Annotated in this window: 49 protein-coding genes (2 of these 49 running past the window's edge); 25 read left to right on the top strand and 24 right to left on the bottom strand. The window is 32.1% G+C overall.

The window, feature by feature from the left end; all coding sequences use genetic code 11:
* The 3 genes from DMZ43_RS06175 to DMZ43_RS15025 form a co-directional block, all read right to left on the bottom strand.
* Positions 1-580, bottom strand: partial view of a DUF6851 domain-containing protein gene (locus DMZ43_RS06175; protein WP_131506707.1) — the 5' portion only. It extends 1616 nt beyond the left edge of the window; only the first 580 of its 2196 coding nucleotides appear in the window; its start codon is at positions 578-580; its stop codon lies beyond the left edge, outside the window.
* 168 nt (positions 581-748) lie between these two features.
* Positions 749-1573: an OmpA family protein gene (locus tag DMZ43_RS06170; RefSeq protein WP_129760067.1), complete on the bottom strand. Its 825-nt coding sequence runs from the start codon at positions 1571-1573 to the stop codon at positions 749-751.
* A gap of 196 nt (positions 1574-1769) precedes the next feature.
* Complete coding sequence (locus DMZ43_RS15025; protein WP_131506706.1) at positions 1770-2504, bottom strand: hypothetical protein; 735 nt, start codon at positions 2502-2504, stop codon at positions 1770-1772.
* Positions 2505-2975: 471 nt separating this feature from the next.
* On the opposite strand from DMZ43_RS15025, the gene DMZ43_RS06160 reads away from it, so the two are divergent.
* From DMZ43_RS06160 to DMZ43_RS06150, 3 genes are all read left to right on the top strand, one after another.
* Positions 2976-4565, top strand: a complete 1590-nt coding sequence (locus tag DMZ43_RS06160) for a hypothetical protein (protein ID WP_131506705.1) — start codon at positions 2976-2978, stop codon at positions 4563-4565.
* 32 nt (positions 4566-4597) lie between these two features.
* A complete protein-coding gene (locus DMZ43_RS06155) occupies positions 4598-5569 on the top strand; it encodes an energy transducer TonB (protein WP_161566735.1) in 972 nt (323 codons plus the stop codon).
* Between the two features lie 206 nt (positions 5570-5775).
* Entirely contained in the window at positions 5776-6411 is a 636-nt protein-coding gene (locus tag DMZ43_RS06150) for a hypothetical protein (RefSeq protein ID WP_131506703.1), read from the top strand.
* Positions 6412-6556: 145 nt separating this feature from the next.
* Here the strand turns inward: DMZ43_RS06150 and DMZ43_RS06145 are convergent, their stop codons facing one another.
* A complete protein-coding gene (locus tag DMZ43_RS06145; protein ID WP_131506702.1) occupies positions 6557-6925 on the bottom strand; it encodes a helix-turn-helix domain-containing protein in 369 nt (122 codons plus the stop codon).
* Between the two features lie 235 nt (positions 6926-7160).
* On the opposite strand from DMZ43_RS06145, the gene nfsB reads away from it, so the two are divergent.
* From nfsB to DMZ43_RS06065, 17 genes are all read left to right on the top strand, one after another.
* Positions 7161-7820 (top strand): oxygen-insensitive NAD(P)H nitroreductase, encoded by a 660-nt coding sequence (gene nfsB, locus DMZ43_RS06140; protein WP_131506701.1) that lies wholly within the window; start codon positions 7161-7163, stop codon positions 7818-7820.
* A gap of 20 nt (positions 7821-7840) precedes the next feature.
* Positions 7841-8671 (top strand): DUF4437 domain-containing protein, encoded by an 831-nt coding sequence (locus tag DMZ43_RS06135; protein WP_131506700.1) that lies wholly within the window; start codon positions 7841-7843, stop codon positions 8669-8671.
* A 100-nt stretch (positions 8672-8771) separates the two neighbouring features.
* Positions 8772-8912 (top strand): hypothetical protein, encoded by a 141-nt coding sequence (locus DMZ43_RS14840; RefSeq protein WP_161566734.1) that lies wholly within the window; start codon positions 8772-8774, stop codon positions 8910-8912.
* A 26-nt stretch (positions 8913-8938) separates the two neighbouring features.
* Positions 8939-9532, top strand: a complete 594-nt coding sequence (locus tag DMZ43_RS06130; protein ID WP_131506699.1) for an NAD(P)H-dependent oxidoreductase — start codon at positions 8939-8941, stop codon at positions 9530-9532.
* Between the two features lie 3 nt (positions 9533-9535).
* Positions 9536-11425 carry a monovalent cation:proton antiporter-2 (CPA2) family protein gene (locus DMZ43_RS06125; RefSeq protein ID WP_131506698.1) on the top strand — a complete coding sequence of 630 codons (1890 nt, stop codon included), beginning with the start codon at positions 9536-9538 and terminating at the stop codon, positions 11423-11425.
* 19 nt (positions 11426-11444) lie between these two features.
* Positions 11445-12326 (top strand): AraC family transcriptional regulator, encoded by an 882-nt coding sequence (locus DMZ43_RS06120; protein WP_131506697.1) that lies wholly within the window; start codon positions 11445-11447, stop codon positions 12324-12326.
* A gap of 98 nt (positions 12327-12424) precedes the next feature.
* A complete protein-coding gene (locus tag DMZ43_RS06115) occupies positions 12425-13315 on the top strand; it encodes a nuclear transport factor 2 family protein (protein WP_131506696.1) in 891 nt (296 codons plus the stop codon).
* A 404-nt stretch (positions 13316-13719) separates the two neighbouring features.
* The gene (locus tag DMZ43_RS06110; RefSeq protein WP_131506695.1) at positions 13720-15912 is read left to right on the top strand and encodes a tetratricopeptide repeat protein; all 2193 of its coding nucleotides are present in this window, start codon (positions 13720-13722) and stop codon (positions 15910-15912) included.
* Positions 15909-16640 carry a LytTR family DNA-binding domain-containing protein gene (locus DMZ43_RS06105; RefSeq protein ID WP_131506694.1) on the top strand — a complete coding sequence of 244 codons (732 nt, stop codon included), beginning with the start codon at positions 15909-15911 and terminating at the stop codon, positions 16638-16640. Before DMZ43_RS06110 ends, DMZ43_RS06105 begins: the two co-directional genes overlap by 4 nt.
* A 135-nt stretch (positions 16641-16775) precedes the next feature.
* Positions 16776-17360, top strand: a complete 585-nt coding sequence (locus DMZ43_RS06100) for a hypothetical protein (protein WP_131506693.1) — start codon at positions 16776-16778, stop codon at positions 17358-17360.
* Positions 17361-17392: 32 nt separating this feature from the next.
* A complete protein-coding gene (locus tag DMZ43_RS06095) occupies positions 17393-19480 on the top strand; it encodes a leucine-rich repeat domain-containing protein (protein WP_131506692.1) in 2088 nt (695 codons plus the stop codon).
* A gap of 8 nt (positions 19481-19488) precedes the next feature.
* Positions 19489-20271, top strand: a complete 783-nt coding sequence (locus DMZ43_RS06090) for a T9SS type A sorting domain-containing protein (protein ID WP_131506691.1) — start codon at positions 19489-19491, stop codon at positions 20269-20271.
* A 39-nt stretch (positions 20272-20310) separates the two neighbouring features.
* Positions 20311-20952 carry a hypothetical protein gene (locus DMZ43_RS06085; protein ID WP_131506690.1) on the top strand — a complete coding sequence of 214 codons (642 nt, stop codon included), beginning with the start codon at positions 20311-20313 and terminating at the stop codon, positions 20950-20952.
* 253 nt (positions 20953-21205) lie between these two features.
* Positions 21206-22471: a hypothetical protein gene (locus DMZ43_RS06080; RefSeq protein WP_131506689.1), complete on the top strand. Its 1266-nt coding sequence runs from the start codon at positions 21206-21208 to the stop codon at positions 22469-22471.
* 69 nt (positions 22472-22540) lie between these two features.
* Positions 22541-23863 carry a hypothetical protein gene (locus tag DMZ43_RS06075; RefSeq protein ID WP_131506688.1) on the top strand — a complete coding sequence of 441 codons (1323 nt, stop codon included), beginning with the start codon at positions 22541-22543 and terminating at the stop codon, positions 23861-23863.
* A 3-nt stretch (positions 23864-23866) separates the two neighbouring features.
* Positions 23867-25117 (top strand): erythromycin esterase family protein, encoded by a 1251-nt coding sequence (locus tag DMZ43_RS06070; RefSeq protein ID WP_131506687.1) that lies wholly within the window; start codon positions 23867-23869, stop codon positions 25115-25117.
* Positions 25118-25140: 23 nt separating this feature from the next.
* On the top strand, positions 25141-25890 hold the full coding sequence (locus DMZ43_RS06065) for a hypothetical protein (protein ID WP_131506686.1): 750 nt from the start codon (positions 25141-25143) through the stop codon (positions 25888-25890).
* Between the two features lie 9 nt (positions 25891-25899).
* Here the strand turns inward: DMZ43_RS06065 and DMZ43_RS06060 are convergent, their stop codons facing one another.
* Genes DMZ43_RS06060 through DMZ43_RS06045 form a run of 4 tightly spaced genes read right to left on the bottom strand, consistent with a single transcriptional unit; the run spans position 25900 to position 30990 of the window.
* Entirely contained in the window at positions 25900-27291 is a 1392-nt protein-coding gene (locus DMZ43_RS06060; protein WP_131506685.1) for a TolC family protein, read from the bottom strand.
* Positions 27292-27308: 17 nt separating this feature from the next.
* Entirely contained in the window at positions 27309-28649 is a 1341-nt protein-coding gene (locus DMZ43_RS06055) for an HlyD family secretion protein (protein WP_131506684.1), read from the bottom strand.
* 3 nt (positions 28650-28652) lie between these two features.
* Positions 28653-30320, bottom strand: a complete 1668-nt coding sequence (locus DMZ43_RS06050; protein WP_131506683.1) for a peptidase domain-containing ABC transporter — start codon at positions 30318-30320, stop codon at positions 28653-28655.
* Positions 30310-30990 carry a TetR/AcrR family transcriptional regulator gene (locus DMZ43_RS06045; protein ID WP_131506682.1) on the bottom strand — a complete coding sequence of 227 codons (681 nt, stop codon included), beginning with the start codon at positions 30988-30990 and terminating at the stop codon, positions 30310-30312. Before DMZ43_RS06045 ends, DMZ43_RS06050 begins: the two co-directional genes overlap by 11 nt.
* A 289-nt stretch (positions 30991-31279) precedes the next feature.
* Between DMZ43_RS06045 and DMZ43_RS06040 the strand changes: the two genes are divergently transcribed.
* The 4 genes from DMZ43_RS06040 to DMZ43_RS06025 all read left to right on the top strand — a co-directional run bounded on the left by DMZ43_RS06040 (position 31280) and on the right by DMZ43_RS06025 (position 35634).
* Positions 31280-32365, top strand: coding sequence for a sensor histidine kinase (locus tag DMZ43_RS06040; protein ID WP_131506681.1), 1086 nt, complete (start codon positions 31280-31282; stop codon positions 32363-32365).
* The gene (locus DMZ43_RS06035) at positions 32352-33074 is read left to right on the top strand and encodes a LytTR family DNA-binding domain-containing protein (protein WP_131506680.1); all 723 of its coding nucleotides are present in this window, start codon (positions 32352-32354) and stop codon (positions 33072-33074) included. Before DMZ43_RS06040 ends, DMZ43_RS06035 begins: the two co-directional genes overlap by 14 nt.
* 118 nt (positions 33075-33192) lie before the next feature.
* Positions 33193-33804, top strand: a complete 612-nt coding sequence (locus DMZ43_RS06030) for a hypothetical protein (protein WP_131506679.1) — start codon at positions 33193-33195, stop codon at positions 33802-33804.
* A 15-nt stretch (positions 33805-33819) separates the two neighbouring features.
* Positions 33820-35634 carry a CocE/NonD family hydrolase gene (locus tag DMZ43_RS06025; RefSeq protein ID WP_131506678.1) on the top strand — a complete coding sequence of 605 codons (1815 nt, stop codon included), beginning with the start codon at positions 33820-33822 and terminating at the stop codon, positions 35632-35634.
* A gap of 181 nt (positions 35635-35815) precedes the next feature.
* On the opposite strand, the gene DMZ43_RS06020 is transcribed toward DMZ43_RS06025, so the two are convergent.
* From DMZ43_RS06020 to DMZ43_RS06000, 5 genes are all read right to left on the bottom strand, one after another.
* Positions 35816-36454 (bottom strand): DUF6266 family protein, encoded by a 639-nt coding sequence (locus DMZ43_RS06020; protein WP_131506677.1) that lies wholly within the window; start codon positions 36452-36454, stop codon positions 35816-35818.
* A 227-nt stretch (positions 36455-36681) separates the two neighbouring features.
* Positions 36682-37053 (bottom strand): hypothetical protein, encoded by a 372-nt coding sequence (locus tag DMZ43_RS06015; protein ID WP_131506676.1) that lies wholly within the window; start codon positions 37051-37053, stop codon positions 36682-36684.
* Positions 37054-37352: 299 nt separating this feature from the next.
* Positions 37353-40916 carry an NACHT domain-containing NTPase gene (locus DMZ43_RS06010; protein ID WP_131506675.1) on the bottom strand — a complete coding sequence of 1188 codons (3564 nt, stop codon included), beginning with the start codon at positions 40914-40916 and terminating at the stop codon, positions 37353-37355.
* Positions 40917-42029 carry a metallophosphoesterase gene (locus DMZ43_RS06005; protein WP_131506674.1) on the bottom strand — a complete coding sequence of 371 codons (1113 nt, stop codon included), beginning with the start codon at positions 42027-42029 and terminating at the stop codon, positions 40917-40919.
* A gap of 209 nt (positions 42030-42238) precedes the next feature.
* Complete coding sequence (locus DMZ43_RS06000) at positions 42239-42520, bottom strand: HNH endonuclease (protein WP_131506673.1); 282 nt, start codon at positions 42518-42520, stop codon at positions 42239-42241.
* A gap of 486 nt (positions 42521-43006) precedes the next feature.
* Here DMZ43_RS06000 and DMZ43_RS05995 point away from each other — a divergent pair, with 486 nt between their 5' ends.
* Complete coding sequence (locus tag DMZ43_RS05995; RefSeq protein WP_131506672.1) at positions 43007-46846, top strand: T9SS type A sorting domain-containing protein; 3840 nt, start codon at positions 43007-43009, stop codon at positions 46844-46846.
* Positions 46847-46939: 93 nt separating this feature from the next.
* On the opposite strand, the gene DMZ43_RS05990 is transcribed toward DMZ43_RS05995, so the two are convergent.
* From DMZ43_RS05990 to DMZ43_RS05940, 11 genes are all read right to left on the bottom strand, one after another.
* Positions 46940-47512, bottom strand: a complete 573-nt coding sequence (locus DMZ43_RS05990) for a DUF6515 family protein (protein ID WP_131506671.1) — start codon at positions 47510-47512, stop codon at positions 46940-46942.
* A 161-nt stretch (positions 47513-47673) separates the two neighbouring features.
* On the bottom strand, positions 47674-48414 hold the full coding sequence (locus DMZ43_RS05985) for a LytTR family DNA-binding domain-containing protein (RefSeq protein WP_131506670.1): 741 nt from the start codon (positions 48412-48414) through the stop codon (positions 47674-47676).
* 3 nt (positions 48415-48417) lie between these two features.
* On the bottom strand, positions 48418-49449 hold the full coding sequence (locus DMZ43_RS05980) for a sensor histidine kinase (protein WP_131506669.1): 1032 nt from the start codon (positions 49447-49449) through the stop codon (positions 48418-48420).
* Between the two features lie 15 nt (positions 49450-49464).
* On the bottom strand, positions 49465-49863 hold the full coding sequence (locus tag DMZ43_RS05975; protein WP_187347844.1) for a DoxX family protein: 399 nt from the start codon (positions 49861-49863) through the stop codon (positions 49465-49467).
* 145 nt (positions 49864-50008) lie between these two features.
* Positions 50009-51262: an arylsulfotransferase family protein gene (locus tag DMZ43_RS05970; RefSeq protein ID WP_131507211.1), complete on the bottom strand. Its 1254-nt coding sequence runs from the start codon at positions 51260-51262 to the stop codon at positions 50009-50011.
* 309 nt (positions 51263-51571) lie between these two features.
* A complete protein-coding gene (locus tag DMZ43_RS05965; protein ID WP_131506667.1) occupies positions 51572-52792 on the bottom strand; it encodes an ABC transporter permease in 1221 nt (406 codons plus the stop codon).
* Entirely contained in the window at positions 52789-53538 is a 750-nt protein-coding gene (locus DMZ43_RS05960) for an ABC transporter ATP-binding protein (protein WP_131506666.1), read from the bottom strand. The genes DMZ43_RS05965 and DMZ43_RS05960 overlap by 4 nt, the downstream gene beginning before the upstream one ends.
* A gap of 6 nt (positions 53539-53544) precedes the next feature.
* Complete coding sequence (locus tag DMZ43_RS05955; protein ID WP_131506665.1) at positions 53545-54780, bottom strand: efflux RND transporter periplasmic adaptor subunit; 1236 nt, start codon at positions 54778-54780, stop codon at positions 53545-53547.
* A gap of 11 nt (positions 54781-54791) precedes the next feature.
* Complete coding sequence (locus tag DMZ43_RS05950) at positions 54792-56120, bottom strand: TolC family protein (RefSeq protein ID WP_131506664.1); 1329 nt, start codon at positions 56118-56120, stop codon at positions 54792-54794.
* Between the two features lie 171 nt (positions 56121-56291).
* Positions 56292-57347: an NAD(P)-dependent alcohol dehydrogenase gene (locus DMZ43_RS05945; protein WP_131506663.1), complete on the bottom strand. Its 1056-nt coding sequence runs from the start codon at positions 57345-57347 to the stop codon at positions 56292-56294.
* A gap of 98 nt (positions 57348-57445) precedes the next feature.
* Positions 57446-57671 carry the end of a hypothetical protein gene (locus DMZ43_RS05940; protein WP_131506662.1) on the bottom strand. Its footprint extends 416 nt past the window's final position, so 226 of the gene's 642 nt are visible here — the last part of the coding sequence; its start codon lies beyond the right edge, outside the window; its stop codon occupies positions 57446-57448.

Genomic DNA, 57671 nt, shown 5'->3' with positions numbered 1-57671 from the left:
AATAACCAGACTGCATAATTAATGGTGTGTTGCTAGGTGTGTAATATACATTTGCATAGCCACCTTGCTCATTGGCACCATCTTGCAATCCAAAAGCTATAAGTTCTTGTGCTAAATAATTACCAAGTGCAGCATAAGAACCTGTTGAATAGTCAGTAGAAGTAAAGCTGCTATCGTATCCTAAACTAGAAAAATGATCATCAAACAATTGTTGTGTTGTTCCTGGGTTAGGCGAATTGGCAAATCTATGGGTTAACAATCGGTACATAGCATAACTCATCATTTCATGGCGTGCAGCAGCAACGTCTGTTGGTGTTGTTATACCATTAAAACCACAGTTATAACCACCAAAGACTTTTCCTAAAAATACTGTTTCAGCAGTAGTATCAAAAATAGCCCAAGAGTCATACATAGCTATTGAAGTATGAAATAAGTTACGAGCATGTACAGTAGGTCTTGCAAAATCTAGTCGTATAGCACTAAGTAAAGTCTCGTTCCATTCTCTAGCAACAGATTCTTGAGCACGAGTTGTGCTAAATGATAATACAAAAACTAATAAGAGTAAAGTAATGTTTTTCATAAGCAAATACGTTAGGGTTTGGTAATCAAAGTAAACCAAATGTAAAAAGTTTTTTTAACAAAACCCTAACATTTAAGAAGAACTAACAAAAAAGACCGTTAAACTAATAACGGTCCTTTTATTAAATGGAATAATTAACGTGGTTAAGTTTTAATATGGTTTGAGCTATTAGTTGCTAGCCATAAGTGCAAAAAACTTATCAAGATTAGGTAAAATCACAATACGTGTTCTACGGTTTTTAGCTCTATTTTCTTTGGTGTCGTTAGCAGCAATAGGCTGGTAAAAACTTCTACCTGCAGCAATAAGCTTCTCAGGTGCGATGTTAAAGTCGTTTTGTAATTTTTTTACTACCGATGTAGCACGCAATACACTTAAGTCCCAATTATCTTTTACCGATGCGTTTTGTACCATTGCTTTATCATCAGTATGTCCTTCAACCATAACGTCTAAGCTCTCTTCAGAGTTTATCACATCAGCAATCTGTTGTAAAATAGCATCAGCTTTATCGCTAACTTTATAACTTCCCGATTTAAATAACATCTTGTCCGAAATAGAAATCATCACTACAGTTTCTTCTATATTAATGGCAATGTCATCACTTTCATCAATAGTATCTACCGAGTTTTTAAGGTTGTAGGATATTGCAGCATTCATAGAGTCCTTTAAAGTTTTTGAGCCCATTAAATAAGCAGGAGGGACGCTCTTTAGGGTTTCGCGCATTTGCGCTTTAGTGTTTTCAGACATTACTACGCCATCTACATTCACTAGTTTAGAGTCGTTGTCTTTGGTAAGGGAGTTTATTTTTGAGTTATACTGGTCTACACGTGCTTGTATTGCTGCAAACTTTGCTTCCAGTTCTTCATTTTCTACTTTGGTTTTGGTCAGTTCGCTTTTTAGTTCGCCATTGTCTTGCTCTAGAGCTAAATATTTTTTCTTTGATACACAAGAAGCTAATACTAAAGCGCTAAAACAAATAATTGCTGTTTTTTTCATAATTGAATTGTTTATCGTTTTTGGTTTATATGTATATGTACGCACAAACTCAGTATATAGACTTTAGGCATCCCAATTTTATATTTTTATGAAGATAATTTGTGAGTCCTAGTGTACAAAAATTAGTTAACAAAAAAGCTGTTAACTGATTGATAAATATGAAGTTGATAAAAGGTGGGAAAATGAAAACCTGTTACTACAAATAGTTTTCGCGTAACGCTTCGTCTTTTAGCGCCTTAGTGTTTGTTAAAAACTTGGTAAGTAAGTATAATGACAATGAATGACAAATAATAATCAATACTGTAAAGGTGGAGTCGAAATAAAGAAATTCATTAATAATACTTAGTGCTACTTGAAATAAAGAGAAAATACCTGAAGCTAACAGTATTGTACCTGTGTCATAGTAATCACTCAAATAAATTTTTCCAATAGGAAATAAAAATAAAAGCATACTTAGCTCACATAAAACAGCAAAATACACCTCTATACCATACACTTCAGTAATAATTAAATTAAAAACAGTATATAAAATGTAAACAACAAAAGCGATACTTATAAATACTGAAATAGTCATCGAAGCTCTTGTTTTTCCATATTTAACATATGGCTTTAACACTAGTGCAGAGCATATCAAAAAAAATGTATTAAGTAGCGAAATCCATAAAAGATAATCTTTAAAAGAAGTAAAGACCAACACATCAGAAACAAGAATACACAATAATGCAATTAAAAATAAGACCTTAAACTTCCGTTTAGTTTCATAGATATATTTCCCTATTATGCTTAATACAACAAGCGGCATAGTATATATTAAATCTTGCATTTCTGCTACTATACCAATAACAACCGACACAACAAGTAGCAATAAAAAAAGCAGGTCAAAAAGCTTCAACCTGCTTGCGAAATGTGTATGTTCTTTGGTGTTTTTCATATACAAAACTACATGCATATAAATGTAGGAAAAATTTTATAAAATTAACTAATAATTACTTCTATTCATAGTCATTATAAATACGAAAATAGCAATTCTAAAGTTCTGTAATTCTGAATATAACATAACATTTATCTCTATTATAATACGGCTTGTCACCCAGAGCTTGTTGAAGAGTTTAACAAGCAACATGTATTATTAAAAATTCTAAAAGCGGTCTAAATAAAGAGGCGAGTGGTAAGAAAGAATATCCTATAGTCTGTTTTGATGTTTTGGTTCATTTTGCATCAAGGTAAAATAAACATAACAACACACATTATAAGATATTAATCAATAATTGTAATCAAATAAATAAATATAATCAAAAACAGAAACAAGCTATATTAGTAAAAAGTGTAAATAATTGATTTTTAGTAGTTAGTAATTTGTATATTTACTCTTAGCTATTAATCATTATTTCTTTCACTTATTATGTTTAAACGCATACCTCCTACAATTAAGTCAAAACTTTTCTTATTAGGCCTTGTTGTATTCTTTAACCTTTCTGTGGGTGCACAAACCCAATTTAAAATAGATAATTCTGGAATAAACGGTTTTTATTCAGCAATTATTGATGGTAAAAATTTTGAAAGGCCACGATTAACTCAAATTTACATTTATGAATATCGAAAAACTAATACAGGTAGTAGATTTTTTTGTAAGGTAATACAATATCAAGGTAAACGCGCTTCAGGAAAATATAAAGCAAGTTATTTTGTAGGCTCTACAGAAGTTTATAGTAAAAATATTGATGTACGTAGTTTATTTACTCTTCACAAAATAGGAAATCATCAATTTAATATTAAAGGAATAGATATTATTTCTGATACGAGTGTTTCTATAATAGGCAACGAAACAAATTCATACAATACCATCACTGGTACTTACAAGCGTCATCCAGTAAGTACAGCAGATTTTGATGATTTTTTAAACGTAAGTTACACTAAACTATTAGAGAAATATCGAGTGTACGGACAAGCTAATGACGAAATCATTTGGGGAACTAAAACCGCAAACTCAGGGCAAAGATACAATAGTGTAAAAAAGAGTGGTATTGAGCTAACCTCAAAGCTCATAAATGTCATAGAGCTATACAACGCTTCTACTATCGAAATGATTTCTGATTATGACGGACAACTACAGTACACTTCAAAAACTGATGATGAACAAAACATGTTGTCAAGTGCTCTTAATCATAAACGAGGCACTAACATGGAACCATTGGCATATTTCTTCCCTAATTTAAATAAAATTCATGTAAGAGATGGTAAAAGCAAAGCACTACTATATAAGTTAAATGTCAAACATGAAAGCTACGGTTTAAGCTTCGATATAAATAATACAAACGAAGCAATAGCTTTAAAGGACAAAGAAATAACAGCTATTGAAGCAAAAAAAGCAAAGGAGTTAGAACTAAAAAAAGCTAGAGAACAAGAGCAAGAGAGAATATATAAAGAGTATAAAGAAAAACAACAAGCCAAAGAATTAGCTTGGCAACAAGCATTATTGGTTTCAAAAGAAAAACAGAAAGCCTATAAAAAAGAAAATAACAATATTGTAACCTTTGAAGATTCGTTTTGGTGGAACACTTTTGGTACTACTGATGAGGCTAAACAATTGATGAGCGTTTTTGAAGGTCATTTTGATCTCATACCATATAAGTCAAAAAGTTGGGTACTATGGGAGTATATTTTATACAAATCCAATAAGTGCTCTTCAAGTATTAGTGACGCCAAAACGGTCTCAGTTAAAGTAACAGAGTTTCAAGCCATGTCGCAAATCGAAAATGATGGTAGAGGTTATATTTCATATTATCAAGATATTCTAGTTGATGGTCAATTACACAATTATTTTTTAATCAACCTAAGGTATCACGTAGTCAATTATTCCGAAATGACTCAATTAATAACATTACTTTATAAGTTTAACGCCAAATTTGGTTGTAATAGTAAAGAGGCAAAGCAACTGTATACAAATATGACTAAAATGGCATTAAATAAACCTGCTTTACAAATGCAGTAAAAATTAAGTATAGCACAATTTAAATGCATAAAATGAAAAAAATAGTATTCTTTATCTGTTTGCTTTTAGTCAAGCAAGCAACAGCTCAAGATAAAATTAACTGGCATCAATTTGGAGAAAGCGAAAACCTATTTAGCGCTATATATTATGGTCATTTTGGAGACATTGAAAACGATATTTATTTTAAAACATTATTTCTTAGCTACATTAACTTTATGTCCTCAAGTTGTCCCGAGGCATTACCATCTAATAAAATAGAATATCAGGTAGATGTAGCTGTTTTTAGCCAAGTATATAGTCACACTTTTTATACAGGAGAAAACACTATGCCATTTATTGATATGTACCAAAATAAAAAGTCTACTCAAAAGCAAACTATTTATGTAGACCCTAAATTTCAAAAAGTAGCACAAGGGTATATTGATAAAGGATTTTCTGGGCAAGTTGTTAAAAAATTATTATCTGACTATGAAAAATTTGGAGACTTTTCTGTGCATCAAATAGTTCTATTCAAATCCTTTAGCTGTAATAGTAAAGAGAGAAATCAATTCGGAGAAAACTTATATCGTTTCGCTACAGGACAAAAACCATTAAAAATTAAGTTAGAACCTGAAGAGCCTAAAAAAACCAAAAAAGTAGAAAAAGTAGAAAACATAGGTTATTCATATCCTATAGCTATAGTACGGCAACCTCCTGTTTTTCCTGGTTGTGAAGATGTTAGAGTTTCTGAAAGAAGAAATTGTTTCAATCAAAAAATCACAAAATATGTAATGCAAAATCCAGACTATATTAATGAATTAAATAAGGGTAAAATTAATCAAGCTATTTATGTGTCTTTTGTTATTACTAAAGAAGGTGACATAAAAAAAATAACAGCACGTGCAAAAAATGATGAATTAAAACAATTAGCAATACGAATTATACAATCACTACCTAAGATTGAACCAGGTATGCATGATAATGAAAAAGTTAATGTGCAATTTACATTACCAATTCTCTTTTAGCATAAAAACAAACAACAACAACACAATATCTTTTCTCATTGTCATTAAAAACATATTAAAGTAATCTCATTTATATCTGTGGTTTCAAAGCTAGTAAGCATTCAAAATTACTAAGACAAGGGTCTTTTCTTTTGGTTCGTTTTTTTGGACAAGCAAAGAATATGAACATAAAAACATATATTTGTTTTTAAACCAATCTATTAAAAATGAAAACCCTTCCCATTTGTTTTATCTGCTTATTACTTTCATCAATTAATTATGCACAAAAAAGTAAAATAGCCTATGTTGATGATGTAGAAACTGTCGAAATTATAACCATAGAAGTATGTTTTAATGATGACGCTGTTGTGGATAAAGTTACAATAATTAACGACTTAACATCTTACAGCAATCAAGAGATGATTGATAAAATCAAAAGAGATTTTATTGGTAAACAAGGCGATTTAGATGACGGATACCAAAACAATTGCTATACTGAAACAGCAGAATTAATAAACAAAAAATACCAAAACGCAAGTATTTCTGAGTCCAATTGGGATAAATGCAAAAAGTTCCAAAAAGGTAAGTTTAAGTATCTAGATTTAAGATATGCCGATGCCAAAATAAAACGAAACAATAAAAAACAAGTAGAAGAAAGCGACTCCTTTAAAGCTGAATATAAACTAGATTGGGTAACACCATGTCAATACAACATGACCTATACCAAAGTACGAGAAGAAAAAAACAAATCCCTTTTAGGAAAAACTATCTATGTAAACATTATTGGACTGTTAGACGATAGCTATATCTACAAAGCCAATTTTGAAAATGAAGTATATGTTGGAGAAATAAAAAAACAATAGTAAACCTAAGAACCCAATCACATTATTAGGTCATCTCCGGGTTTACTTCGGGTCATCTTCGGGTTATCTTCGGGTCATCTTCGGGTCAACTAGGGTGAGTTCGGGTACACCCGACTATATATAGTAGTAAAACAGTAAGACTAACCTAAGTAATAACTTCACCTTTTTCAGCAACTACATAAGTTCCCCATTCAGCAATAGCAAGTAAAACAGGTCTTAAACTTTCACCAAAGGCAGTCAATTCATATTCTACACGCAATGGAGGTTTCTTTGTATACACTTTTCTAACAATAAGTCCATCCTGTTCAAGTTGTTTTAACTGTAAACTTAATGTGCGCTCAGTAATTGTTGATATAAGTTTATACAACTCATTGTAGCGTTTCTTTCCGTTGAGCAAATAAATAAGAATCACACTTTTCCATTTGCCCCCAATAAGTTCCATAGCAACACTTGTAGAGCAGGAGTACTCTTTTTCGTTAAACTTAATCAGGCGTTTTTTATACTCAATTTCCATAGTAATAGTAATTATTAGTGCAAAAATACTATACTATCATAAATTATACAACTATACTTTTTATAGTAATTTTAACATTTAACTAAATATTTGATAATTAGTAATTTAAGCAGTTGGAATATTAATTATTTGTTACTATCATTTTTGACCGTTATTGCGAGGAATGTAAAATGAAAATACTTTTGTCACTATACTTTTGATAGTTAAAATTAAAACATAATAAAATCAATTAAAAATGAATTTAAAAGAAGTACTTAACTGGAGATACACTACTAAAGAATTTGATCCAACAAAAAAAATATCTAAAGAAGATATGGATCAAGTAAAAAGCTTGTTAAGAATGAGCGCTTCAAGTGTAAACTTACAACCTTGGCATTTTATTATTGCTGAAACTGATGAAGGAAAAGCACGTATAGCAAAAGGAACACAAGGTTTTTTCCATTTTAACGAACCTAAAGTAACTAATGCTTCAGCTGTTGTGCTTTTTTGTGCAAAAACAGATGCAGATGAAGACTATTACAAACACATTGCAGATGTAGATGATAAAAATGGACGATTCCCAAATGAAGACATAAAAAACGGATTTATAGGTGCTGTTAAAACATTTGCAGACATACATAAATACGATTTAAAAGATTTAAATCATTGGATGGAAAAGCAAGTATATCTTAACATAGGTAGCTTTTTGTTGGGTGTTGCGAGTTTAGGAATTGATGCTACACCTATGGAAGGTATTGATGTAAAAGCTTTAGATGAAGAATTTGGTTTAAGAGAAAAAGGCTTCACTGCTTTAGTTGCCGTTTCTATAGGTTACAGAGCAGAATCTGACTTTAATTCTACAGATAAAACACCAAAATCAAGATTGCCAGAAAGTGAAATTTTCACTAAAATATAGATCATATTAAAACCATAGTGATGAAAAAATTTATAATGGTTGTTTTGGTATTGGTGGCGACTAAAGTATTGGCCCAAACACCAACAACAGACGCTATAAAATCTATAAACGAAGTTGTTACTGCAGACAATGTAGAATGGGGCTGGCTAAATCCATTGCGTGGCGATAAAAGTCCTGCTGCAGGAAAACTTTGGGGCGACCGCACAAAAAATGAACCAGCAGGTTTTTTAGTGAAATTTAAAAAAGGATTTTCATCACCACCACATATTCACAACATAACGTATCGTGGTGTGGTAATTAAAGGATTATTACATAATGATGATGAAAATGCCGAAAAACAATGGTTACCAGCCGGATCATATTGGCAACAACCTGCTGGCGAAGCACATATTACAGCTGCAGATGCCGAAGATAATATGGCGTTTTTAGATATTCAAGAAGGCCCATATTTGGTAAAACCAACATCGGAAGCGTTTGATAATGGCGAAAAACCAGTGAACGTTGATAAAACCAATTTAGTTTGGTTAAACGCTAAAGATATTGAATGGATTTCAGAAAAAAGTAATGTTGAAACTGCTTTTTTATGGGGAAGCCACGAAAAAAATCAACTGCGTGCTACTCTTTTAAAATTACCAGCTGGTTTCAAGGGTGAAATTAAAAACTTAAGTCCAAACTTTAGAGCTGTGGTTATTTCAGGTAAAGTAACGCATCAATTTTCTAAAAAAGATGACGAAAATGTTTTGGAACCAGGTTCTTATTTTGGTGCAGAAGAAAAAGCTTCACCACGTTTAAAAACTGATGTTGAAACTGTTATTTACATTCGTTCCAATGGTAAATTCAAAATAAAATAGATTTTAAGTTTAGTTTGATTGATTAATAGCAGAAAAAGCCACCAAATGTAAATTGCATTATAGGTGGCTTTTTTTATTATACTGCCACATTAATGTAAAGATGTCAGAACGTCATAAAAACCAATCAGGCACATATTTTGACAATGATAAAGGAAGTTACAATAATGCGCATCCTGATGCATATGATGAAGACAAAATAAAATTATTAGTAACTTTAACAGAAAGCATAATTAGCAACTAAAGTTTAAAAGTCAACCAAAATAGCCAATGAAAAAAGTACTCATTCTTTTCGCACATCCCAAATTTGAAAAATCAAGAGTCAATGCAACACTCATCGACCGATTAAAAGATAAGGCGCACGTAACATTTCACGATTTGTATGAGCATTATCCTAACTTTCATATTAATGTGCAGCAAGAACAAGAGTTATTACTTCAACACGATATTGTTATTTGGCATCATCCGTTGTATTGGTACAGTAGTCCTGCCATTTTAAAGCAATGGAAAGATTTAGTTCTAGAATTTAATTGGGCATACGGTCCACACGGAAAAGTACTGCAAAATAAAACCGTTTTTAATGTTATTACTACTGGTGGATCTCGCGAAGTGTATTGTACAGAAGGCTATAATACCTATACAATCAATGAGTTTTTAAGACCTTTTGAACAAACTGCTACATTGTGTGGTATGAATTATTTACCACCTTTTGCTGTTATGGGAACACACCATTTATCTGAAGAAGATTTATTGGGTTATGCCAACCAGTACGAACAATTAATAGATTTGCTACAAGGTGATTTTAATGCAACCCAGCTATCCAATTGTTTTTTCTTAAACGATTTAGAAATTTTAACCGCGTAACATATGTCTGGGAGTTTATTATTTGAAGCAATTGTTTTTCTCGCTGGTGCCATTATTTGTGTATCGATAGCAAAGCGATTAGGATTAAGTTCGGTAATTGGATATTTATTAGCTGGAGTATTAATTGGTCCATATGTGTTAGGTTTTATAGGAGAAGAGGGAGAGGATATACTCCACTTTGCAGAGTTTGGCGTTGTAGTAATGCTGTTTTTAATTGGTCTAGAAATTGAACCAAAAAACTTCTGGAACATGCGAAAATCCATACTTGGTATGGGTGGTATACAAGTAGGGTTAACTATGTTGTTTACCTACTTATTGTTCGCTTTTTTAGGATATGAGTGGCAAGTAGCTTTAGCTATAGGTATGGCTGTAGCACTGTCATCTACAGCCATTGCGTTACAAACCATAAAGGAAAAAGGATTAATGAAGACAACTTTTGGTTCAAGTGCTTTTTCAATATTACTATTTCAAGATATCATCGTGATCTTCATGATTGGTGCTTTACCGTTATTAAGTAATACCAATGAGCATGCTGAAGGTAATGGAGGTCACTCTTCATCTACATTAATAGAAAGCTTACCAATTGGTTTACAAACCTTAGCTATTATTTTATCTGTGGTAGTTATTATATTGGCAGGTCGATTTGTTATTGTGCCAATGCTACGTAAGGTGGCTAAAACAGGAGTAAGAGAACTATTGATAGCCGCTGCGTTTTTAATTGTCTTCGGAATTTCTTTTCTAATGGAATTTGTAGGCTTAAGTCCTGCCTTAGGTGCCTTTTTAGGTGGAGTAGTGTTGTCTACTAGTGAATTTAAACACGAGTTAGAAAGTACGCTAGAACCATTTAAAAACCTGTTACTTGGTCTCTTTTTTATGGCTGTTGGAGCATCTATTAACTTTGTGGTTATTGCTAATAGTCCGTTAACTATAGGAGGTATTTTACTTGCTATAATTATTATAAAAGCATTAGTGTTATTTGTCACTGGACGAATCTTTAAACTTAAATTAGATCAAAATGTATTGCTAACATTCAGTTTAGCTCAGGTTGGTGAATTCGCTTTTGTATTACTGTCATTTGCTTTTCAACTTGAGATTTTAGAACAAGAACAAATGGATACGATGTTAGTAATAACTGCAGTATCTATGTCGTTAACACCAATTTTAGCGGTAATCAATGAGCGACTAATTCTTCCGAAAGTAGGCACTAAAGAATCTATAAAACGTCCAATGGATCATATTGCTAAATCGCAAAAGGTAATCTTAGTAGGCTTTGGGCACTTTGGTAATACAGTAGGACGTTTTTTACGCTCACATGGTATTGAAGCTACAATTTTAGATTTTGATTCTAACCGTGTTGATTTTCTTCGTAAAATGGGATTTGAAGTGTATTATGGTGATGCCACACGCGAAGATTTATTAGAATCTGCAGGAATAGCTGAAGCTAAATTATTGATTTGCGCTACTAACAAAGTGTCTGTTGCTAAAGCTATTACCAAAATTGTAAAAGAAAAATATCCACACGTAGAGCTTTTGGTACGAACCAAAAATAGGTATGACGCTTATGAGCTTCTTAATATGGATGTAAATAATATTTATCGTGAAACCTTAGATACGTCATTGGCTTTAGCTAGTGATGCTTTGCATAAGCTTGGGTTTAGAAAATATACACTTAACCGTCAGGTGCAAAATTTTATTAAATATGATGAAGCCAGTTTAAGACGAATGGCAGAGCAACCAAGACGTGACGATGACTATATTTTTAAAGCTCGTAAAGAACTAGAACAACAAGAAAAATTGCTTGAAGCTGATTTTAAACGAGGTATTGTAGCTTACGATAATCATTGGGATAGTGATCATATAAGAAAGCAATTAGAAAAATCTAGTGAGGCTTAAATTCAAGTAATTAAGAAAAATGCAAAATGATATTCCAAATATTGAGTTTAATGCCAAAAAGCCTAATAATTCTGGAATAGAAATACTCACCATTGAAAGCTTAGCCAGTCGTAAAAATTTGGCTAAAGATCATCATCCGGAAAAAGCACATCAAGTCGCTTTTAATATGATTGTCTACTATACCGAAGGTGAAAGCCAGCAACTGGTAGATTTTGTATGGCATCCAGTGAAGAAAAACACTATTATTCATATTTCAAAAGGGCAAATAAATGCTTTCAAGTTTACTAAAGAATTAAAAGGTTACATTTTGTTGTTTACAACGTCGTATCTTCAAAAGCAAATAAATACATTACCTAAAAATGAAATTATAAGGCTGTTTAATACAAGTCTGTTTTCACCAATAATTCAAGCTCCAGATGATTCTAATGTTTTGAATTATTTCGATTTATTTTATGAAGAATATAATTCTTCCAAAGAAGATTATAATCAAGAAAACACATACAAATCGTTACATTCTATCATATTTTCGAAATTAGAACGTTTAAAGCAATACCAAACCTTTTATCTAAAACAAACAGATAAACTTGAAACGTTTTTGCAATTTAAGACCTTGTTAGAAACGTATTATAAAGCAAGCAGAAATGCAGATTTCTATGCTGATAAACTAAACATCACTTACAAGCATCTTAATACCATTTGTAAATCTACTGTTGGTATTACAGCCAAACAATTTATTGATCAGTTTTTGGTGTTAGAAGCGAAACGTTTGCTAATAAATTCGGAAATTAAAAGCACCGAATTGGCTTATAAACTTGGGTTTGAAGAGCCTACAAATTTTGTAAAATACTTTAAAAAACATACAGAATTTACCCCAAATGCCTTCAAAAAAGAATACCTCTAAATAATAAGGTTCGATATTTACCATTTTTATTCTGAAATCTATCTTAATAAAAGCTTAGTTCCATAATAATTTTGCAGTGTAATTAAAACACTAATAAAATGAAACACTTAGCAATAATACTAACGCTAGTAATAGTATTGACATCTTGCAAATCAGAAAAGCAAAATAATAACACACAAAAAAAAGAAGAAAAGACTATGGAAACACAAGTTAAAGTATCAAACAAAGACAAAGTTGTAGCACTTTTAAAAAGTATAGAAACTGGAGATAAAACACCTATAACCTACATTAATCCAGATAAATACATTCAACATAACTTAGCTGTAGCCGATGGTTTAGTAGGGTTTGGAACAATATTACAAAACGCACCCGAAGGTGGTTTTAAGGTAAATACTATAAGAGCTTTTGAAGATGGCGATTACATATTTACACAAACAGATTATGATTTTTTTGGTCCAAAAATAGGTTTTGATGTTTTTAGATTCGAAAATGGATTAATTGTAGAACATTGGGATAATTTAATAGAAAAACAACCTGAAAACCCAAGTGGTCATACACAAATTGATGGCACAACAACCCTTACCGATATAGATAAAACCGAAGCTAACAAAGCATTGGTATTAAACTTTGTAAACGACATTTTAGTAAATGGAAAAATGGATAAATTACAAAGTTACTTTAATGGCAATAATTATATACAACACAATCCAAATATTGCCGATGGTTTATCAGGTTTAGGTCAAGCTCTAGAAGCTATGGCAAAACAAGGTATTCATATGGAATTTGATACGGTTCACAAAGTATTAGGTCAAGGTAATTTTGTATTAACCATTAGCGAAGGTCGTTTTGCAGGCAAACCAACGTCATACTATGATTTGTTTAGAGTTGAAGACGGTAAAATTGCTGAACATTGGGATGTTATGGAAACTATTCTACCTGAAACAGATAGAAAAAACACCAATGGTAAATTTAATTTTCCTAATAATTAAAAAAGACATTTCATTGATTAATAGCAGAAAAGACTACCAAAACGGTAGTCTTTTCATTTTTACAAATATTAAAACCTAAGCTCAAGCTGTAAGAATTTGTTTAAGTTGTGATGTAAAAGCAAAAAATAAAATAAAAGGTGCTATGGAAACTTTTACAGCAGTGAAAATAGTTTTATGAAGTAAATTGGTTTAATCAGCTTAACAAATATGTATTAATCCTTAACATATATGTCTTGAAAACCTTCTAAAATAGATTCCCTATATACTTTAGTACATTTTATAGTGTTATTTTGATTATTTATTTAAATTTTAAAGTCTATATTAAAACTTTATACTTAAAAACCATTAATTTTCTATTTTGTTTTTGTACGGAAAATTTTACAGAATATCTATCTAATCTACTTATGAAAAGAATCCATTTGTCTTGTTTTGTTTTAGTCTGCATTTTATTTCAGTCAATTTCAATCTACTCCCAAAATAGGGTAATAGATAGCTTGGAAAATGTATTGAAAACTTATCAAAAGCAAGACACGATTCGAGTTAATACACTCAATTACTTGGCGTTTTATAATTATAGAAACAATCCACCTCAAGCTATAGCATATAATGATGAAGCATTAAATCTAGCCAAAACATTAAACGCTAAGAAGTTTATAGCTCACAGTTACTACATAAGAGCCGTTGTTTATACAGAGCAAGTCAATTTTGAAGTTGCCATAAAGAATTACAACAAAGCCCTAGAAGTTTACAACTCCATAAATGATTTAAATGGTTTGAAAAAATGCAACAATGGTTTAGGCGTTTTGCATCAATATCGAGGTAATTATGATTTAGCCTTAAAACATTTCAAAGAAACCTTAAGCATTTCAGAACAGTTAGGAGATAATTCCAATAAACATAGTTATTTATATAATATTGGAAATGTCTATTCAGAGACTGGTGAGTATCAAAAAGCTCTTGAAAATTTTAAACTAGCCCTAGAGAATAATATAAAAAACAGAGATTCATTGGGTATGTTGAATTGTTACAATTCGATTGCGAATGTGTATTACCAGCAAAGCAATTATCCATTAGCCTTAAATTATCACAATCAATCTTTAGACATAGCGCAAAAAAGCAAAGACTCTATTGGTATATTCCAATCCCTGATTAATTTAGGGAATTTGTACCGATTTCAAGGCTTAAATGATAAGGCATTAAGCTATTATAACAAAGCGCATGCCATAGATAATGCTAAATACAATGTAAAAAACATAACAGCCTTAAAAAATAATATTGCGGGTATTTATTATGATAATGATGAGTTGGACAAAGCCATAACTTATTTTAAGGAATCTATAGTGTTGAGTAAAGAAATTGATGATAAAGTAAATTTAGCTACAGCACTTAATGGTTTGGGGTTTGTCTATTTTCAAAAGAAAGATTATGCTACAGCTTTGAGCTATTTTGATCAAGCCTTAAACATAAATTTGAAAATTAACCAATCGTACGATATGATGGATTCCTATCATGGTTTAGCAGACACTTATTATCGTTTGAAAACATATGATCTGGCGTTAGAGAATGCTCAAAAATTAGCAGATTCATCAGAGAAGCATGGTCTTTTAAGGCATAAAAAAAATGCCTATGGTTTGCTTTCTGATATCTATGGGAAAACCCGAAATTATAAAAAAGCATTTGAAAGTCATCAACAATACAAAATATTAAATGACAGTATTTTCAATGAAGATAATATTGAAAAGATGACGCAATTAGAGTACGAATACAAATACAAACAAGCACTAGACTCTGCAAGTATAAGAGAGCTTAAACTAACTAAAACAGTACAAGCTACATCTCAAGATTTACAAAAGTCAAAGCGTAATTATTTATGGGCAATTATTTGTGTGTTATTGGTGTCAATTATCCTTGGGTCTATAATTTTTAGTCAAAGATTAAAAAACGAAAAGTCAAAAACCCAAAACGTGGTTATGGAGCAAAAACTATTACGCTCGCAAATGACGCCTCATTTTATATTCAATTCATTGTCAGTACTACAAGGAATGATTTTAAACAAAGAAGAAAAAAAATCCATTCAGTATCTATCTAAGTTTTCAAAGTTACTGCGTATAACCTTAGAAAATTCACGAGATAAAATGGTATCGCTTTCGCAAGAATTATTGGCAATTCAAAATTATCTTACGCTTCAAAATTTAGAGAATGACACTTTTAATTGCACTATTTTGGTAGATGAAGCTATAGATGTGACATTGTTTGAAGTTCCGCCAATGCTCATTCAGCCTTTTGTGGAAAATGCTATTGAACACGCGTTTAAAGACCAAACAGATAACAAGCGTATAGATATAAAACTTGCATACACTAACAAAAAACTGTTATGTACCATTGCTGATAATGGTATTGGTATTGATAGTGTTAAAAAATCAGAGAACAAAAATAAAAGTTCATTAGCGACAGTTATTACTGCCGAACGTCTTGCAGTATTATCAAAAGATTATAACATGGAAGGGTCGGTAACTATTGAAGATCGAAAAAAGTTTGATGAGCAAGGAACTTTAGTTACTTTAGTAATTCCTCATAAAATCATTGCTATTTCATGAAAACACTATTAGTTGAAGATAAAGCGTATATACGAAAAGGGCTGTTAAATCTTCTGCAACTTATTGATACTGATGTGAATGTGTTGGGTGAGTGCGAATCGGTTAAAGAAGCAGTTGTAGTAGCCAATGCTTGTAAACCAGATTTAATTTTCCTAGATATTAATCTTACTGATGGCACTGCTTTTGATTTTCTGGATCAAACAGAACACCTCAACTTCAAAATAATATTTATTACTGCTTATGAAGAATATGCGCTACAAGCTTTAAAAATAGGAGCTGTAGACTATATTCTTAAACCTGTAGATATATCAGACCTTGAAGTTGCTTTAAAAAAAGTGACCACCTTGACTGTAGCTGAGCAAAAACAACAAATAAAAACTGTTAAGTCTGTTTGGAATAATGAAGATTCTAAAATTATTTTGTCGCTTCATGACAGTTTTCAGGTTATAGACTTAAAAGAACTTATGTATTGCGAGTCTGATAAAGGTTACACGTCTTTTTATTGTAGTGATGGTAAAAAACATGTGGTTTCAAAAACACTCAAGGCCTTTGAGGACCAACTTAGTGCTGCAAACTTTACGCGTCCTCATCAATCGTATATGGTGAATCTTCAGTTTATTGATAAATATGATAAATCTGGTATCATTTATTTAAAAAACGGTAAAAAAATACCAGTATCTTCTCGAAAGAAAGACCAATTTGTAGCTGCGTTCTTAAACAAGAATTAGAAAATCTAGCACATTCTGCTTTTCAAATATGTTTTGAAGTACCACGCTTATGGATTCATAAATAGTAGAAATCCATTTCCTATTTCATAGACAATCATCGTAACATACATTTATACTACCTAAAACTATAAGTGTATGAAAAACAAGATTTCAAAATTAAACAAGCAGGTTGTAATCGTATGTATTACAACACTACTTTTTATGGCATGTAGCGATAATTTAAGTCAACAGCCTACAACTGCAAAAGGCTTTAGTGCTATAGAGCAGGAGCTAAAAAGCAAATTTGGTGAAGATGCATACTATACCAACTTAAGTGTTATTCACAATGAAACAATTGGTAATACTATTAATGTAACTGTTGCACAAGATCCAGAATCCATGAAAATGGAAGAGTGGAATGTGGTGCAAAACAACTGGAAACAAAGTTCTGATATTGTAATTGAAGTGCCTCAAGGCACAAAAGCTACCGATTATATGTATCAACTAGGTGATAATATTAACCTGACAAAATTGGGTGGTTTGGTAGAAACGTCTACACAAAAACTAAAGGATATGAAAAACCTTAAAAACCCAAAATTAAGCATTGCGTCTATAAAGTTCCCAAAAAATGGAGATGTCTCTAAAGCAGAATACCTAGTAACGCTAGAGCCTGAACATGGAGGAACAGCATTTAGCTTTTTCTACACTTTAGATGGCAACCTAATTAAAATGGATTACTAAAAAAAACAGTTATTAATTATAAACCTTAAATCATGAAAAAACAATTACTTACATTATTTGCGATTTTTACGTTAACCATAGGATTTTCGCAAACATTTACAGATAATTATATAACCTATGAAGTTATAGATAATACAAACAATTATGTTCGTACACTTAACTATGATACCGCTGGCGGAACTATTGTAAATATTCCAGCAACCGTTGTAAATGGTGGTATTACCTATCAAGTTACATATGTATGGGGCAGTTCGTTTGCAAATAAGGGACTCACTCAGGTCTCTTTGCCTTTAGGGTTAACAGATATTGGTTCCTCTGCATTTGCTAATAACAATTTAACTACGGTTACAATTCCTAATTCGGTTATTAATATTTTGGCAAGTGCTTTTATTAATAATCAGTTAAACTCAATTTTTTTGGGTAACAGCTTAACAACCATAGGTTCTAGCGCTTTTCGCTCAAATTTATTAACACAGGTTGATATACCAGCAAGTGTGACAACCTTAAGTGGAGAGGCTTTTAGGGATAATCAACTCTCATCAGTAATACTAACCAATAGCATTGGAGTGTTAGAGACAGGTGTTTTTAGAGATAATCAACTTTCAAATTTTATAATTCCAGAAGGAATAACTCAAATTAAATTTAGAGCATTTAGAAACAACTTGTTGACAGATGTTACTTTGCCAAGTAGTCTTACTACCATAGGCGATGAAGCTTTTATGCTAAATCAATTAACTAGTTTAGATATAGTAGATACTATTACAAGTGTTGGAATGGATGCTTTTCGCGATAATCAATTGACAAACCTTATAATTGGTTCCGGTATTAATGTTGTTGAAGATAGAGCTTTTCTTAATAACCAACTTACTAGTATTACAATTCCAGATAATGTTACATTAATTAGAGATGAGGCATTTAAAGACAATCAATTGAGTAACCTGGTTCTGTCAAACAATATTGAAAATATTAAAGATTCTGCATTTAAAAATAATCAATTGACAACTGTTATTATTCCAGATGGCGTTTTAGCTATAGATGATGAGGCATTTTACAATAATCCTTTAGCTGATATTTTCTCATTAAGTATAACGCCACCGACAATTGTGACTGGATCTAATGATACTTTTAGTGACAATAGAAGTGCGATTCAGTTACATATTCCAGTAGGTACAATGGGAGCTTATGTTACTGATCCTGGAGCTTTATGGACTGGATTTAATCCTGTAACAGAATTTGGAGCAGCTCAGGTTGGTGATACTTTCGTGTACGATTTTATTACTTATGAAATTACATCTCTAACTCCAAATGAGGTTAAGGCTATTGATTATGATATGACTGGAGGGACTGTAGTTGATATACCTAGCACAGTTCCTCATAACTCTGAGTCATATAATGTCATAAGTATTGGTAATCAGGCTTTTCAAGGAAATGGTCTAACAAGCGTAACAATAAGTGATAGTGTCACATCAATCGGTGTGTATGCCTTTTTTCAAAACGCGATATTGGAAGTTGAATTGCCTGCTGCTCTTACTAATATAGAATTAGGTGTTTTTGAAAATAATGCTTTGAATAGTGTTGTGATACCTGATGGCGTAACGAGTATTGGAGTAGGCGCATTCAAAAATAATTCATTAACCAGTGTTATTATTCCAGGTAGTGTAACCACTATTAGTATTCAAGCATTTAGAGACAACCCTTTAAGTGATGTATTTTCTGAAAGTTTATCACCTCCTTCCATCTCTACAGGAGGCAGTAACGATTCCTTTAATAGTAACCGCAGTAACATCCATTTACACATTCCAGCAGGAACAATGGGAGCATATGTTACTGATCCTGGAGCATTATGGACAGGCTTTAATCCAGTAACCGAAGACGCTTTAAGTGTTGATGAGTTTCAACTACAACATGTTGTGAAAATCATAACAAACCCTGAAAGCTTAACTATAACTTCAACTAATAACCTACAGTTGAATAGTTATACACTATATACTATTACTGGAGCAAAAATACATACTGGTGCTAGTACCGAAATTTCAACGAGTACAATGTCAAAAGGTATTTACATCCTTGCATTAGATTTTGATCAAGGAATGCTGATTAAAAAAGTAATGATTAATTAATTGGCGTTATGAAAGCAATAGTAACATTGTTATGTGTATTCTTAGGGTCTACAATAAGTTGGGCACAGGTCATTACTTTTGATGATCAAGGTAGTGTTGATGGGCAAGCTTTGGGAAACCCATACATGATAGCAAATAACGGAGAAACCTTTGTGTTTACTGTTAGTGGAGTAACAGGAGGACCAACAACTCATAGGTATAGAACTACCGATTCTTTTGGTTGTGGTAATACAAGTTTAAGTCACTTGAGTTCAGGAACATTTCCTGCTACAACTTGGACTATAGAGACTCAAAGTGGAAATGAAGTTGATTTTGGAACTATACAATTTGATAATTTTTTTCAATGTTATGTTTTCGCTTACGAATTGACAATTGAGGGTTTTAAAAATAATGTATCAACAGGCTCTCAAACATTCTCGGTTGGAGGAATGAATTCAATTTTTACTCCAAATGCTACTTTTGATGATGTAGATAAAATAGTTATTACTTGTGCCGATTTGGGTAACTTAGGTATTGACAATATCAACTGGTCATCCTCAACGTTACATAATCAGTCTTATTTATTGTATGATAGTGTGCAATTACGTTACAGTAAAAACTCAAACACTATTGAGATAAATACTCTCAATTCTGGTGCGCACTTGTATAAATATACTATGTACGATATATCTGGTAATCAAGTAAAAGAAGGAAATGAGTCTAAGATAGAAACGTTTCAGTTATCTAAAGGGATTTATTTTGTAAAACTAGATTTTAATATAGGAACTGTCCTAAAGAAACTAACGTTCTAACAAAAATTGTAACGAAATGTTTAATTAAAATAAAATGCTATGAAAAGAAAAATGTTAATTCTGTGTGTGCTTATTCTGGGTTACGCTTGTAGTTCAGATGACAACACAAACCCAAATGAACAACCAGACAATTTTTATGCCTTAACGGTAGGGAATACTTGGGAGTATGTTTATTACCTTAAAGATAACGACACAAACACCTTTTTACCCACACCAATAATCGAAACGGTTAATATTACTGAGACTGTAGAAATTGATAATAATACCTACTTTAATTTTAAGCATGTGGTAATAGGTAATGATGGAACTTACCCTTACTTTCCTGATAATGGCGAAAGAAACTACACGTTAAGAGATTCTCTAGGATTTCTAATAGACGAGGTTGGACTTATCAAATACAACAATAGCGATTATAATGAGTATTTCATGTTCAATTTAGATTTTGATTACTCGTATCATTTGGCGCTATCTAATGTCATGGATAACATCACAACCAACGCAGGCAGTTTTACCTGCTATGATAATCATTACTATTTTAAAGATTTCAATGGTAATATCGCTAATGCATTAGACCATATCTATAGAGAAGATGGGATAGGAGAGGTGTTAAGTACTATGTCTTTTGTAACCCAATCTGAGCACTTCATTGAAAAGCGCTTGGAGTCTTATACCATTCAATAACTATAATTCTTTAAAACATGGTTAAACTATTAGAAGAATATAAATTAGAATTGTTTTTACTAGTATTCTACACTGCTATTATTTTATGGATTGTGTTGTAGTGCTTTAGTTTGTTGCAAGATTGAGCAGTAATATTTGGGTTAATTACTGCTCATTTCTTTTTTATAATCGTATTGAATTACTATAAATGATACCTTTTAAGCTTATTTTTAGCGTTAATAGAATAACTTTAAGGGGTTTAACATTGCAAATCATGAAAATCGTTTACGTTTTATTTCTGTGTCTATTAAGCTCTTGTGCTCAAAACATAAAAGAACCAAAAGAAAAAACAATAGAAGAGACTGCATTATCTCAGGAGGAAATTATAAATTCTGTTGTTAAAACACTTCATTTAGATCAAGACGAAATCAAATTAGGAACTATTGTATCTAAAGTATTCCCAAGTAATTCAGATGAAATAATTATAATTATTCCTGAAATAGTAAATGAAGAAGAAGATATTTATGAACTCAATAGTCATATTGTTATAGCTAATGCTACTACGGCAAACATCAAACACAAGTATTTTGAAAGTTCTAAAACCAACGGTTGGGTTTCCGATGCAGTATTTATTGAAGACATTGCGATAGAAGATTTAGAATATAAACTTAACGATTCCGTTACTGCCTTTGGAGTCATGGTCAAGTTTAGAAATAATTCTCAACCTAATCCTTACAGTACCTCAATAGTATCTTTATACGCTAAGAAAAATCATACTCTGCAAAAACTATTAGACAATTTTACAACTTACGAAAGTTCAGGAGAGGTAAATGTCAATTTTAGTGACTGTTATGCAGATATAGTTAAAGAGAAAAATCAACTAAAAATAAGCGATATAACAACAAATGGGTATTACGATATAACTGTCTTACAAACCATAACACAAATTAATTATGCCAAGGATGAAAACGAGGAGTGTAATCCAATCGAGAAAAGTAAAAGTGAACAGCAGTATGTTTTAAAATTTAACAATGAAGCATATGAAGCTATAAAAACCATTACGGAAGAAAACACAGAAAACTTTGATACACTAATTGCCAATACTAAAACCAGAACGCTACCAATAACAGATAGCACAAATTTTGATGATTTTATTGATGAAGATGATTATAAAGTAGTTGATGTAAAAGGTTTTAAATTAATAGATGTTTATCCAAACTTTTACAAAGAAGGTTATAATTTCAAAGCGATAGCCTCATACAAAATTGAAATGTCTCATAACTTTCATACAGCTGTAATAACAGTTCGTAAAGGCAATAATGAAATGGAGTCTGTATTGATTAACTATAATCTTAATGGTGAAATTATCGACTATGAAGTTGTAGCTTATGATGAAACTGCTGAAGGAATTGCAAGAATAACCTCAAAAATTGAAAACCATACTATTGAAAGAACATATACCTTATGGCTCGAAGAGAAAGAAGTGTCTATAGAGCGTTTTGAAATTGATGAAGAAGGGAATATTAAACCAGAGAAATAATTCACAATATCATAAAATTAGGTTTTATGAGTTGTTATTCTAAAAGCCTGTTAATCATAAAGAAATAAAATGAAGCATCAATCAATTCTATTATTCTTTTTAGTATTTATTGCAATAGCTTGTAAAAATCCTGAAAAAGAAAATCCGCAAAGCAACAACGTCATTACTTCTGATGTTATAAACTTTTGGAATGCCTATGATCATATCGTCGCAACTCAAGATTCAGTATTACAATATAACTATTTAGATAGCTTATATTTCAAGAAAGGAACTGTAGGGTTAGAAGGTGTTAGACAAGTAAGAAACTATACAGCACAAGATTATATTGAGGCTATCAACAACTATCCTAAATTCTGGAATTCTATAAGACAGAACACATTAGAGGCTCCTAAAGTCAGTTCGAAATTGCAAGTTGGAATTGAAAAACTAAAAACATTATATCCAGAACTAAAACCTGCAAAAATATATTTTACAATAGGAGCTTTCCGTACACCAGGAACTACAATAGACAGTTTGGTGCTTATTGGTGCAGAACTAGCAATGAGTAATCCTAAAACAGATACAAGCGAGTTTCCTGAAAACCTATCACATTTAAAAACCTATTTCGCTACCAATCCCAATAAAAACTTGGTGTTTTTAAACATCCACGAGTTTGTACATACCCAACAAAAACCGAGAGTTAATAATTTATTATCTTCAGTGATTTATGAAGGTGTTGCAGAGTTTGTAACAGTACAAGCACTCAATCAGCCATCACCAAATCCGCAAATAGAATTCGGAAAAGACAATGCAAAACGAATTAAGGAAGTGTTTGAAGACGAAATGTTTTACGTTGCTAACTTTGGTAAATGGTTAAATAGTAATGAAGCTAACGAATTTGGTGTGCGAGATTTAGGCTATTATGTAGGGTATCAAATTTGCGAGAACTATTACAATCAAGCAGAAGATAAGCAAGCTGCTATAAAGTCTATGATTGAATTAGATTATGAAAACGAATCTATAATTGAAGCGTTTGTTCAAAAAGCGAATTATTTTTCAGCGTCTCTAAATGAATTGGAGCAAAGCTTTGAAAGCAAAAGACCAACCGTTATAGGTATTGAACAATTTGAAAATAAAAGTCAAAATGTAAATCCAAGTACAAAAGCCATTACTATAAAATTTTCTGAAGCTTTAAATGGCTATCATACAAGTGTGGACTTAGGTAGCTTAGGAAGAGAAGCATTCCCAAAAGGAACTTTAAACGGAAGAACATGGGCAGAAGACAACAGGTCTTGGACAATTCCTGTGGAGTTAGAACCTAACAAAACCTATCAAATATTTATAACAAATAATTTTAGGACACCAGACGATAGACCGTTAAAGCCTTATTTAATAGAGTTTAAAACAAGATAAACTATGAAAAACTACATTTTTCTGCTTGCTTTTGTACTGGCAACAAAAATAAGTTTTGCACAATGCCATACCGAATTGGAACAATACACCACAGGCTTTAAGTCAGTTCAAGCTAGTGAGTTTTCATTTCTAGACAATGTACTCAACGATATAAGAATTGTGGGTTATGGTGAAGATACTCATGGAACAGCTGAGTTCACTTTACTAGCTCAAGAGTTAATGAAATACCTTTCTGAACAACACGATTTTAAAATACTGATTATCGAAACCGGTTTTGGTGAAGGCTTGTATCTCAATGATTATGTACAAGGTAAAAGAGACGATTTAAAAACTATCCTAAATCAGTACAATTCGTCTTGGAGGTATAGAACCAAAGAGTTTTATCAGTTAATGGATTGGATGCGAACCTACAATCAAAATAATGAAGATAAATTGTATCTATATGGTTGTGAGATGCAGTACGTAGCTTCAGAAGTGAATAGAATTAAAGAATACCTTTTAAAAGTAGGTTCTGATTATAATGTAGAAGGGTTTGAAAAACACCTTTGGCAAGCGTTTAATGAACAGGAAAAAACAATGTATTTCATGGCGTATGCAAATTTAAAACAACACTTTGTTGAAAACCATGAGAACTTTAAAAGCAAGTCATCTGAAGAAGAATTCAACTTAAACTTTCATCTAGTGGAAATACTTGGTCAGTTTGCCACTACCATCAATCAAAATAACGAACAGAGAAAATCCGATTTTAGAGATATTTACATGGGTGAAAACATACTATGGATTATGAATTATTATAACCATAATAAAAAAGCAATGTATTGGGCACATAATGCGCATGTAGGTGATTGGGTAGATAATGGTATTGTAGATGTTACAGGTCACCAGTTAAGAAAACTGTATGCCGATTATTACTTTAACATAGCTACCGATTTTGGTACAGGCAATTTTATAGCATATCCTAATGATGCTAATAAAACAAACGATTGGCGTTTTAAAACAATTACAATTGATAAAGTAGTTGAAGATACATTTACACAATGTCTAAAAAACTTTGGAACCCCTAACACTTTCCTAAACTTTAGAGTAGCAAGAGCAAACAAAGATTTAGCGTATACTCTTAATTCGCCATTGATCTCAATGAGTGGAGCAGGAGCACGTGCTAGAAGTTCTAAAACAGAATCTAAAGCATTTGGAAGCGCTTTTGATGCTATTATTTATCTTGATAAAACCAACGCCATTAATTGGGCAGATTAATCTTGCAATTAAACTCTAAATACATGAAAAATATAGTTGTCATTCTATTTCTGTGTGTTGTTAGCTGTGATAGAAATCATAGGTCTTCAAATTCAATAGAAACTGATTCAACTTGGAACCAACAAAAAAGAGAACAATACCTTAGCAACCGAAACGATTCAACAACATGGGACATTAAAATGCTTGAAACTGACAAGCAAATGATTGGTATTGGTGATTTTGGTCCGTTTGAGATTGGAGTTTTTCCTGTGCCAAAATATGACCTTTTAGGAAAAGATAGTTTTAAAGGATTGGGTAGTAAAGGCGAAAACTATCAAATAGGCGATAAAACGGTTATCATGAATAGTTTTTTTGTAGCTGATAACGAAATAAACAAAAAGCGACTAAAAGGTAAAAATAATGAAGTGTTTTTTCAATTGTTGGTACTAACTGATACTTTAGATACCATAAATTATAACCTGAACAAAAATATAGGTATTTCTAGAAACCATCCAGACTATGTTGCACAGGGTTTTTTAAAAACTAAAGAAAATAGAATAGATTACTTTGCATTTGATACTGCTGAAAGCAATAGCTATGCTATTATAAACACACGATTATTTGACTTAAATTTTGGAAACTCCATTCTTATAGCGCCACAAAAAGATGGTACATTGAGGTCATTACAAATTAAAAGTCCTCAATTAACCTCTGAAACTGTAGACGAATATACTAATGCACTTTTGCAAGAAGAGCGCGTAAAAATATTCTTTACTAATACAAGCAATATTTAAGACTTGGTATTAAAACAGTGTATTGATAGTTCTTGATAAATTAGACTTACTACTTAGTAACTGGTATTCGGCATCAATTCGTTTTAATTCATTTTCAATAAGTTTTACCTCTCTGTAATTTACCAAAAACAAAGAGCCTTCACCAATTTCAAATTTGCGTTCTTCACCTTGTATAAGGGCTTTGTAATCTTCAACCAAATCAAGTAGTATGATGTGCTGGTTGTTGTAAGATTCTATTTCTTGTAAGTTGGAGTTAATCTTATTTTTTAAAGTTACTTCGGTAGTAGCAAGTTCAAAGTTAATGTCTTGTAGTTTTATTTGTGCTAGTTTTAAATCGCCTCGTTCTTTTCGCAAAAATAAAGGAAAATTAATTTGTAACCCACTTTTGTAATTAGCAGTGTTTAACGAGTTTAAATTGTCATAGTCTGTCGTTAAAAAATTATACTGTAAGTTAACAGTAGGAAGTAGATTGTTTGTTTTAAGTTTTTTATCTATAGTTAAAATATCTTTTTTTACTTGTAGTGCTTTTAGTTTTGGGTGATTAGTAATGTCAATAGCATCACTGTTTAAAAGTGAACTGTTCAAAACCTGATCAATGATGCTAATAGTGTTTAAGTCTGGTATAATGGCTTCTTCAAGCTCTAAAGGTATGTTGTTATCAATCCACAAATAGTTTGAAAGCTCAAGCTTAGATTTGATATAGCCAATTTTAGCTTTCTCTAAATCAACCATTCTGTTTTTTAAATTAATACTTGCTTCTAAGGTGTCAATAGCTGGTTTGTCTCCTGCTAGGTAACTCTTTTTTATAATATCTAATCGTGTTTTAGCATTCTGAGTGTAGCCTTCATAGGTTTTTAATGATTGGTAGTTTTTAAGCCAATTGTAATAGGTTACTAAAGCATTATAAATTACATCGTTGACCAACAATTGCTGGTTGGCTTGTGCTTGTTGAGTAAACAGTTTTGCTTGCTTTAATGTTGCCATACGCTCATTCATAAACAGCCCTTTGGCTAAAGATACCGAAACACCTGCACTGTATAAACCATCATTAGGAGTTTGTAATTCAGGATTGAGATATGTGCCATCGTTGTTTTCAAAGTTAGCTTTTAGTTCTACACCATACCATGTTGGAAGTTTAAACGTAGTGTTAAGCTTATTGTAATAAGTAGTTTCGCTAAACTTTTTTCTGTCAAAATCAACTTCAATTTTAGGGTCAAAAGCACCTCTAGACTTTAACAATTTTGCTTCACCTTCGCTAACCAGTAATTGAGTTTGCTTAACCACAGGATGGTATTTTTTTACGTATCCTAAATACTCCTCAAGGGTTAATGTAGTTAACGATTCTTGCCCAAATCCATTAAAACACATGAGTGCCAACAAATAACTTAATACTGTTTTCATATTACAATAATCTGTTTTTATTTAGTTGTGGCTTGTTCTGGTTGATAGAAGTTAGGAGGGAAGCTGTTAATTTGCCTCCAAATCTCAAACCATATTGGTACATTGTCCAGCAACGCAATGGTTCGCGCTCCTGAACCTACTCTAATGTCTTTTGGCCATTCAACATCTTCTTTGTTAGGAGCAAGTAAAACACGATACATTCCATTGTTACTTATAAAGTTTTCAATCGCTATAATTTTTGCACCATAAGTACCATACGATACATTAGGCCAACCACTAAATACAATTGCAGGCCAACCATCAAACTGTACGCGTACATCTTCGCCCACATGAATAAGTGGCAAGTCTATTGGTCTTACATACATTTCAACAGCCAATTCATAATTAGAAGGCATAATGCTTACAAGTTGTTCGCCTTCTTTAAAGGTTTCACCAATACCAGATTTTATAGCTTTGTTAATGTAACCGTCTTGTGGTGCAGTTACATAAAGTAGACTGTTACGTTTGGTGTAGTTTGCCAAATCAGTTTCTAGTTTTGAAACCTGAACTTCGGTATCATAAGCGCTAGATTGTGTAGCGTATAAATCGCTCTGCGCTTTTGAAATCTTATCAGCATAGGTTGCTTGTAGTGTTGAAATGTCTAACTGACTATTGATAACTTCATTCTTTGCAACTAAAAACTTATTCTCTGCTGAAACCAACTTAGCACTAGCTTCTTGCAATTTGTTTCTGGCATCTTCAACATCTTTTACAGCCTTTAAACCTTCGGTTTGTAAACTAAATGTTCGCTCAAATTGAGTGTTGGCAATAGCTGCTTTAATTTTTAATGCTTCAAGGTCAATACTATCTGTCTTTACTTTTAAATAGGCTTGCTTTAACTTGTTTTGTGCTTGCTCAAGTTTTAAGGTACGTTCACGTTGTAATGCAGAAATTTGATTGTTTAACGCATTAATCTTGTTTTTATAAGCGTCAACTGACGATGATTTTGCGTTAAGCTGCACGTTAGTACGTTCAGCAAGTTGTGCATCAAAATACTCACTTTTTACTTCAGATATTCGCAATATAGTATCACCTGCGGTTACAAAGTCGCCTTCTTGTACAAACCATTGTTCTATACGTCCAGGTATTTGCGATTGAATGGTTTGTGGTCGCTGGTTTGGTTTAAGTGTAGTTACATTACCTGAACTAGTAATGTTTTGTGTCCAAGGTAAAAATAATATCATAATCATTATCACAGTAAATACCATTAAAAAGCTTTTAAATCGCTTGTGGTATTCTTTATGAAAAATCTCTTGGCAAGACTTAAACTTGTTTAGGTCTACATATTCTGAAACACTATTCTTTGAAATGTTTAACATACACTAAGATTTAACGTTTATAATTTCACCTTTTTTAAGGGTAATTTGTTTGTTGCACTTTGAGCTCCAATAATCATTATTACTAATGACTACAAGACTCCAAGTTTGGTTTTCTGATATTAAAAAGTCTATAATTTGTTTAGATTCTGCTTTCTTAAATTGATCTAATGGATCTTCTAGTATCAATACCTTAGGCTTTTTAACAATAGCTCTAGCTAGTACTATTTTCTTTGCTGTGGTATAAGCTATCTGTTTACCTTCAGGTTTTAGTATAGTATTTAATCCTTTTGGTTGCTGTTGTAAAAATTCGGTAAGACCTATTTGAGCAAAAACATCATAAATGGCATCATCACTAATAGTAGGATTTCCAAAAGTGATGTTTTCTCGAATGGTACCTTCAAAAGGTGTTTCGGTAGATAATGATAAGCCTAACTGTGCTCTATAGTTATTAATATATAAACTTTCCATAGATAGGTCATTCACATAAATATATCCTGATGTTGGCATGATAACACCTGTAATAAGTTGTAGCAAACTAGACTTACCAGCACCACTTTCGCCTTTAATGAGTATTTTGTCTTTTGGTGCGATGGTTAAATTTATATCTTTTAAAATAGGAGTGTTACGCTCTTTTACTTCGTAAAACACATTCTTAAGTTCAATATTTAAATTGTTTCCAGACTTTACAACTTCTCCTGTTTGCGCTTCAATAGGTTTGTCTATAACTTGTCCTAGTTTTTCTATACTCGTCAAGACATCGTAAAAAGACCCAAGTCCTAATATTAATTTCTCAACTGAGTTAATCACCAAGATGATGATAATTTCGGCAGCTACAAACTGTCCTATATTCATACGTTGATCAAGTACTAAAAATCCACCAATAAGCAATAACCCAGCTGTTACAAGTACTTTAAAACCTATCATTTGTATAAACTGAAGTATTAAAATCTTAAAATGACTTTCTCTAGATTTTAGATAATCATTAACTAGTGCATCACTTTTTTGCATTGCAAGATTCGTATTCCCTGAAAGTTTAAAGCTTATTACAGCTCTCGATACTTCTTGTAACCAGTGTGCAACCCTATACTTGTGCTTAGATTCTTTTAAGCTTGTTTCCAAGCCTTTTTTGGCAGTGTACTTAAACACGATGTACACTAATAGGATGAGTAATAACCCAAATACAATAAAAAACGGATGGTAAAACGATAATAAGATAAGCGCAAAAATAATTTGCAATAATGCCGAAGGCACATCAATTAAAATTTTAGACAGTTCTTTTTGTATCGTAAGCGTATCAAAAAACCTATTGGCTAACTCTGGTAGGTAATACCTACGCAGTTCGTTCATTTTTATTTTAGGAAAGCGATAACTTAACTCCAAAGAGGCTCTGGTAAATATACGTTGCTGTATAGTTTCTATAATACGCAATTGCATCAATTTTAAAATACCAGTAAAAGCAACTCCTGTAGTTACTAAAATAATCAAGACCACCCACGATGCCGAAACCTGTGCGCCTTGTAACAAGTTTATAATAACTTGTATACCTAGAGGTAATGATAAAGCAACAATACCTTCAAAAATAGCATAATACGAAATTTGAAAGATGTCCTTTTTTTCTAACTCTAATAATCCAATAAAGCGTTGCCAAGGCGTTAAACTGTTATTTGCCATATGTTAAAGCGTTTAAAACGAGGTCAGTAAAAAATTGAGTAGGCGTGTGCTGTTTGTTAAAATTGCTAATGGTTTTAAAATGATCTTTAACAAATTGTTGGTGTAATGCGCTTTGTATTACAGTACTTGCTAAACTTAACGGATAGTCGTAGTCAGGTTGATACTCTGAAATGAGTTCAGAAAAACGTTTCACCACACGTTTATAAGGCATAAAAAAACCTTCTTTGTTATCGTCGTCAACATCCTTGGTAAGGTATGATTTTGAGTTTTCGTTAATAACGATAGTGTTTAGCAATACCTCATTAATATGCGTATAGGTATTGTCGTTTTTTGTAGTACGTGTTAAAACTTTAATCGCTTTTTTTAGCTTATCCTCAATAGAAGTAAGGCTATAGGTTTCAATAACCAATTGATACTCTAACCAGCCCCAATACCAAGAGGTTAAATACACTAACAGCTTATGCTTGCTTTCAAAATAGCGGTATATAGAGCTTTCGTTGGACTGTATAGCAGCACCTAACTTTTTAAAGTTGAAACTCTCAAATCCCATCTCATCGATTAAAATAATACTGTGAGTGAGTATTTTTTTACCTAAAGTAGAGGATTCAGGATCCTTTAAATAGGTGCCTGAAGGGACTTCAATTTTAATGTTTGATAGTAAGTTGTTCATAATTTACAATTATTACTTGCAAATATAATAGTATTACTATCATTTTGTTTCCTAAGTCTAGTTATTTAATTAAAATTTAACATACTACAACAAAGTAATCTTATGTCTATCTTGTCATCTTGTGCTTATGAAAAAGGGTAAACAAGTAAGAGTACAGCACAACAATATCAACAAAAGAGAAACATGTGTTTTGAATTATATAATTTCACTGATACGCTTAAACCTTGTAAATTACGTTCCTGTACTTTTATTTTTACTATTTAAAAGTATTTCCTTTTTTTGTTAACAAATGAGTACTAGTCATAAAGTATATAATAAGAGTAAAGCATCCCTTTATTGGACATGTCAATTGTTAGGATGGAGTATTGTTTCTATCTATTGGGCATATACTGTGTATACACGCGATAACTACGGAGCGTTTTACACCTTGTTGAATTATGTGTTAGATATTGCTATTGGTATATTTTTAACGCATTGTTACAGGCGCTTTGCTTTACATAAACAATGGAATCAACTGCCTCTTAAAAAATTACTTTATAGAGTAGTACCAAGCATTATTATATTGTCAGTATTATATGTGTTGCTAAACAATATTAAATGGTATCTTTATTGGACTGTCATTGCAGGAGAGCAAAAAGAGTTTTGGACAGCTCTTGTATATTGGGACCCAATTTTACTTACTGGTTTACGTTTGATGTCAATATGGATTTTAGCATATCACTTATACCATTATTACCAAAAAGAGGTTGCTACTGCTAGAGAAAATGCACAACTCTCTATACTTTCAAAACAAATTCAATTAGATAATCTATCGGCTCAATTAAATCCACATTTTTTATTTAATTCATTAAACTCAATCAAGTCCCTAATAGAAGAAAATCCAAGTAAAGCAAGAAGAGCTATAGACCTATTATCAGATTTGTTACGTTCATCTTTATATGAAAAGGATAAAGATTTAATTTCAATAAAGGATGAGTTAGCCTTAGTAAATGATTATATTGAATTAGAAAAATTACGATTTGAAGAGCGTTTATCATTACATAGCACTTTAGACGATAGTTTAGAGCAAGTTAAAATACCAACATTAAGTATTCAGCTATTAATAGAAAATGCTATTAAACATGGCATAGATAAGCTAATTAAGGGAGGTGTTATTAATTTAGTGATTGTAAAAAATGAAGAACAGATTATAATCAGTGTACAAAACCCAGGTAAAATAACTTCAAAGCATTCTAAAGGTGTAGGCCTTAAAAATTTAAAAGAAAGATTAGAAATTCAATATAAAACCAAAGCTTCATTTCACTTAACAGAGATTGACGCAAATACAGTAGAGGCTAAGATAATTTTACCTTTAACAACCAATGAAGACATTTAAAACCATTATAATAGACGATGAGCGTTTAGCGAGAGAAGAGTTAAAGCGTACTTTAAAGCCACACAAAGAATTTCAGGTTGTTGGAGAGGCATCGCATGTAGATGAAGCCATCCAAATTATTGAGACTGAAGCACCAGACATTATTTTCTTAGACATTCATATGCCTGAAAAGTCTGGTTTTGATTTATTAGAAGAACTTGGGACTGTACCAGAGGTTGTGTTTACTACAGCTTATGATCAGTATGCAGTAAAAGCTTTCGAATTAAACGCATTAGATTATTTGGTGAAACCCTTGCGCGAAGAACGTTTTGCTAAAACTATAGAAAAGGTAAAACAAGAACTTTTTAAGAAAAGAAAGACCACTCCTGAGGTATTCCCAATGCATCGCAAAATTTTTATCAAAGATGGTGAACAATGTCACTTCATTCCTCTGTCTGATATTCGCTACATTGAATCGCTCGAAAATTACGCACGTTTATATTTTGGAACTCAAAAAGCAATGATTAAACGTTCATTAAATCTTTTAGAAGAAAAATTAGACCCTAACGTATTTTTTAGAGCCAATAGAAGTCAAATTATTAACATACACTATATACAGGAGATTTATCCGCACTTTAATAATAGATTGCAAATTAAATTAACTTCGGGAGAAATAATCGATGTGTCTAGTCGTCAATCTGTTAAGTTTAGGAATTGGAATAGTCTTTAAATATAAATGACGCCAATTTTTGACGTTCAATGCTGTTATGTTACGCTCCTGTACTTTTTGTTTTATAAATGTAAAACCTGCCCTTAATTTGTATTGTAAATCATTAAAAACGAACATTATGAAACCTTTTACAGTTCAAAAATTTTTGGCAAAATTAGTAGTAGCTATAATAGTATTGCTTCTAACATCTTGCAAAAACAATCCAGAAACAACAGTCACTAATCAACCTATACTATCTGATTATAACTTGGGAGAAAAATGGGTATGGAAATACAAAGGCGTTACTGATGAAGGCGAAGTACGATCTGATGGAACAGATACTAGAGCCATTGTTAATTTTAATGGCGAATTAGGAATGACTATAGACAAGGATACCGTTTTAGTCTCTGATTTTGTAAAGCCTGAAGACAGTGAAACACCAAGATATAAATGGCCTTTGGAAGTTGGTAAAACATGGACCTATGAAAAAGACTGGACTAGTCAAGATGGTACTACAGGAAAACAAAGTCAGGATGTAGAAGTATTATCCTTTAAAGAAGAAACAGTGGGAGCAGGGACATTTATGGCTTACACCATAACCTATAAAGGAACCATTTCTAATTCAAGAGGCTATAGTGCCAAAACAGATGAAGTATGGTTGTATGCTCCAAAAATCAAGAACTTTATAAAAATGACCCAAGTACAAGACGGTTTTTCTTATACCGAAGAGTTAATTGAGTATTCAAAATAAAACCAATACAATTAAATGAAAGTATTTAAACTATTAAAGGGTACAATATTTTTACTGCTATTAGTGTTGGTTGCTTGTAATTCAATAACCGAAGCGCAACAAGAACCTAGAACTGTAAATAGAGAAGGTAAAGCATATTTGGTACAAGACTCTGTGTTAATCACCACTAGAGATGGTGCAAAAATATCTGCTATAATTGTTAGGAGTAAAGCTGAAACAAAACCACAGCCAACCATACTATTCCATACCATATATACGCGTAAAGATGACATCAATAGAGCTTATGAAGCAGCTGATAAAGGCTATGTAGGTGTGGTATCATACACTCGAGGAAAACATTTAAGTCCAAATTCAATAACACCTTATGTACATGAGGGTAACGATGTGTACGATGTTATTGATTGGATTGCAAAGCAAGAGTGGAGCAATGCCAAAGTGGGTATGTATGGTGGTAGTTATGCTGGCTTTGTACAATGGGCTTCAATGAAAGAAAAAGTACATCCAGCTTTAAAAACTATTGTACCTTCAGTAGCTGCGGCTCCTGGTATTGCTGAACCTATGGAAAATGGTGTTTATTTTAACTTTCACTATCCTTGGTGGCATTATGTGACCAATAACAAAACCCTCGATACCACTTCATATTATAATGGCAAACGCTGGAATGAGTTATATTTAAATTGGTATAAAAAAGGTGTTGCTTATAAACGTTTAGATAGTTTAGATGGTCTTCCAAATCCAGGATTCAATGAAAAACTGAAACATCCAACATTTGACAATTACTGGAAAGGTATGACACTGTATAACAAAACAGATTTTGCTAAAATAGATATACCTATCTTAAGTACTACAGGATATTATGATGGAGGACAATTTGGAACAATGCACTATTTAAAATCCCATTATCAATATCATACCAATGCTGAGCAGTACCTTTTAATAGGACCTTATTCACATTTTGGAGCGCAAGAGCATCCAGAAAAACACATTCTGGGTTATGATATAGACCCAGTAGCTCAAATAGATATTAAAGCCATCATCTTTCAATGGTTTGATTACATTTTTAAAGGTGTTAATAAACCTGCTTTGTTAAAGGATAAAATCAATTATCAAGTCATGGGCACCAATACTTGGAAACATGCAGCTTCATTAGATAAAATGGCTACAGATACTTTAAAGGTGTATTTAAGTCAGGAACGTTCTGGTGTAGCGTTTAAGTCGACTTATGACACAGGAAATCTAGGTGTAAACGAACACTTTAGTTTAACTCATACTGCTGATGCCTCAAGTTATATTGAACAAACAATTGATATGTCTGATCGTAGTCAATTCTCTTGGAATTTAAGTGGTAATCGTAACCTTGTATCAAATACCTTAACGGTAGGTCAAGGCTTCTCGTTTGCAACAGAACCTTTTGAAGAAGATACAGAGCTTACAGGAGCGATAAGTGGCGTTTTAAATCTGTCTATCAATAAAAAGGATTTTGATTGTAATGTGTTGCTTTATGAACAAACCGCTGACGGCCAATTTTTTAGTTTAACACTGCCATTTACAACCAGAGCAAGTATGTCTAAAGACATTGAAAACAGAAACTTGTTAGCACCAAATGAAAAGACCGCAATACCTATTAGTAATTTTAGAATGACGAGTAAGATGTTAAAAAAAGGGAGTCGAATAGTTGTTCTTGTTAATGGAATAAAACATCCTTTTTCGCAAATAAACTATGGTACAGGAAAAGACGTAAGCGACGAAACCATTAAAGATGCTAAAGAACCTTTAACAATAAAGTGGTATAACGATAGCTATATTAACATTCCTATACATAAACATTGATTTTAAATAGTCTTGATCAAGCCACGACGCAACATCTTTCCTCAATGTCATTGCGAGTGCAACGAAGCAATCTTACACAGGTCTTGTCACCCTGAGCCTGTCGAAGGGTCTCTATTTTATTTACCCAATGTCACCCTGAGCCTGTCGAAGGGTAGAACAATTAACACTACTTAACCATCCCTTACAAAACAACAGCACCCAAATACGTACTCGTTGCGCTTAACACCTTAGTAGCATTATTAAAAGTAGCCCAAAGCTGTAACGTATGTCCTTGAAAATGCTCAGGAAACACAAGTTCACATTGACTAAGTTCCCTAAGACTACACTCAATAAAAAACTCAAAAGCCTCCAATTGTGGTGCATAAGCTATAACAATTAGGCTATCGTTTGGGTAGGCTAAACCCTCGTTACTATTGTTTTGCCATGTTAATGAAAGCGTAGTAGGGTTGGAGTGGGTAACCACAGCATTACTGATGCCACACAAGCCTCCCATACCAATCAGCACTTTAGAGTATAACAGCTCAAAACCTGTATCGGTAACAGTTATAGCCTCTTTAAGATGGTAGGACAAGGCATTGTTAAAAGGCGTTTTGCTACCTGTATTATCACCAAACGTAATGGAAAGCAACCCTTTAATAGGATTTAAAAAACGAAGCGCAAAACTAAACTTAGCACGTTGTTGCAGTTGAGCTGCACTTGGAGCCTTCTTGGACGCTGTTGGTACACTGCGCATTACTTGTTTACCACGCCATTGGCTGCCTACTACAGTACCAACCTTACCAGAAAAACTACCCAAAACACCATTGTTATACGTTCCCATAATAGTTGTATTTAAAACATTGACTATCACTAAAGTAGTAAAAAAAATGCAAAATATCGATAAAATGTATAAAAATACCGATGAAATGCATTATTTTAAAGATACAGTAGTTCGAGAATCCTTCGGGAATGCTTCGGGATTTCTTTGTAAAATAAGGTGTTTACCGAAGAAACCTCGAAGGAAAGTAGGAGGAGAGTGGGAGAGATGGCTTATTTATAAAAAATAAATCAATTCAGAAGTTTAACTTTTTCTTCTGCAACTTTTAATTTTTCTAGTAAACTATGATATAAAGCTCGATTCTCAATAATAGCTTTATCATTATTTTCAATTAAAGTATTTATCTCTTTAATTTGCTTTTCTTTATCTAATTTTGTTCTTCCTATTTTAAAACTTTGAATGTCTAAATATTGACTTTTATATTTCTCTTGAATCTTACTTAAACTATCATGTGTTTTTATGTTTTTTCCTATTTGAGAAGTTATATCACAAACAGCATGTACTGTTTTCAAACTATCAAGTTCTCTTTTAATTGAAGACTCCTGTGCAATAGAATTAAAAGTAATGCCAAATAAAAAGGACAATATTATTAATGATTTCATTTTTGGAAGGATTTAATTTAATATTCTCAAAATTAAAAATTACTTTATAAGTAACACTTAAAAACTTATTTTTTTTAAATAGGATATTCTTTCTCAAAATACATAAATCGTATACAACTTATAGATTTACTTGCTATAATGTTCTCGCGTTATGTAACTTGAGCTTTGGATAAAAGCGAAAGTCCTTTCCACAGTTTCTGAAAAAAATTTTATTCCAAAGGTTTCTTTACGATGTTAATGGAACACTCTTTTTAAGAAACGACGATAGGAGAGTAGTGAAATGTGTGTGGAAAGGAATATTAAGATGTTAAGTTTAAGGCTTTTTCTTTTGCAGTTTTGAGACTATATGGTTGTGATTTTGAGTTTATATGGCTATTAATAGAATCATCAATTAACAAATTGATATAAAATAAGTCAGAATTAGATTTTATTAAAGTTTGTTTAATCTCATTTAAGACAGCTTGTACTTTCACAAAACCTTCTTCGTTAATAGAAAGATTTGTAATTAACATTTTATAGAAGTCTCTATAATAACTAGACTCGAATTTATCAAATTCTTTATTGTAAATAACATCAAATAATTCAACTAAATCTTGAATGTTATCAATGTTATTAAAACTAGTGTATTTCATACCATGAAAAGAAGGAGTAAATCCTTTCTTTAAATTTTTTAAGATAAATTTGAAGGCTTCAGAATCATTTAACTTCAGTAAGATATCTAATGCGTTAATAGCATATCTTTCTTTTCCACTTTCCAAATATTCAATAGCCTTCTCTTTGCAAAAAGAAATATTAATATTCAATTTTAACATTATCTCAATTGAACTCCAAAATTGATAACTCTCATTATCAACGCATAACTCCTTTAGAATTGAAGTATCATTAGTGTATTGCACATAATCTTCTAGCTTTTTACTTTCATGGAAAATTGATTTTCCTTTTAGTAAGTGTTTTCGTATTGATTGAAATGTCTTTTCCAATTGATTAGATAGAGCATAACTAATATGTTTAGACATTGATAAACCAATTAATTCTTTTGAGTTAATATTTTCTATAATTTGTTTATCAAACAAAGACTTATTGTTTATCAAATTATATAAATGACCAAAACTTTCATCTATTTCGCCAGATTTATCGAATTCATAAAACTCAATACTATTTAGCAAGAAATCTTGTGGCAATTCAAAACCAAACAGCTTTTGAAAATAAAATATAGTCTCTAATTTTTTATAGTTTTTTAAATAATAAAAAGAAGAATCACCTGAAGAATGAGCAACTTCATTAAAGTCTATTTGTGGTACTTCTTTAAGAACCCATTTTTCAATACTTTCTATTTGTTTTTTTGATATCCTGAAATCTCTATTGTTACTTTTATACTGCTCAATAATTTGCCTAATTTTCTGAATAATAATAAAATCATCACTATCAATAATTTTCTTTATTTCATTATAGGTTGTAGGATTGTCATTTCTAGAATAAATAAATTTATCAATAAGACTAATTGAAGTGTCTATGACATTGGCATGACCATTTTTATCATACCAATCTCTTCTAATTTTATGTAAATCATTTCCAGTAATAGAATTGTCATTATTTTTAAAAACAGCTTTAATTTCATTTAGTAATTTATCTTTATCAAATAGAATATCAAAATTGTCTTGGATATGTTTTTTGAAATTAATTTGATATAATATTGCCTTCTCATTTGTAAAAACTGGCTCTTTGAAATTAACACCTTTTATTTCCATTAAATCATTAAACATTACAGCTAAATCTCGACTATTGGAATTTCCAATATTATTTCTGAAATATTCAATCTCTTGATTTGGTAATTTTTTTTCTAATAAAATTTCAACTAATTGATGAATATTATTTTCATTTACTAATTCAGCTAGAAAAAATCTTATATTATCAATTTCATTATTTTCAATCAAATAATTCAGCGCCGCATCTTCAGCATTGCTAATTTTTATTATTTTAAATAAAAATTGTCTATTCATATGAAAACGATAGTCCTCATTAATTTGTCCCAATAGATCAGTAATAAATGTTTCATCTGCTTTAATAAATGTTGAGCATTTTTCAATTAGTTCATCTTCAAAATTATCATAATAAGATACTTTGCCATCATTGTTAAAGTAATATCTAAATATGTCCAAGAAGTCTTTAGGGTTTGAAAGTCTTAATATTAGTTTATTTATTATATACCTGTTACCTCTAATTACTTCATCTTCATCTTTTCGCTTGATATAGCCATTAGCCATTAAAAATTCATTCTTCAAAAATTGTCTATAGATATCAATATTTTCTTCGTCATGAATCAAAGACAATAAGCTATTATTTAGTTGCTTATTTGTTTCATTTTTAAAAAGTTCATAGATAGTGGACATATATGTTGAGTCATCTTGAACCAAATTAAACTTTTGAATTATTCTCAAAATTTCTGATTTTGCACCTATTGGAAAATCAGTTGACTTTAAATATTTCATCAGAAATGATTTAAATTCTTTCCTTTGAAAAGAAGAAACGGAAAAGAAGCTCAACAAGTTTAATGCAGAATATAATACTCTTATATGGTATTCTTTATATCTAGAAATTATACTAATTAAATAATCAAAATTTTCTTTACAATCCCCAAAATTTCCTATTTCACTTACTTCAAATGTTCTTCTAGTGCTAATCCATAAGGTTTTATTAATACATTCCTCTTGAAAATATTTCTGAAAAACTTCTATTCTAATATTTTTACTTAATCTGTTTGAATCTGATTTAAATAATAATTCAATTTGATTGTTTTTAATCCATTCTAATAAATCTATATAGTCTGGGTCGTCAATATTCATTATATCTAGTAAAAAAGTCAATGAATTAAATAATGAAGGATGAACTGATTGTGTTTCATCAATTTTAATAAAATCAAGAATTTCAGAGAAATCTTTATCTACAAGACATTTTGCCACAAAATATTCTTGAATCTGTCTATGCACAAAACTCCAGTAATTCGAGTCTTCATTTTTAATAATGAATGGATTTTCAATAAACTCATCATACTCATCACCAACTATTTCATACAGCTCTTCATCAGTTGTATAATTTTTCTGCATTAGTTCATTTACCAAAGATAGAATCTTTAATAGCTTAATTGACTTAGGTTTATTAAGAACTGTACGTTTAATCACTTTCGCTTTATGATTATCTAAAGCTTTATCTATAAATAACTCCCAAATTTGTGAACTGTTCTGTGGTATATTTCTATTTTCTTTATAATATTCCGCAAAGAGATTCAGAAAAAATGGAGTGTCAATATTTTCAAAAAATCTTTCGTCAACATTTCTTATGTTAAACCTATTTTCTAATATAGATTTAGCTTGATTAATCGTAATAGACTTTAAAATAAAAGGTTGAAAACCCGTTATTTTAGCTAAATATTTACTGTAAATATTAGTCCTACAACTAATGACATACTTTATACTTCTATTTTTATTTTTAGATATGAAATTCTCAAATTCACTTATAAAATCTTGAATATCAGCGATTTCATCAAGTCCATCAAGAATAAAAATTACCTGCGAAAATTTCTTCCAATTATCGTTGTTTATTAGTGTTTCAAAAGAAATATTCTTTTTATAATATTTTAAACTAATGAAGAATGGAATAATTCCTGTTTCTTCTTTTTCATTCCAAAGTAAATTGAAGAGTGTTTTTAGCTCGGTAGTTTTACCAACTCCAGGATTGCCAAGAAGAATAATTTTATCATAAGACATTATTCCAGCCCTTAAAGTAATGTCATTTTCATCATTAATAAATGAAGTAATGTCACTACCATCGTATTTAGTTATATATCTTTTTTCGTAAAATTCCATCTAGTCTCTTTTAAAATCTTCGACTTTTAGTTCTTCAAGATAATTTGACTTACTTTTTTTATGAGGAAACTCATATCCATTTCCACCATAAGAAGAATTATTATCTATTCCTTTTGGAGGAGCAGATTGTGTATCATAAACAAATTGTGGATTTTCAAAAACATATTTTCTGTGATGAATCTCTCTTATTCTATTAGAAAATAAATCAATATCAATTATCTGATATCCTGGTTGAAATTTATCAATTTCCTCGTCTGGCTTATTCAATGCTGCTCTTCCCCTAAAACCAAAACAACTGCCAGCAGGATTAAATATCTTTTCCGATTTTATACTATGATGATGTCCAAATAAAAACAAATCGACATCCTTATTCAATAAAAATTTAACTATTTCATTTTTTTCTGTAAAATCATCAACAGAGTGATGAAAAAGACAAATTATTCTATCAAGATTTAGGTCTAGGCTATGTAATTTTTGAATGGCCCAATAAAGCTGTTTAGCCCCAAAAAAATGATTATTTAATTTTTTGTCTTCTAATTTACATGTGGAACACCTCCAAGAATCATTAATTAAAATAAAACCAACTTTTTTATTAGAATCATATTTATAAATATAAACAGATTCATTATTAGAATATTCATAATTAATTGTGTCCTTATGGAAAGCTTCCTCAAACTCTTTAAATAATTTAATTCTATCATTTGAAGAATTGAAACCCAATTTATTTAATTCTAGTTGTTGTTTTATGGTTTCCTTATTAATTTTTTCTTTCATTGATTTTTCATCAACCCAAAGAATACCATTCTCGTCAATATCATGATTACCTGGAATAAATAAAAAATTTTCATTTCCTAATCCAAGAATCGAAGAAATTGGTTTTATAAATATCTTTTCAAAGACTTCATAAGGAGATTTAAATAGCTTAAACTCTTCCATTTCCATCAAAGAATGTCCTCCTTTATCAACCAAATCACCTGTAATTACTATTAAATCAATTTTATTAGTTGAATGAAAATCAGCAAGATCATTTATAAGTGCCTCACGATAATTATCATGAAACTCATCATAGTTGGTTTTGGATAGATGTATGTCAGATAGATGAACTATTCTCATTTAATTTATTAAAACATAAATATAGAAAATTGATATTCAAAATGGTACTTGACCTCATAAAATTTTGGCTAAAACAATAGGAGAGTGGAGCGACCATATTTTAGGTTATGCAAATACAATTATCTAGTGGATGATTGTATTTGGAAAGAAAACTAATGCAAATCTTCATGACATGATTTACAAACAGATTCTAGCCATTTAATTGGTTCTTAGCCAATATTATACTTAGCATATCTTGTGTGATGCACTTGTGTAGCAGGATTTCCACAATAGACACATTTCCAGTTATCACGTTTTAAAACTACATAGCGTTTCCGTTGCCATGCATCAGATTTTAAATACACGTTTCTGTAATAATCGCGTCGTGCTATTCTTTGTTTCTCCCATAAGTTTCTTTTATATTTTAACAATACGATATAGACAAGAACAGCTATAATCACAAATAGAATCATTTTAAAATCATCATTTGTTAATTGTGAAAGCTTTTCCATGTCATTAAGATAATAAATTGTTTCGCAAATAAAACGACCTCATAAAACTTTAGCCAAAACAATTTACGAGTTCACGAGAATCGCGTAAAACATTTCGTTACGTACATTTTATCAAATACGCTAAATATAACTTTATAGCACTTAAAAAAAGCTTTTACATAATTTCTGTTGATATAAACCCTAAAATAGATTTTAAGATTCTATCCGCTATATTTCACACATATTACTATTGTCTTATAATTTATATTATGTAAAATAGAATTTTATATAGTATCAACCTATTCATTGCTTAATCAATACTACTAAAAACTTCAAACTACAACTTATAGCTTGCTAATGCCATTTAATCTATTAGTATTGTGTATTATATAGTACACAACAATTATTTAACTCTAAAATCTCTGTAGTTAACCAATACATAATGTTTAGTTACAATTGTAATAATATGTCACGAGTAATTTCAGCATTTAATCCAAAACAAACATTATGTACAAAAAAATTACACTTTTTAGTGCCCTGTTATTAACTTATTTTGCTGGTTTCTCGCAGGTTTCCTTACAGATTACTGAAATATGGCCTGGAAATGGCGATGGTGATAATCTTACTGCCGACTGGTTTGAAATCACCAATGTTGGTGATGTTGCTTGGACACCTGCTATGGGTGACCTTTACTTTGATGATGTTTCTGAAGACCCTTTAGATGCTGCGCTTATTAGCGGAATTACTAGTATTCAACCTGGTGAGGCTGTTATAGCTATTGACGATACAGATACTGCAGAGTTTATTGCTGTTTGGGGAGCATACTACAACTTAACAAATGTTCAAATTGGTACCTACTCTGGTGCTGGTCTTGGTGGTGGCGGAGACGCTGTAACACTATTTATGAGTGTTGGAGCTCCTGTGGATGCAAGTACTATTGTAGATGTTGAAGCCTATCCTGATACCGAATTTAATCCTGGTCAGTCTTATGACGTTACTAAAGGCGACTTTAGTGTTATTGGTGAGTTACCTTATGAACCTGTGGCTACTGCTGGTAATGATATGAATGAATCGGCTGTTGGGTCTCCTGGTAATATGGGTCCTGCTCTACCAAATTTACAAATCACCGAAATATGGCCTGGAAATGGCGATGGTGATAATCTTACTGCCGACTGGTTTGAAATCACCAATGTTGGTGATGTTGCTTGGACACCTGCTATGGGTGACCTCTACTTTGATGATGTTTCTGAAGACCCTTTAGATGCTGCGCTTATTAGCGGAATTACTAGTATTCAACCTGGTGAAGCTGTAATAGCTATTGACGATACAGATACTGCAGAGTTTATCGCAGTTTGGGGAGTATACTATAACTTAACAAATGTTCAAATTGGTACCTACTCTGGTGCTGGTCTTGGTGGTGGCGGAGACGCTGTAACACTATTTATGAGTGTTGGAGCTCCTGTAGATGCAAGCACTATTGTAGATGTTGAAGCCTATCCTGATACCGAATTTAATCCTGGTCAGTCTTATGACGTTACTAAAGGCGATTTTAGTGTTATTGGTGAGTTACCTTTTGAACCTGTGGCTACTGCTGTTAATGATATGAATGAATCAGCTGTTGGGTCTCCTGGTAATATGGGTCCATTAGCACCTTCAAGCCTTACTATTGAAGTAAATACAGCTAGTTTAACATCGTATTTAAACCTTCCGCAAACAAATGCTGGTTATGTAAGTGGTGTAATTAATGATCCTACCGATCCTGCTAGTACTATAGGTATTCCTTTCATAATTGATGATGCCGAAACTCCACTAGCCGATTTAGTAGTAACAGCAACTAGCAGCGACGAAGCTATAGTACCTAATACCAATCTAGTATTAACAGGAACTAATGGCGAACGCCAACTTACCATCAGTCCTATTGCTTTAGGGTTTACCACTATTACAGTTACTGTTGAAGATACTGATATGAATACAGCAACTTATACTATTAGTTATGCAGCTTCTGAAGCTTCTGTAGTAGCATCTACAAGTCGTTTTCATACAGGAGCGTCTGATGGTTCAACAGGTATTGCTATAGATGCCGATTACATTTGGATTGGTGATGACGAAGACCAAACCTTAAGGTTATATAACGGAAATCACTCAGGATTACCAGTTCAAGAAATAGATTTTAATACTGCACTTGGTATTACTGAAGAAGCCGATTTGGAAGGGTCGTTTCAACTAGGAAGCACAATCTATTGGATTGGGTCTACTTCAGAAGAAGATAGATCTCTAATATTCACCACTACTCTATCAGGAACAGGTGCTACTTCTACCCTTACCTATGGCGATAAATACATGAGTTTACATAACGACTTATTAGCTTGGGATGCCAGTAATACTCATGGCTTAGGTGCTAACTTTTTTGGTTTGAGTACAATATTAGAAATTGAAGCATTAGCTTTAGCTCCAAACAGTACAACAACAGCTTATTTAGGATTGCGTAGTTCAACTTCAGAAGGAAAAGCAATCGTAATTCCTGTTACTAATTTTACCAGTTTACCAGGAATGGCAGATGGTTCTGCTACTTTTGGAGCTCCTATTTTAATTGATTTAAACGGAAGAAGTTTAAGAACCATGGAGTGTAGTGCTGATGGATGTATATTAATTGGTGGACCATTTAGTGTGCAAACAGACTTTAAATTATACACTTGGACTGGTAATGCAATGGACACACCAGAACTAAGAAGTGCTGATTTATCAGCGTTAAATACAGGTGGTTCTTTTGAAGGTTTAGTAGCATTACCAAGCTCAACCTTTATGGGTACTGATGGTGATACTGATACTGTGAAGCTATTAGTAGATTTAGGAGCTACAGTAATTTATAATGATGGAACTGAAAACAAAGACCATCGTGCTGAATGGAAAAAGTTTAGAAGTGATACAGTAACACTAGGAGCTGTAACTGAACCAGTGATTAATACACCTGTTATCAATGAATTTGTGGCTGACCACACAGGTGGAGATACTGCTGAATATATTGAAATCTATGGAGATCCTTTCACTGATTACTCAGCATATACTGTTGTAGAAATCGAAGGTGATAGTGGTTCAACAGGATTAATAGATGATGGTACTTTTACTTTAGGAACTACTGACGAAAACGGATTTTGGACTACACCTCTACAAGCAAACATTATTGAAAACGGAACAATAACTTTATTATTAGTTGAAAACTTTACAGGAACCGTTGGTGACGATATTGATACTAATGACGATGGTATTATTGATGTTGAGTATTGGGATGCTATTGTAGATGGTATTGCAAGTTCAGATGGTGGAGCAACTGACTTAGTATATGCTTTAGATTTAGACCCAAACTTTGATGGTATTGGTTTTCAAGTTGGTGGTGCCTCTCGTATTCCTAATGGTGTAGATACTGATACTACTGCTGATTGGATGAGAAATGACTTTGATGGTGAAGGTCTTGTTGGCTTTACTGATGGTACACCTGTTGAAGGAGAAGCGATCAACACACCTAACGCATACAATAAACCTGTTGGTCCAATCTTAAACATTACTGAAATATGGCCAGGGAATGGTGATGGTAGTAACCTTACTGCTGACTGGTTTGAAATTACTAATAACGGACCAGTAGCTTGGACACCAACTTTGGGCGGATTATATTTTGATGATGATTCACAAGATCCTGCTTCTGCTGTATTAATAAGTGGTATTACTTCAATACAACCAGGAGAGTCTGTTGTAGCTATCGATGCTGCTGATACAGCTAACTTTATTGCTGTTTGGGGAGGAGTTTATAACCTTACTGATGTGCAAATAGGTACATACGCTGGTGCTGGTCTTTCTGGTGGTGGTGATATGGTAACACTATGGATTGGAAATCCTTTAACTGTAGGAACTATTGTTGATGCCGAAGCATATCCTGATACTGCAGCTTACCCAGGACAGTCTTATGATGTTGAAAAAGGAGGTTTTAGTATTATTGGAGAAGCACCTTACGCTCCAGTTGCTACAGCTGGTAACGATATGGGAGAACCTGCTATTGGTTCACCAGGTAACCAAGGACCTACACTTAGTGTTGAAGACCTAACCGCTAATACAAGTAAAGTGAAAGTATTTCCACTTCCATTTAATAACGAATTGAATTTAGTAATTAGCTTACCAACTTCGGTCCAATCTAGAGTTCAAATAGTAAACCTATTAGGAACTACAGTGTACAGTAAAGAAATGACATTAACTAATGGTAGAATAACCATAGGCAATATGTCGGCATTAGCATCAGGTATTTATATTTTAAATATCCCAGAGTTAAACATTGCAATGAAGATTGTTAAGAAGTAATAAAAAACTTGAATACATAAAAAGCCAGTTAGAAATTAATAAACTAACTGGCTTTTTTTTAAAAAAACTAACCAATCTTAATAAAAAAATCTTCTAAGAAGCTATATCTATAATACCCACAACTTCATAAGCTCTAGTACCATTGACTTGTATCTTTTCGTATAAAATATTTGCATATTCATAGTATGTAAGACCGTCAATTACTACCTTTTCATAACCAGAAGGTAATTCACTTACAATGGTTCCTACTTCTGGGTCAACCACTTCATATTCATTGTTTAAGTGAACATAAAATATACCGTTAGCATAATAATAATTAAACCCTCTATGGCTGATACGTTTATGGTTAGTAGGTAATACTTTTATTTTAAAACCTACTTTTGGAGCAATTACAATATAACGACCTCTTGAGAGTGTATAATACTTGTTGTTATCATAATAATAGCTTTGTCCATTATGCTTTAAAACAGTTCTATTAGGTATAGTTCTTACCGATTCAACTTTTGTCTTTTCTTTTTTATAAGTCACTCTAGAACTTGAAATTCTTGTACTAGTTGAAGTTCTGCTATTTTCATTAATTGTACTTCTTCGCGTTTGACTATAAGATGTTGATACTGCTATTACCAGTACTAGAGGTAACATGCTTTTTTTAAACAGTGATTTCATAATACATTAGTTTTTAATTAAACGTTGCTCTCGTAGTAAATAGGTATTTACGATTATAGAGTAAATGTAGTTTGAACACAGGTTTAAAACGAATGAAATAGAAGTAATGGTTAGTTGTATCTACAAATGAGGTAATTTTATAGACTTAACAACTAATATGGTTATAAGTTTAAGGAGTTGTTATTTATAAACTCTAGGAATTTAGTCTTGTATTGTTCAGATACAGTAATGCGCTGTTTGTTGATAATAATTTGGCTACGCTCAATAACATCAATATTATTTAAAGACACAATAAAGGAACGATGTACACGCATAAATTGAGTTTCTGGTAATTCTTGTTCTAAAGATTTTAAACTCATTAAGGTTAGAATTGGCTTAGGTTCGTCTTTTAACCAAATTTTAATGTAGTCTTTTAAGCCTTCAAAATACAATACATCAGCAAGTTTAATACGTAGTTGTTTGTATTCTGATTTTACAAATAAAAATTCTTTTTCCTTAGAGACGATTTCAGGCTGTTTGGTTTTTCCATTTAACAATTCAAACCATTTTAACGCTTTGTTAGCTGCGGTTAAAAATTCGGCATAATCAAAGGGTTTTAACAAGTAATCTATAGCATCTACTTTAAAACCGTCTAAGGCATAATGATCAAAAGCAGTTGTGAAAATTACTCGAGTATTTTTTGGGAGCATTTTTGAGAACTCTATTCCGGTTAAATCAGGCATTTGTATATCCAAAAACAGTAGGTCTACAGGGTGTTCATTAATGTATTGCATTGCCTCAATAGCGCTACTGCATTTGGTTTTGAGTTCTAAGAATGGTGTTTTTTCAATATAGCTTTCAACTAAATTTAAAGCCATAGGCTCGTCATCTACAGCAATGCAAGATATTTTTAAGCTACTCATATTTTAAATGGTTTCTAATTCTAAATTTACGATAAAAAGGTTGTTTTCGATCTTAGTGTTAAATTTATGTTTACCTGCGTATAAAAGTTGTAAACGTTTTTCTAGATTTTGTAATCCAATGCCCGAACCACTTTTGTCTTGAGTGTTTTTGGGGAAATTGTTGTTTTTCGTTTTGAATATAACCTTATCACCTTCTAAAGTCATTAAAATTTCAATTTTACTGTCTTGATTGGCAGAAACGCCATGCTTAAAAGCATTCTCTATTAATGAAATAAACAGTAAAGGAGCTATTTTAATATGACTTCCATCTTTTGGAAAACTAAAATTCACAAGAGTTTTTTCCGAAACACGTAGCTTCATTAACTCTATATACTTGGTCATAAATTCTATTTCCTTGTTTAGTGCCACTTTTTCCTCTTTAGTTTCGTACAACATATATCTCATTAGCTTACTTAAACTATGAATAGAAGTTTTAGCCTGCTCTGGCGAAATATCTACCAATGCATAGATGTTGTTTAATGAATTAAAAAAGAAATGTGGTTGTAACTGATAATGTAAATGTTGTAACTCGGATTGTAATTTAAAATTAGCAGCTTCCTTACGCTCAGCTTCGGTTTTTACCCAGCGCTTGGTCGTTTTTACCGCTATTGAGAATAATAAAGGTGCTAAATAAGAAAACATTTGCACATAAATCATCATTTTTAATGGTGGACCTTTACCATCATTGTTTTTTGGACGACCTAAATCTGAAAAAATAGTGCTTTCTATCTGTTCTTTAGCCGTAATACATACAGCAATTATTAAGACATTAATAAGTATAAAAAGAAGAGTTTCCTTTTTGAACAAATACTTATCAATTAAAATAAAAAAATTAGTGTAGAAAATGATAGCATAAAAGAATATCGGAATCCAAAAATGCGCAATTATTCTATTAATATCTTGCTCTTGCCCATATGAAAGAATATAAGGCATGCTAAATAGTACCAGCCAAACTAGTACATGAGCAAATAGAGTTATTTTATTGTTTTTATCCATAAATAAAGATGGGTATTAGTCCCAATTATTTTTCGAAGATATTGCATATTTTCCAGCTCCAGTAAAAAATAATGCTACCGAACCAAACGTGTAGAAATAAATTAATTCGTTTTGAAGCGCTCCTTTGTCTGAAATCGAAAAAATATCATTAGTATGAGCAAGAAAAATAATAAATAACATTCCAACAAAAAATACTAAAGACGCTAGTCTTGTTCTATATCCAATTAGTATAATTAATGGTGCAATTATTTCTGTAATGTAAGCGCCATAAGCCATAAACTCTGGCAAATCATTGGTGCTTAACATCCCTTTTATACCATCTAAATGGCCTAATTTTGCGATACCATGGAAAAGCATTAAGCTAGCGACTGTTACCCTTAGGATTAGTAAGCCTAAATTGGTGTTTTTTTTCATTATTTCTATATTTTTTTATCTGCTAGTTTCTTATTTTACAATGGAATCTGCTTCCTCAGTAGATTCCATTGTAAAATATACATATTATTGATGTTTTAATACGTTTATTAAGCAATATTGTTTACAAATTCTAAAGAATCTATATTTATAATCCTAATGCTGTGGTTGCAGGTGAGTCTATATCTATAGGATAGGTTCTCCAAATAGAATTATAGTTACTATTTTTCCATAACACTTCTCCACTTTCATTGACTTCCCAAATTGTTCCTGCTGTACCTTCTCCAATTAAGGTGTTTCCATTACTCATTCTTCCAGCACTACTTGTTGTTAGGCTATAAAGATCAGTGTCAGTAAATTCCCATGTAACAGTTGGTTCATTGTCTTGTCCTGCAACTAATTGATAAGGAGGATTAAGTTCGTATTCGATTACAGCAGATTGACCATTGTAAATATTATTAGAATATACTAGCATGTTTCCGGTGTCTAATAAGTTTGGGTAGTGTACACGATTTAATGTTATTGTCCCAGTGTTGTCATAAGTGTCTGGATTACCAAAACGATATACCAAATCGCCACCTAAACCATAGTTTCCTCCAGTGTCTGAAGCAGCTTCGGTAGTTGTTGTGCTATGATCTATTACCCAAACTTCATTATAATAATTCACTGTGACGTATATTAAATCATTAGTTTCATCTACAGTGATACCATTTGCATGCATTATATCACCATCAGATTGACTACTATTGTAATTGATGTTTATTTTGTTTGGATTATTAGCAACTACGCCATAATTGTCTTTAGTACTATCGTAATCTTGAATTAAATGTTCTTTAGCATGCCATTCCCAAACCACTTCATTGGTTTCTGGATTTAGCTCTACGATTGCTTCTGGATAAATAGCATTATTAGCTGAAAATCCCATTTGCTCAGCTTCTGTTGCTGTAACTTCTTCCCATACAAGAAAAATAATATTTCCGTTAGATAGATAATCAAAATCATGATGTGCTCTATAGCTAGATCCAGAATATGACACTTCCCAATCTGTACTCTGGTCTGCATTTATTTTTCTAAACTTTCCACCATAACCACCAAACGAAATGTTAGAGTTGTTTGTTTTTAACTCTACAATTAAGCTTCCATCATCCTGCAGTTCTGCATCATTACCTAATTGTTCTCCTGTAAAATCCCATTCAAATAGCTCGTCACCATCATGATTAATTAAAAAAACACTGTTAAAATTAGTGTCAACAACCATAATGTAGGAGTTAGTGTCAATACCTTCAATCTCACCTGTGCTATCATCATTAGAGATTTCGTTTGTGTCATCATCGCTACATCCCATAATAGTTAAGAGTATGGAACATAGAACTAAAACTTTGCTGTACGTGTTTGTTTTCATTCTCTGTGCTAAATAATTCATATTTTTCTGTGTTTGATTATGAAATAAATTAACTGCAGAAAATAATAACGAGAAATACAAATCTACGTTTAGGCTAATTTTATCTACTAAAAAATATATTTTAGAGATTGAGTGTTTTGTGTTAGCGCAAAAAAGGTAAAACAAAAAAAGAGTCAACCCAATGGAATTGGATGACTCTCTTTAACTAACTCAATTATTTATTATTAAAAATCAGTCCTAATCATAAAAAATATAGCTTGTTTAGGAAAGACATTTTGTTTTCATTCTATTTTGAAGTTTTATAGTTTATTACTCGTAGCGCAATGCTGTTATTGGGTCTAAAGCCGAAGCTTTTCTTGCTGGATACCATCCAAAAAAGATACCAGTTATTGCACAAACTGCAAAGGAAATTATTATTGAATATAGCGCAACACTTGTTGGCCAGTTTAAGAAATTTTCAATAAAAACTGTGGCACCTAAACCTAAAGCTACACCTAAAACACCACCTGTGATACTTATTAAAATGGCTTCTATTAAAAACTGCATTAAGATGTCTGAACCTTTTCCGCCAACAGCCATACGCAAACCAATTTCTTTAGTACGTTCTTTTACAGAGACATACATTATATTCATAATACCAATACCACCAATTAATAGTGAAATTCCGGCAACTGCAACTAGCAACACGGTTAGCATTTCACTGGTAGAACTAAATGTTGAAATTAATTCTTCCATAGAACGTACTGTAAAATCATCATCTTCAAAATCTTGTAATTTGTGCTGTTCTCTTAAAATTTCGGTAATAATTTCTACAGCTTCTGGTGCATCATCTTCACTAACTGCAGATGCCATAATTTGGTTGAGGTAATCGATAGCCAGAATACGTTTTTGAACGGTTGTAAATGGTGCTATTACAATATCATCTTGGTCTTGTCCAAAGGTGTTTTCGCCTTTTTCTTCTAACACACCAATCACTTTAAACGGTATGTTGTTAAAACGAATCATTTGTCCGACAGGTTCTTCACCATTAGGAAATACATTATCTACAACCGTTTGTCCAATAAGTGCTACTTTCGATGCTGTGTTTACTTCGGCGTCAGTAAACATACTTCCGCTTTGTAAACCGACCACTTTAATGTCTAAGTATTCTGGATACACACCATAAATGCTACTCGGCCAGTTGTTAGAACCGTTAATTACTTGTCCACTACTGTTTACAACAGGTGTACTGTTTGATAATAAATCTACCTTTTCTTTAATTACGTTGTAATCCTCTAAAGTAAGGGTTTGTACATTTCCGCCACTTCCTCTTGCAGGACCTCTATCATCTGCACCAGGTCTTATGGTAATCATATTAGAGCCCATACTTGAAATTGTAGTGCGAATGCTCTCTTTAGAACCTTCACCAATGGCTAACATAGCAATTACCGAGGCTACACCAATGATAATACCCAGCATTGTAAGTAAGGTTCTCATTTTATTTAAAATAATAGCTTTATAGGCTATTTTTAGTAGATTTAATAGTCTCATGATAAATGATTTTCTAAAGGTAATTTTGCGAGTTGATCTGCAGCAGATTGTACCTTATGATTTTTATAATCTTGCATTATTTCGCCATCTTTTAAAACAATGGTCCTACCACTAAAAGTAGCAATATCAGGCTCGTGTGTTACGAAGGTGATGGTAATCCCTTTTTTATTGAGCTCTTGAAACAAGGTCATAATTTCGTACGATGTTCTGGTGTCTAAGTTTCCTGTGGCTTCATCTGCCAAAATCATGACAGGATTGTTAACCAAAGACCTTGCAATAGCTACTCGTTGCTGTTGTCCTCCTGAAAGTTGCGAAGGAGTATGAAACAATCTGTCGCCCAAACCAACCATCTCTAAGGCGTTAATTGCTCGTTTCCTTCGCTCTTCAGAAGTTACTTTGCTATTATATAATAAGGGTAATTCTACATTTTCTATAGCACTTGTTCGCGCTAATAAATTATACGATTGAAAGATGAATCCTATCTTTTCGTTTCTAATGGTTGCCAATTCGTTTTTAGATAAATCTTTTACCTTTACTCCATCAATTTCATAATTACCAGAAGAGGGTTGATCTAAACAACCTAGAATATTTAACATGGTACTTTTACCAGAACCACTAGAGCCCATTATGGTAACAAATTCGCCTTCCTCAATGGTGAATGAAATGCCTTTTAACGCATGAACCGTTTCTGAGCCCATGGTAAATTGGCGCTTCAAATTTTCTATTTTAATCGTTTCTTTAGCCATGATGTTTTATTTTTTTGCTCCAGGTGGTTTTGGCATAAACGGACTCTCATTAGAACCTTGTGGTGCTCCTGATGTTGCTGCGTTTCCGCCTTTTAAGCTATATACTAATTGTTCACCTATAGAAACACCTTCTAATATCTGCACATTAACACCATCACTTGCGCCTAATTTTACAGGTTTTGGTGTTATGGATTTATCACTATTTAATACCCAAAGCATTGTGGTTTCTTCATTTGGTTGTTCTTTGTTGTTTCTTGGACCACCATTTTGAGAACGCTCTGGCATTGTTAAGTTATTTTGCTCTAAATATTGAGCCATTATTGCTGGATCAGGTTTGAAGTTTACTGCTTTAGCTTCAGTTGTTAACACCTCTTTTAACTCTAAAGTATATATAGAAATAGTAGCTGTTAATCCTGGTTTTAATTTTAAATCTGAATTGTGAGCTTTTATTACTACAGTATATGTTACCACATTGGATGTTGTGGTAGGATTAAGACGAACTTGTGTTACTTCGCCTTCAAAGGTTTCACCAATGTATGCATCTACTGTAAAGGTTACGCGCTGTCCTTCTTTTACATTGCCTATATCGGCTTCATCCACATCAGCTTCTACTTGCATTTCCTTTAAATCTTGTGCAATGGTAAACAGTGTTGGTGTACTATAACTTGCTGCAACGGTTTGCCCTTCGTCTATATCTCTAGATAACACCACACCATCAATAGGTGAATAGATATTAGCATAGCCTAAATCTGTTTTTGCTGTTTGAAGCTCAGAATATCGTTGTGTTACAGTACCTTTTGCTGTTTGAAAGCTATACAGCGCGTCGTCATAATCTGCTTTACTGATTACTTTATTGTCATAGAGTGTTTTCTGTCTGTTGAATATAGACTCGGTATAATTTTTTTGACTCAAAGCGTTGTCATAATTAGCTTGAGCTTGTATAACTTTTGCTTTAAGATTAGTTTTGTCTAGCTCTGCAATTAATTGACCTTCTTTAACCTCACTGTTATAGTCTACATATATTTTTTCTACCACACCAGAAACTTGTGTACCAACATCGACTTGTGTTATTGGCTCAATAGTACCTGTTGCAGTTACTAATGTGGTTACATTGCCAGTAGTAGCTTCGATAGTTTTAGCTTCTACCAAAACAGTTTCGCTTGGTTTAAAAATGTTATAAAGTACCAGTGCAATTATGGCTACTGAGATACCTGCTATGAGTGTTTTTTTATTTCTTTTCATTTCTTTTATAATTAAAGTGTGATAGCGTTTCCTTGATAAAATTCTAGTAATTGATGATAAAGTATGTTTAAATATTTTGCTTGTAAATAGTCTTGTTGCGCACTAGTATATGTGTTTTGACTTATGACCAAATCTGTAGTGCTTAATCCGCCTAATTCGTATTTTTTTTGTGCCAATTCATAAGATTGTTTAGCAGCTTCCATAGAAGATTCTGCTGCTACTAATTGTTCTTGAGCAGATAGAGCATTTTGATAGGCAGTTTCTACTTTAAGGTAAATTTCCTTTTCTGTACTTTGCTTTGCTATTTCTGCTTTTTCAATATTGATTTTAGCCGTTTTTACTGCAGCTTTGGTTTTGTTTCTATTGAAAATAGGAATGTTTAACGATAAACCAATTCGTTGATTAAAATTCACATTAAATTGATCTGAAAAAGTGTTGCTATCTATACTAGTATATCCTGTACCAAGACTAGAAGTTAAAGACAGTGTTGGAAGATAACCACCTTTTGCAATGTCTAAATCTTTTTCGCTAGCTTCAATAGCAATATTACTAGCATTTACTTCTGGCATAATACCTAGAGCTTTATTGTATATAACATGTTTGTCTAACAATATGGAAGAGTATTCCATGTCATTGTCTAATGGTTCAATTTCAATATCTTGAGTAGGGTTTAGCTCAAGTAATTGTTTTAAAGCAATAACGTATTGTTGATATGTGTTTTTGGCATTTATTAATGCATACTTATTGGTTGAGGCTTGACTTTGAGCTTCTGTATAATCGCTTAGTGCTATAGTTCCTGCATCTAATCTAGCTTTAGCTCGTTTCACTTCTTGCTCAGTAGACTTTAAATTATTTTCTGCAATGGTTATTCCCTCTTTAGCGTGTAAAATTTGAAGATAATTTTCTAAAACACTTAGTATGATGCTATTTTTGGCTTCTTCTTCTAAAAAATGACTTTGGCTTATTAATAAAGCATTTTGACTTATTTGATTATTAATTTGATTACCTTGAAATAAGGTTACGCTACTGTTTAAACTAACATTTGTGCTGTGAATTTGATCACTTACATAATCACTAGTGATTGGGTCTATAGAGTTACCGTTTGTGAAACTTTGAGATGCTGAAGCTGTTAGGTTTGGTAATCTTGAAGATTTAGCTTCAAGATAATTAACATCTGCTTGAGATTTGTTTAAAGTAGCATCTTTAATTGAAATATTGTTCTCTACAGCATAATTAATACAGTCTTGTAGTGTCCATATTTTTTTAGTTGTTAGGTCATTAGTTTGCGAAAACCCTACGTGAACTAAAAAGAGCATTAATAGTATTTGAAGTCGTTTCATTTAACCTGTATTTTTAATTTACACATCAAAAGTGAAACAAACAGCTATCTTAATAAAGTGTAATAGACAGTTAAGAGAATTGACTATACGTTTTGGGGTATTTTATAGATGAAGATTTATGTGTTATCATGAAAAAAAGCTCTTGACTAAAATTAAGAGCTTTTTTTGAAATTAATTTTTAATTGACTTCATATCAATTACAAAGCGATACTTCACATCACTTTTTAACATACGCTCATAAGCAGTATTTATCTCTTGGATATTTATCACTTCAACATCTGAAGTAATATTGTGCTTACCACAAAAATCCAGTAATTCTTGGGTTTCAGCAATTCCTCCAATTAAAGAACCTGCAACCGATTTACGTCCCATAATCATCGGAACGGTTACCAACATTGGGTCTAATGGTCCTAAATAACCAACAACTACTAACGTACCATTGGTGTTTAGTGTACCTATATACGGGTTTAAATCATGTACATAAGGAACTGTATCAATAATAACATCAAACGCGCCTGCAACGCTTTGCATTTGAGCGTCATCTGTGGAAATAACAACCTGGTCTGCTCCTAGACTTTTAGCATCTTCTATTTTATTAGTAGACCTTGAAAATAATGTAACGTGCGCACCTAAAGCATGTGCTAGTTTAATAGCCATATGGCCTAAACCACCAAGTCCTACAACAGCTACTTTACTGTCTTTACCAACATTCCAATGTCTTAAAGGTGACCATGTGGTAATACCTGCACACAATACAGGAGCAATGCCTGCCAAGTCTAAATTCTCTGGGACTTTGAGTACAAAGTCTTTATCAACAACTATAGTTTCTGAATAGCCTCCATGCGTATTGGTTTGTAAGTGTTTATCAAAACCTCCATAGGTGCCAACCCATTCAGGACAGTATTGTTCTAAGTCGTTTTTGCAATTATTACAGGTTCTGCAAGAATCTACCAAACAACCAACTGCAACCAAATCACCTATTTTATAATTGTCAACATTCTGTCCTATTTTGGTAACTTTTCCAACTATTTCATGACCTGGTACTACTGGGTACTGTGTCATTCCCCAATCATTTTTAGCAAAGTGTAGATCAGAATGACAAACACCACAATACAAAATGTCGATTTCAACATCTGTAGGTGTTACTTCTCTTCTATTTATTTTTAAAGGTTTTAAATCGGCTTCAGGAGATTCTGAACCATAAGCCTTAACTACTGTTGTGTTCATAATACAATGGATTATTAGTGAGTACTAAAAATACAAAATATCAATCAAACAACTTGTCTTTTCTAAAAGAATACTAGGTTTTGAAAAATAACAATTTGCTAATAAGCAGCAGCATCTGCTTTTAATATAATATCTTTTGTAGCAACTAGCATATCGCCTTCTTGAGTGGTAGTCAATAAGCAATCAATACCTTTACGTTTTAAGCGTTTACGACAGGTTTTCGTGATTAATGGGTCATTGTCAAACATGAACGCAGATAAGTTATAAGCTTTTTCTCCTGGAACTTTAACAATAGGAAAGATTTGCTTTGGGCTTCGTCTTTCA

It is taken from the genome of Meridianimaribacter sp. CL38 (assembly GCF_004328055.1).
In the GTDB taxonomy this organism is placed as follows: Bacteria; Bacteroidota; Bacteroidia; order Flavobacteriales; family Flavobacteriaceae; genus Gaetbulibacter_B; species Gaetbulibacter_B jejuensis.
This window is presented reverse-complemented; position numbering and strand designations above follow the sequence as displayed.

Excerpts from the sequence above, each read along its gene's own strand:
- DMZ43_RS05955 (WP_131506665.1), bottom strand. The coding sequence starts at position 54,780 with ATGAAAAGAAATAAAAAAACACTCATAGCAGGTATCTCAGTAGCCATA.
- DMZ43_RS06060 (WP_131506685.1), bottom strand. The coding sequence starts at position 27,291 with ATGAAAACAGTATTAAGTTATTTGTTGGCACTCATGTGTTTTAATGGA.
- DMZ43_RS06005 (WP_131506674.1), bottom strand. The coding sequence starts at position 42,029 with ATGAGAATAGTTCATCTATCTGACATACATCTATCCAAAACCAACTAT.
- DMZ43_RS05950 (WP_131506664.1), bottom strand. The coding sequence starts at position 56,120 with ATGAAACGACTTCAAATACTATTAATGCTCTTTTTAGTTCACGTAGGG.
- DMZ43_RS06020 (WP_131506677.1), bottom strand. The coding sequence starts at position 36,454 with ATGGGAACGTATAACAATGGTGTTTTGGGTAGTTTTTCTGGTAAGGTT.
- DMZ43_RS06110 (WP_131506695.1), top strand. The coding sequence starts at position 13,720 with ATGAAAAGAATCCATTTGTCTTGTTTTGTTTTAGTCTGCATTTTATTT.
- DMZ43_RS06035 (WP_131506680.1), top strand. The coding sequence starts at position 32,352 with ATGAAGACATTTAAAACCATTATAATAGACGATGAGCGTTTAGCGAGA.
- DMZ43_RS06145 (WP_131506702.1), bottom strand. The coding sequence starts at position 6,925 with ATGGAAATTGAGTATAAAAAACGCCTGATTAAGTTTAACGAAAAAGAG.
- DMZ43_RS05990 (WP_131506671.1), bottom strand. The coding sequence starts at position 47,512 with ATGAAATCACTGTTTAAAAAAAGCATGTTACCTCTAGTACTGGTAATA.
- DMZ43_RS15025 (WP_131506706.1), bottom strand. The coding sequence starts at position 2,504 with ATGAAAAACACCAAAGAACATACACATTTCGCAAGCAGGTTGAAGCTT.
- DMZ43_RS06080 (WP_131506689.1), top strand. The coding sequence starts at position 21,206 with ATGAAAATCGTTTACGTTTTATTTCTGTGTCTATTAAGCTCTTGTGCT.
- DMZ43_RS06015 (WP_131506676.1), bottom strand. The coding sequence starts at position 37,053 with ATGAAATCATTAATAATATTGTCCTTTTTATTTGGCATTACTTTTAAT.
- DMZ43_RS06105 (WP_131506694.1), top strand. The coding sequence starts at position 15,909 with ATGAAAACACTATTAGTTGAAGATAAAGCGTATATACGAAAAGGGCTG.
- DMZ43_RS05985 (WP_131506670.1), bottom strand. The coding sequence starts at position 48,414 with ATGAGTAGCTTAAAAATATCTTGCATTGCTGTAGATGACGAGCCTATG.
- DMZ43_RS06045 (WP_131506682.1), bottom strand. The coding sequence starts at position 30,990 with ATGAACAACTTACTATCAAACATTAAAATTGAAGTCCCTTCAGGCACC.
- DMZ43_RS06115 (WP_131506696.1), top strand. The coding sequence starts at position 12,425 with ATGAAACACTTAGCAATAATACTAACGCTAGTAATAGTATTGACATCT.
- DMZ43_RS05965 (WP_131506667.1), bottom strand. The coding sequence starts at position 52,792 with ATGAGACTATTAAATCTACTAAAAATAGCCTATAAAGCTATTATTTTA.
- DMZ43_RS06130 (WP_131506699.1), top strand. The coding sequence starts at position 8,939 with ATGAAAAAAGTACTCATTCTTTTCGCACATCCCAAATTTGAAAAATCA.
- DMZ43_RS06160 (WP_131506705.1), top strand. The coding sequence starts at position 2,976 with ATGTTTAAACGCATACCTCCTACAATTAAGTCAAAACTTTTCTTATTA.
- DMZ43_RS06050 (WP_131506683.1), bottom strand. The coding sequence starts at position 30,320 with ATGGCAAATAACAGTTTAACGCCTTGGCAACGCTTTATTGGATTATTA.
- DMZ43_RS06065 (WP_131506686.1), top strand. The coding sequence starts at position 25,141 with ATGAAAAATATAGTTGTCATTCTATTTCTGTGTGTTGTTAGCTGTGAT.
- DMZ43_RS05995 (WP_131506672.1), top strand. The coding sequence starts at position 43,007 with ATGTACAAAAAAATTACACTTTTTAGTGCCCTGTTATTAACTTATTTT.
- DMZ43_RS05945 (WP_131506663.1), bottom strand. The coding sequence starts at position 57,347 with ATGAACACAACAGTAGTTAAGGCTTATGGTTCAGAATCTCCTGAAGCC.
- DMZ43_RS05960 (WP_131506666.1), bottom strand. The coding sequence starts at position 53,538 with ATGGCTAAAGAAACGATTAAAATAGAAAATTTGAAGCGCCAATTTACC.
- DMZ43_RS06085 (WP_131506690.1), top strand. The coding sequence starts at position 20,311 with ATGAAAAGAAAAATGTTAATTCTGTGTGTGCTTATTCTGGGTTACGCT.
- DMZ43_RS06055 (WP_131506684.1), bottom strand. The coding sequence starts at position 28,649 with ATGTTAAACATTTCAAAGAATAGTGTTTCAGAATATGTAGACCTAAAC.
- DMZ43_RS06070 (WP_131506687.1), top strand. The coding sequence starts at position 23,867 with ATGAAAAACTACATTTTTCTGCTTGCTTTTGTACTGGCAACAAAAATA.
- DMZ43_RS06100 (WP_131506693.1), top strand. The coding sequence starts at position 16,776 with ATGAAAAACAAGATTTCAAAATTAAACAAGCAGGTTGTAATCGTATGT.
- DMZ43_RS06090 (WP_131506691.1), top strand. The coding sequence starts at position 19,489 with ATGAAAGCAATAGTAACATTGTTATGTGTATTCTTAGGGTCTACAATA.
- DMZ43_RS06125 (WP_131506698.1), top strand. The coding sequence starts at position 9,536 with ATGTCTGGGAGTTTATTATTTGAAGCAATTGTTTTTCTCGCTGGTGCC.
- DMZ43_RS06000 (WP_131506673.1), bottom strand. The coding sequence starts at position 42,520 with ATGGAAAAGCTTTCACAATTAACAAATGATGATTTTAAAATGATTCTA.
- DMZ43_RS05970 (WP_131507211.1), bottom strand. The coding sequence starts at position 51,262 with ATGAAAACAAACACGTACAGCAAAGTTTTAGTTCTATGTTCCATACTC.
- DMZ43_RS06170 (WP_129760067.1), bottom strand. The coding sequence starts at position 1,573 with ATGAAAAAAACAGCAATTATTTGTTTTAGCGCTTTAGTATTAGCTTCT.
- DMZ43_RS05980 (WP_131506669.1), bottom strand. The coding sequence starts at position 49,449 with ATGGATAAAAACAATAAAATAACTCTATTTGCTCATGTACTAGTTTGG.
- DMZ43_RS06010 (WP_131506675.1), bottom strand. The coding sequence starts at position 40,916 with ATGGAATTTTACGAAAAAAGATATATAACTAAATACGATGGTAGTGAC.
- DMZ43_RS06095 (WP_131506692.1), top strand. The coding sequence starts at position 17,393 with ATGAAAAAACAATTACTTACATTATTTGCGATTTTTACGTTAACCATA.
- DMZ43_RS06150 (WP_131506703.1), top strand. The coding sequence starts at position 5,776 with ATGAAAACCCTTCCCATTTGTTTTATCTGCTTATTACTTTCATCAATT.
- DMZ43_RS06120 (WP_131506697.1), top strand. The coding sequence starts at position 11,445 with ATGCAAAATGATATTCCAAATATTGAGTTTAATGCCAAAAAGCCTAAT.
- DMZ43_RS14840 (WP_161566734.1), top strand. The coding sequence starts at position 8,772 with ATGTCAGAACGTCATAAAAACCAATCAGGCACATATTTTGACAATGAT.
- DMZ43_RS06040 (WP_131506681.1), top strand. The coding sequence starts at position 31,280 with ATGAGTACTAGTCATAAAGTATATAATAAGAGTAAAGCATCCCTTTAT.
- DMZ43_RS06075 (WP_131506688.1), top strand. The coding sequence starts at position 22,541 with ATGAAGCATCAATCAATTCTATTATTCTTTTTAGTATTTATTGCAATA.
- nfsB (WP_131506701.1), top strand. The coding sequence starts at position 7,161 with ATGAATTTAAAAGAAGTACTTAACTGGAGATACACTACTAAAGAATTT.
- DMZ43_RS06025 (WP_131506678.1), top strand. The coding sequence starts at position 33,820 with ATGAAAGTATTTAAACTATTAAAGGGTACAATATTTTTACTGCTATTA.
- DMZ43_RS06155 (WP_161566735.1), top strand. The coding sequence starts at position 4,598 with ATGAAAAAAATAGTATTCTTTATCTGTTTGCTTTTAGTCAAGCAAGCA.
- DMZ43_RS06135 (WP_131506700.1), top strand. The coding sequence starts at position 7,841 with ATGAAAAAATTTATAATGGTTGTTTTGGTATTGGTGGCGACTAAAGTA.
- DMZ43_RS06030 (WP_131506679.1), top strand. The coding sequence starts at position 33,193 with ATGAAACCTTTTACAGTTCAAAAATTTTTGGCAAAATTAGTAGTAGCT.
- DMZ43_RS05975 (WP_187347844.1), bottom strand. The coding sequence starts at position 49,863 with ATGAAAAAAAACACCAATTTAGGCTTACTAATCCTAAGGGTAACAGTC.